A 57,099-nucleotide genomic window follows, 5' to 3' on the forward strand; every position below is an offset into this window, starting at 1 on the left:
GCCACAACAAAGGCATGATCGCCGAATGCTGCCGCCCCGGCGGATACCGCCCGATGATGCGTTCCGCCTCGACGGCATTGGCGGGCGTCCAAGTGAAACTACTTAAATCAGCCACGACGCGCTGCTCTTCTGGCAGCGGTGGCGCTACCCGTTCGATGATATTCATGAGTCAATTTGAATTTTCCGCGCCTGTCATACTCTTGCTCGTGAACAATTGCCCCCGCACGCAACATACGCAATCCACGCCATGCCATAAACATCATCCAAATAATGGCCCACACGACTGATAAGGTGAAACTCATCGAACCTAAGCCTGATGCTGAAACCAACACCATAGGAATCATAGCAATTGCGAAAGCCGCCTTCCAACCATTTCCAGGCTCATTCCATCGGCTATCAACCCAGCGTCTGATCGGCAAATACCACTTCACCGGTCCACCTCCCCGAACACCACATCCAGCGACCCCAGCACCGCCGGCGCATCCGCCAGCATATGCCCCCGGCACAGGAAATCCATCGCCTGCAAATGGCTGAACCCCGTCCCCCTTATATGGCAGCGATACGGCTTGTTCGTCCCGTCGCTCACCAGGTAAATCCCGAACTCCCCCTTCGGGCTCTCAGTCGCCACATAGACCTCGCCCGGCGGCACCTTGAACCCCTCGGTGTAGAGCTTGAAGTGGTGGATCAGCGCCTCCATCGAACGCTTCATCTCCCCGCGGGACGGCGGCACCAGCTTCCGGTCGAGACTGCCCACCGGCTCCCCCACCATCGTCTCCAACCGGTCCAGGCACTGGTCGATGATGCGCAGCGATTGCCGCATCTCCTCCATCCGCACCATGAACCGGTCATAGCAATCGCCGTTCTTCCCGACCGGCACATCGAAATCGACCTCGGCGTACACATCATACGGCTGCGACTTCCGCAAATCCCACGCCAGCCCGCTCGCCCGCAGGCACGGCCCGCTGAACCCCCAGGCCACCGCGTCCTTCGCCGAAATCACGCCGATATCCACGTTGCGCTGCTTGAAGATGCGGTTCCCCGCCACCAGGCCCTGCACCTCGTCCAGCACCTTCGGGAAGGCCTTCGCCCAGGCACGGATGTCCTCTGCAAGCGCCGGCGTCATGTCCTGATGCACCCCGCCCGGCCTGAAGTAGGCCGCGTGCATCCGCGCGCCGCTCACCGCCTCGCTGAAATTATAGAGCCGCTCCCGCTCCTCGAACAGCCAGATGATCGGCGTCATCGCGCCCACGTCCATCGCGTGCGCGCCCACATTCATCACATGGTTGGAAATCCGGCTGATCTCGGCCCACAGCACCCGCAGCCACTGCCCCCGCCGCGGCACGTCCGCCCCCAGCAGCTTCTCGATCGCCAGCACATAGCTGTGCTCCATCGACATGGGGGAGCAGTAATCCAGCCGGTCCATGTACGGCAAAGCCTGCAGATAGGTCTTGTATTCGCACAGCTTTTCCGTGCCCCGGTGCAGCAGGCCGACGTGGGGGTCCAGCCGCTCGATCACCTCGCCGTCCAGCTCCATGATCAGCCGCAGCACGCCATGCGCCGCCGGATGCTGCGGGCCAAAGTTGATCATGTAATTGGCGATCTTCGGATCCGCCGCCTCTTCCGGCGTCGCCAGCAAGTCGGTTCCCAGGCTCATGGCTTCGCCTTCTCGTCACCCGGCAGCACATAATCCGCGCCCTCCCAGGGCGACAGAAAATCAAAACTGCGGAAATCCTGCGCCAGCTTCACCGGCTCATACACCACCCGCTGCGCCTCCTCGGAATAGCGCAGCTCGACATGCCCCGTCAGCGGGAAATCCTTGCGGAACGGATGCCCCTCGAAGCCGTAATCGGTCAAAATCCGCCGCATGTCGGCATTGCCCGCGAACGGCACGCCATACATGTCCCACACCTCGCGCTCCAGCCAGCCAGCCACCGGAAACAGGCCGGTCACGCTCGGCACCGCCTCGCCATCGGCGACGCTCAGCTTCACCCGCACCCGGCGGTTGTGCCGCAGGCTCAGCAGATGGTAATTCAGCTCGAACCGCTCGGCGCGTTCGGGATAATCCGCGCCGGCAATATCCATCAGCTGCTCGAACGCCAGCGCCGGATCGTCCCGCAACGCCGTCAGCACCGCAACGATTCGCCCCGCCGCCACGGTCAGGCTCAGCTCATGATGCGCCGCCGCCACGCCCAGCAGGGCCTCGCCCAGCAACGCCGGCGCCCGCTCCGCCAGGCCGGCATCCGTCACCACCACCGGAAAGCTGCTCATCGCTCAAACGTCCCCTGGCGCCGGATCTTCCGCTGCAACGCCATGATGCCATAGAGCAGCGCCTCCGCCGTCGGCGGGCACCCGGGCACATAGATGTCCACCGGCACGATCCGGTCACACCCCCGCACCACGGAATAGCTGTAATGGTAATAGCCGCCGCCATTGGCGCAGCTGCCCATCGAAATCACATAGCGCGGCTCGGGCATCTGGTCATACACCCGCCGCAGCGCCGGCGCCATCTTGTTGCACAGCGTCCCCGCCACGATCATCACGTCGGACTGCCGCGGCGACGCCCGCGGTGCCGCCCCGAACCGCTCCATGTCATAACGCGGCATGTTGGCATGCATCATCTCGACGGCGCAGCACGCCAGCCCGAACGTCATCCACCACAAGGAGCCCGTGCGCGCCCAGGTGGTCAAATCCTCCAGGCTCGCCGTCACGAACCCCTGGTCGGACATCTGCTCGTTGAGGCCCGTGAAATAGGGATCGCGCACGGCCACATCGCCGCCGGCGCGGACAATGGCGGGGGCGTCACTCATTCCCAATCCAGCGCTCCCTTCTTCCATTCATACACAAATCCCACGGTCAGGATGCCCAGGAAACACATCATCGAACCCCACATCAGATAGAGGTCCGGCCCCGCCTTCGAAAGGCTCACCGCCCAGGGAAACAGGAACGCCACCTCCAGGTCGAAGATGATGAACAGGATGCTGACCAGGTAAAAGCGCACGTCGAACTGCCCGCGGGCGCTGCTGAACGCCGGAAAGCCGCTCTCATATTCGGTCAGCTTGTCGGCATAGGGCTTGTCCGTCCCCACCGCCTTCGACACCAGCACCGGCGCGAACACGAACAGCAGCGCGAATGCCAGCGCCACCCCCAGGAACATCAGGATGGGCAGATATTGCAGGCTCAGCGCGGCCACATCAGGCATGGTATCCAGCATCCCCGCCCTCTACGCCCCACGCTGCACCGCGGCAAGGGAAATGGCGCCCGTCAGCATTGACGCACCCCACCTTCGGCTTGCGTCCCGCCACCCATTGAATTACATTGTAATGCGCAAAAAAGAGAGCTCTCATGTCCAGCAATGCCCTCGTCCAGACCCGCATCAACGAAACCGTCAAGCAGCAGGCTGCCACCGTCCTTGCCACCATGGGCCTCACCGTGTCCGATGCCGTCCGCATGATGCTCACCCGCGTCGCGCACGACAAGGCGCTGCCCTTCGATCCGCTCGTGCCGAACGCCGAAACCATCGCCGCCATGGAACAGGCCCGCGCAGGCGGCCTGCCGCGTTTCAAATCGGTCGATGCGCTGATGGCCGATCTCGATGCGGACGATTGAACGCACCACGACGTTCAAGCGAGACTGGAAACGCGAACTCAGGGGCCGTCACGCCGCCACACCCGCCCGCGATGTCACCGGGCTCCTCACGCTGCTCGTCCACGACCAGCCGCTCGAACCCCGCCACCGTGATCATGCCCTCACCGGCAACTGGAAGGACCATCGGGACTGTCATGTCAAACCCGACCTGGTGCTGATCTACCGAAAGCCGGACCCCGAAACCCTGCAACTGGTTCGATTGGGCTCCCACGCCGAACTCGGCTGGTAGCCCCTATTTCCCCATCGCCGCCTTCAAGAAATCCGCGCTCTGCCGCAGCATGTCCGCCCGGGCCGCGCTGTCCACCAGGCTGTGCTCCAGCCCCGGATAGACCACCAGCCGGCTCTCCTTGCCCCCCGCCTTCAACGCCGCGTCCAGCGCCCGCGCATGCCGGATGCTGACATTGGTGTCCTTGTCGCCGCTGAACATCAGCACCGGCGCCGTGAACGCCGCCACATTGCGCTCCGGCGATCCCTCCACCAGGTGCGGCCCGGCACCAATCTCGCGCGCCACGATGTCACGGTTCGTGAAAAACCGCGCATCCTCGATCAGACGTTGAAAATCGGTTACCGGCGCGATCGCCACGCTCGCCCTGTACAGCCCCGGATCGAGCACCTGTGCTTGCAAGGCGGCATAGCCGCCATAGCTCCAGCCAACGATCGCCAGACGCCCTTTGCCCGCGATCCCCTGCGCCTCCAGCCAACGCGCCCCGGCATTGATGTCCGCGATCGCAGTCTTCCACCCCCGGAACCCGTTCGACCCGAACCAGTCCTCGCCGTAACCGGTCGAACCGCGGAAATTCGGCTGCAGCACGGCATAGCCCAGATGCGCGAAATATTGCGCCAGCCAGTCGAAGCCCCACTCATCGCGCGCCGCCGGCCCGCCATGCGGCATCACGATCGCCGGCAGCCCCGCTTGCGGGCCGTCCGTCGGCAGCGTCAGATAGCCAGGGATCGATTTGCCGTCCGCAGCCGGGATGCTCACCGCGCGCACGCTCGCCAGCTTCACCCCCTCCAGCTGCGGTCGCACGGGCGACAGCTCGTTCAACTGCCGCGTCTTCCGGTCGAACAGATAGTATCGCCCTGGATCAGTATCGGCATGGGCCAGCAACAGGATTTTCTGCTCGTCGCGGCTGGCGGCGATGAAATCAATGAGCGGTAGGTTAGGGATCGCCTTCCCCAGGTTTGCCGCCAGCCTTTCCAGTCCGGCATCCAGATATTTCACCTGCCGCCGGTCGGTCACGATCTCAGCGCCGATCACCCGCCCGCGCCGACCGAACCGATACAGGGTATCCACATCCACCTGCGGGCTGTCAGCCACCACCTGCGTCGTGAAATTGCCGTCCAGGCTCACACTATGGATCGCCCGGCGGCCATTGCTGGTCGCCACCGCATAGGCGACCGTTCCATCCGGCGACAGCGCCTGCGGATCGAACCGCCACGGATCGCCGCCAGGCACGCTGAACCGCTCCCATTCCCGGCTGCCGGCCTTGCGATAGAAATACCTGAACTCACCGCTTCGCATCTGCGTCGTGGTGTCCATGCCCGCAATGGTCATCAAACGGACAGTGCCGCTGGCATCCGCGCCATACCACACCGCATCTTTCCGCGGTTTCTCCACCGGCTTGCCGACATTGGTCACCGTATCCACCCAATCGACACCCAGCCCCTCGCCTTGCTTGTTCAGCCGGCTGCCGACCTGCTCTTCCGGCACGAGCTCACGCGACATCAACACCCGCGCCGTATCATCCGGGCTCCAGCCGATGATGTCGCCATCAAATTGCAGGATGCCCATTGTGCGCGTCGATTGCCGCACGGTAAGCGGCTTCATGTTGCCGCCATCGGCATCCAGCGCAAAACTGCGGGTATAGGTTGCCAGGGTCGGAGTCGAGGTCGCACTCGCGCCCGTGATCTGGCACAGCAGTCGCGCATTGGACACCCAGTCACAGCGGAACAGCCGGTTGGGATTGCCGTCGCTCCGCGTCACCGGCACGGCCTTGTTGCTGGCGAGATCCACCACCAGCAGCGCGGTCGCCGGCCCCTTCGCCGGCGCCAGATATGACAGTCTGCTGCCGTCCGGCGACAAGGAAGCCGCGGCCACCGCCTCCCGCGCCCCGAACCGTTGCGCCGCATCCGGCAACGGCGCCGCCTGCACCGTCGACGCCATCAGCAGCAGCGAACACGCGAACGAAAAACGCAACATCACTTTCTCCCCTGCTTTGCATCATCATGAAAAACCGCCATCATCCCGTCAATCGTCAGACAGGATGATAGTTTCTCATGCTGAAACCCCTCGCCATCATGCTTCTTGCTGTTCTCGGCAGCACCGTCGCCGCCGGCGACCGCGCCAACAATCCCCCCTGGCAGGGCCGCAGCCCGGTCATCGCCCAACATGGCATGGCCGCGACGGCACAGCCGCTCGCCACCCAGGTCGCGCTCGACATCCTGAAGGCCGGCGGCAGCGCGGTCGACGCCGCCATCGCCGCCAACGCCATGCTCGGCCTCGTCGAACCCGTCGGCAACGGCATCGGCGGCGACCTCTTCGCCCTGGTCTGGGATCCCAAAACCCGCAAGCTCCACGGCCTCGACGCCAGCGGCGCCGCCCCTGCCGCCACCGATGTCGCGGCGCTGCGCCGCCAATTCGGCGGCAAGGGCCCCATCGGCCCCGCCGGCACCGCCGCCATCACCGTCCCCGGCGCCGTCGCCGGCTGGCACGTGCTGCACCAGCAATTCGGTGTTTTGCCCCTGAAACAGCTGCTCGCCCCCGCCGTCGGCTATGCCCGCAACGGCTTCCCCGTCAGCCCGCTGATCGCCGAGCAATGGGCCCGCAACATAAGGCTGCTGACGGCCCGCCGCGCCGACATCCCCGCCTTCGACAATGCGCTTGCCCTCTACGCCCCCGGCGGCAGCACGCCCGCCGCCGGCGCCATGTTCACCAACCCCGACCTCGCCCGCACGCTGGAAGCGATCGGCAAGGGCGGCGCGAAGGCCTTCTATACCGGCCCCATCGCGCGGGACATCGCCGCCTTCATGGCCGCCAACAACGCCCCCATGCGCGAGACCGACCTCGCCGCGATGAGGGCCGAATGGGTCGAGCCGATCAGCGCCACCTACCGCGGCTACACCGTCTGGCAGATGCCGCCCGCCACGCAAGGGCTGGCCACCCTCCAGATGCTGCGCCTGATCGAGCGGTTCGACATCGCGAAGATGGGCTTCGGCAGCGCCGACGCCGTGCATGTCATGGTCGAGGCGAAGAAACTCGCCTTCGCCGACCGTGCCCGCTTCCTCGCCGACCCGCGCGTCGTAAAGGTGCCGGTCGCCGCCCTGCTGTCGGACGCCTACACGGCAAAGCGCGCCGCGCTTATCCGCATGGACCGCGCGCTCCCCGCCGACGTGCAACCCGGCGACCCCGCCGAACGCAGCGACACCACCTACCTGACCGTCGCCGACAGGAACGGCATGATGATCAGCCTCATCCAGTCCAACTATCGCGGCATGGGCAGCGGCGTCGTCGCATCGCGCTCACCCAAAAATGGCGGCGGAACCCTCGGCTTTATGTTCCAGAACCGCGGCGCGCAGTTCAGCCTCGACGCCACCGCCGCCAACGTCATCGCGCCCGGCAAACGCCCGTTCCACACCATCATCCCCGGCTTCGTCACCAAGGACGGCATGCCCTTCCTCAGCCTCGGCGTGATGGGCGGCTCGATGCAGCCGCAGGGCCAGGTGCAGGTCATCACCAACATCATCGATTTCGGCATGGACGTGCAGGCCGCCGGCGACGCCCCCCGCTGGCGCCACATCGGCGGCCCCGATCCCGGCGATGGTGCCGAGCCGCCCGCTTTATTCCTGGAACGCGATTTCACCCCTGAAACCCGCGCCGCGCTTGCGGCCCGCGGCCATGTCCTGAAATCGGGCACCGACGACGTCGGCGGCTATCAGGCGATCCGCTGGGACGCGAAAAACCGCGTCTACTGGGGCGCCAGCGAAATGCGAAAGGACGGCCAGGCCGCCGGGTACTAGAGCATGTTCCGATCTGGTGGAATCACCAGCATCGGAAGCCCATGCGGTAAAACGATAAGTTAGAGCGGCTGATCTGACACTGTCAGATCGAGACTCGCTCTAAGCCGAAGAGCCCGCAGCCCGCCGCGGGCGGCCGCCCTTCATGCCGTTCGCGCGACTTGCCGCGGCTTTCGCGGCAGAGGTCGCCCGACCGGCCCTCGCTGCCATCCAGCGCGCCGTGCCGAACACGCCGTTCACCAACCCCGGCACGCTGTAATCCACATCCAGTGCCGCCCAGTGCAGCCCGAACCCCCCGCCGGCGACCGTGACATCCGCCAGTTCGGCGACATTCGCTCCCGCCAGTCCCTGCACCAGCGCCGGCGGGAATGCGAAGGTTGCCCCGTTGGTCAGGTCCACGATCACCCGGTCGCTGCCTTCATCATAGCGCGCGCACTGCGCCCGCGGTTCGGCCTGTTCCGCTGCCGCACCGGCCTGAAGCGCGCGCTCGATGGCGGCATCTGTCACCTCAACCATGGATCGCTCTCCAACGTCGCAGGAATTCATCCTGCCTCTCCGAAATGATCGCCATCGCCCGCCGCAAATCCCCCGCACCGAAGCCATGCGCCCGAACCAGCACCGGCCCTCCCATCGGCCCTGCCAGATCGACCTTTGCGTGCCCATCGCCAACAACATGCACATGCGCCGGCGCATGGTCGTCCAGATAGATCACGAACGACAGACCGCCTTGCCGATGGATCGTGACCACGGCATCGAATAACCTGTCACGACAGGTTATGCAAGCACCGCCCGCGCCGCCGCCGCATCCTTCGCAATCTGCGCCTGCAACGCCGCCAGCCCGTCCAGCACAGCCTCATCCCGCAGATGCGCCACCAGCGCCACGTCCAGCGTCACCCCATACAGGTCCCCGCTCCAGTCCAGCAGCCACACCTCCAGCAGCTCGACGGGCGGCGTGAACATCGGCCGCACCCCCAGATTGGCCACCCCGTCCACCAGGCTGCCATCGGGCAACCGCACCCGCACCGCATAGACCCCGTATCGCGGCCGCACATAATCCTTCAGCTCGATGTTCGCCGTCGGAACCCCGATCGTCCGCCCCAGCTTCGCCCCATGCACCACCTCGCCCCGCACGGTGAACGGCCGCGTCAGCAGCGCCGCCGCGGCCGCCATGTCGCCCGCCACCAGCGCCGCCCGGATCCGCGTCGAACTCACCGCCTCCTGCCCGTCCGTCACCGGCCGCACCGCCTCCGCCCCGAACCCGCGCTCCAGCCCCAGCCGTGCCAGCACCGCCGCATCGCCCGACCGTTTCGCGCCGAAGGTGAAGTCATAGCCGGTCACGACATGCCGCACCCCCAGCCGCGCCACCAGCCAGTCGTCCACGAACGCCTCCGCGCTCAACCCCGCCAGCGCCCGGTCGAACGGCACCACCACCGCGCCGTCCACACCCAGGCCGGCGAACAGGTCCAGCTTCTGGTCGAGCCGCGTCAGCGCGAACGGCGGCGCATCCGGCCGGAACAAGCGGCTGGGATGCGGATCGAAGGTCGCCACCAGCGCCGGCACGCGCTGTTGCCGCGCCGCCGCCACCGCCGTGCCAATGACGACCTGGTGCCCGCGATGCACCCCGTCGAAATTGCCCAACGCCACCACCCCGCCGCGCAGCGAGGCTGGCACCGCATCGCCGATGATGATCAACCCCGCCGCTCCAGCGTCACGAAATCATACCCCGGCGTGTCGCCGTCGGCCGCATGCGTCTCCCGCCGCACCTCCCGCCAGCCGCTCACGGGCAGCTCGAACCACGCATCCCCATCGGGCGCCACATGCACCTCGGTCAGCTCGATCCGCGTCGCAATCGGCATCGCCTGCGCATACACCTCACCCCCGCCGATCACCATGATCGCCTCGGCCCGCGCCTCCGGATTCATCCCCGTCGCCGCAATGGCCTCCGCCAGGTTCGGCACCACCGTCACGCCTTCGGCCGTCCAGCCCGCCTGCCGCGTCAGCACGATATTGTGCCGCCCCGGCAACGGCCTGCCGATGCTCTCGAAGGTCTTGCGCCCCATCACCACCGGTTTCCCCACCGTCATCGCCTTGAAGCGTTTCAGGTCCGCGGAAACATGCCACGGCAGCCGGCCCCGCACGCCGATCACGCCATTGTCCGCCCGCGCCACCACCAGCACGATCGCCGGCCTCATACCGCCACCGGCGCCGCGATCGCCGGATGAGGCTCATAGCCCGCCACGGCGAAATCCTCGAACCGGTAACTGAACAGGTCCGCCGCCGGCGCCAGCGTCAGCCTCGGCCAGGCGCGCGGCTCCCGCGCCAGCTGCGTCTCCACCAGATGCGCATGGTTCAGATAAAGATGCACATCCGCCCCCATCCAGGTCAGCCTGCCCACCCCCAGCCCGACCTGCTGCGCGATCATGTGCAGCAGCAGCGCGGCTTCCAGGATGTTGAACGGAAAGCCCAGCCCCAGGTCGCAGCTGCGCTGGTACAGGATGCCCGAAAGCCGGCCGTCGGCCACGAAATATTGATAGGTCATGTGGCACGGCGGCAGCGCCATCTGCTCCAGCTCCGCCACATTCCACCCCGTGAAGATATGCCGCCGCCCCGCCGGATTGTCCCGCAGGCCCCTGACCAGCGCCGCCAGCTGGTCATGCTCCCGGCCATCCGCCCCCTGCCAGCGCCGCCACTGCCTGCCATAGACCGGCCCCAGGTCGCCCCAGGCCGCCTCGAACGCATCATCCGCCAGGATGCGCGCCTCGAACGCATCGCGGCTCAGCAAGGCCTCCGGATGCGCCCTGTTGTACCGCTCCAGCGGCCAGTCGGTCCAGATATGCACCCCCTGCGCCACCAGCGGGCGGATGCGCGTCTCGCCCGCCACGAACCACAGCAACTCCCTGACCGCGCTCTTCCAATACACCCGCTTCGTCGTCAGCAGCGGGATCGTCCCGCCGGACAGGTCGAACGCCAGCGTCTCGCCGAACAGCGCCCGCGTCCCCACGCCGGTGCGGTCCCGCCGCTCGCTGCCGCCCGTCCACACGCGGCGCATCAGGTCCAGAACGGCATTCTCGGGGTGCATCCCCGCTCCGTGCCAAGCCCCGACCGCGCACGCAAGAGTGCGGAGTGCCGCTTTATCCCCGATTGGGGATATTTGCATCCGGCCTGCCACGCCGCACAAGCAGCCCGTGCAACGGAGCAACGGCATGATCGAGAACAGTCCCGTCAACCTGATCGACGGCAGCAACCGCCATCAGCAGCGCGATGCGCTGAACGCCATGCACGCCGATCGCAAGCGGGTGTTCGTCGACCAGCTGAAATGGAATGTGCCGGTCATCGACGGCCGGTTCGAGGTCGATGATTTCGACAACGAGCACGCCGTCTATCTGGTGGCGCAGGAACCGCGCACCGGCGCGCACCTCGGTTCGGTCCGGCTGCTGCCCACCACCCGCCGCCACCTGCTCGGCGATGTCTTCGCCATGCTCATCGATGGCGAGGTGCCGCGCGGCCCCGATGTGATGGAGATCACCCGCCTCTGCACCGCGCCGACGCTCGCGGACTGGGAAGCCCACAATGCTGTGCGCGAACGGCTGGCCACCGCGCTCATCGAATATGCGCTGACCGTCGGCATCACGCGCTATACCATGATGACCCACACCGCCTACCTGTCGCAGCTGCTGGCCACCGGCTGGGACGTCGAACCGCTCGGCCTGCCCAAGGAGGTCGGCGGCCAGTCGCTCGGCGCGCTTCAGGTCAATGTCAACGCCGCGACGCTCCGCCGCTTCCGGCAGAAGTTCAACATTTCCTCCCCCGTGCTCCGCCTCGACCAATCCAGCCTGGCGGCGTGAAAGGAACGGGATCGAGATAGGGTCGGGTGGTTTCATGCGGCGATTTCCGACCCTGCGCCGTATGAAGCCTGCCCAGCCCTCGGGCGCTCCGAACTGACCAGCATGCCCAGAACAACGGCCCTCCCCGTGGTTCCCCGGCAGGTCAGGACGGAGCGCCCAACCTTTTCCCCGGCCCGGCCCAACCGCAATCCCTGACCCCCAAAGCCTCGCACGTGTCCGCGCTGCCCCTCCTGTCCGCCCTCGCCCTGCTGCCGGCCCTTCTCCTCAACGAACTGCTCTGGCTCACCGCCATCGCCGTCCTGCTGTCGGGGCTCGATGATCTCGCCGTCGATCTGGTCTGGCTGTCACGACGGCTCTGGCGCCGCCTGCCCCTGCCGCCCGCCGCCCCGCTGCGCCACGCCATCTTCGTCCCCGCCTGGGATGAAGCCGCGGTGATCGGCGCCATGCTCGGCAGTCTCTCCGCCACGCTCGACCATCCGGACTGGCGGCTGTTCGTCGGCTGCTACCCCAATGATCCGGCAACCCGCGCCGCCATCGCCGGCGTCGCCGACCCGCGCATCAGCTGCATCATGTGCCGCCGGCCCGGCCCCACCACCAAGGCGGATTGCCTGAACCATCTGTGGCGCGCCATGCGGGCCGTCGAAACCGCCGAGCAGCGCCGTTTCGACTGCATCGTCCTGCACGACGCGGAGGATGTCATCCACCCGGCGGAGCTCCGGACCTTCGACGCCGCGCTCGCCACCGGCCTCGCCATGGTACAGCTGCCGGTCGAGCCGCTGCCGGACGCCACCGCCCGCTGGATTGGCGGCCATTATCTCGACGAGTTCGCCGAGGCGCACGCCAAGGAGCTGCCGGTGCGCGGCGCGCTCGGGGCGCCCGTTCCCAGCGCGGGCGTCGCCACCGCGATCCGCCGCGACGTGCTGGACCGGATCGCCAGCGCCCCGGACGCCCCGTTCGACCAGGACAGCCTGACCGAGGATTATGAACTCGGCCACCGCCTGCACCGCGCCGGCCACCGCGCCGCGCTGGTCCGCGTCCGCGTCGCCGGCGCGCTGGTGTCGACACGGGAATATTTCCCGGCGACGCTCGATGCCGCGCTGCGCCAGAAAAGCCGCTGGCTGCTCGGCATCGCCCTGACCGGCTGGGATCGCCTCGGCTGGCGCGGCGGCGTCGCGGCACGCTGGATGCTGCTGCGCGACCGCAAGTCGCTCTACACCGCCGTGGTCGGCATGCTCGCCTATGGCCTCGCCATCATCCTGCTGCTCCAGGCGCCCCTGGCAGCGCTGCTTGGCCATGATGCCCTGATCGCGCAGCTGTCGCCGGCGCTGCATGCGCTGCTCGCCATCAACACCGCGCTCCTCGGCTGGCGGCTGCTGGTGCGCGCCGCCTTCGCCACGCACGCCGCCGGCTGGCGCGAAGGGCTGCGCTCGGTCCCGCGCGCGGTGGTTGGCAACGCCATCAACGCGCTCGCCGCACTGCGCGCCGTGCAGCGCTATCGCACGCTGCGTGCCAGCGGCGAGACGGCGCGCTGGGACAAGACCATCCATCGCTTTCCGGGGGTATCATGAGCGGCGGCGCGCTCCGGGTCTATCAGTTCCTCACCGTCGCGCTGATCGGCTGGGGCATCGGCCGCCTGCCCGCACTGTGGCAGGAAGCACAGGCCGACGCTCAGGTCGCCGCGTCCCCGCCGCCAAGGGCAATCGCCCCGCCCCGCCCCGCGCCGCCATCGGCGCCGGCCCCCACCCTCAGCGAAGCCCAGGCCAGCGCGCTTGCCAGCCAGGTCGCCGCCGGCGTCGCGGCGCAGGTCGCCAGCGCCACCATCGCCCGCCTGGTGGCGGCCGGCTGGGGCCCGCCGCTGCCCCCCTCGCGCCGCCCGGCAATGCAGGTCGCCGACACTGCCGCCACCGGCTGGACCCTGCCCCCCCGCCCTGCCCGCCCCGCAGGCACTGGCTAGTGTCCCACCATCGCCCGCCGCGCCGCCGGAGCCATCGAAAGCCGCGCCGAACCCGGCCTTCGCCCGCGCCACCACCGGTTATGCCGCGCTGAAACAGGGCGATCGCCGCGCCGCCGCCGAGGCGCTGGCGGAGGCCGTCCGGCTCGATCCTGAAGCCCCCCAGGCCAGGGACTGGGCGCGGGACCTCCGCCAGCTCACCCGGCGCTGGCACGGCGAGGCCTTCGTGCAGTTCCGCGAAGGCGTGAACGAAGGGCTTGCCGCCTCCCCCGTCCTCGGCGGCGGCCAGACCGGCGCCGCCCTGTCCTTCACCCCCGACCCACTCGCCAGCGCGCCCTTCCGCATCGTCGCGCGCTACAGCGCGGCCCACAATGCCAAGGGCAGCATCGATCCCGCCACCGCGGAGGCGGCACTCGGCCTGCGCTGGCAGATCGACCCGCGCCTCGCCATCGACATCGAGCGCCGCTTCGCCATCGGCGTGCTCGGCCGTTCCACTTGGGCGGCGCGCATCTCCGGTGGACTCAGCGGCAGCTATCGCCTGTTCGGCCGAAACGCCACCTGGGACAGCTATGCCGAGGCCGGCGCGCTCGGCATCACGCGCGTCAGCAGCTATGCCGGCATCCAGGGCCGAACCGGCGTCCCGCTGCTCGATCTGCGCTCGCTCAGCCTTGACGCCGGCATCGGCGCCTGGGCCTCAGGCCAGCAGATCTATGGGCTGGGAAACATCGGTCGCATCGACCTCGGCCCCAGCCTCCGGCTCGGCAGCCGCAGCTTTCCCATCAGCGGCCAACTCGACTATCGCTGGCGCGCCGTGGGCAATGTCTTCCCGGGAAGCGGCCCGGTGTTCACGGTCACCGGGCGCTTTTGATCCAACGCTTTTGGGTGGCTCAGCAGCGTCGGGCGCTGTTGCCGATCGCCGCGCCGGCGATCGCACCGACGCCCGCGGCGATCGCCGTCTCACCCACATTGCCGCCCACGGCCGCACCGGTCACCGCACCACCGACCGCACCGGCCACCGCCGCCCGGTCGCGCGAACGCTTTTTCGCCGCAAGGCACTGGTCATAGGTCGCATAGCGCGTATCGCCATACCAATAGCCGCGATCCCCGCGCTCGGCATAGCGTCCGCCATCGGTCGCACAGGCGCCCAGCAGCAGCAGGGCGGGGGCCAACATCAATGCACGCATCACAATCTCCTCTTCAGGCAACACCGCCGTCCAACGCACCACAGCGCGTCCGGTTCAATCCTACGCGCCGAGCAAGCGCATCGAGGCCCGGACGGAGAGGGCAAAACATGCCGAGGGTTAACGCGACGGGAACAGAAAACGCTTGTCAGTGGAGGAAAGATGTGATAACCAATCTGGTATTCCCTGATCCTTGTCGTTCGGCGTACTCTTCGGTCCCGAACAGCAAACCACCCCGCGCGATCCGCCAAATAGCTCTGTTTCCGCTAACCCCTTGATTCAGGCTGTCACTTTTTGCGACAAACCTTCCAGATTTCCTACCCGCAACAAACCAACAGCCCCCGTCACTCCGGGCTCGACCCGAGGCCCCGTCACCCCGGGCTCGACCCGGGGCCCATTCGACACTCAGCCCACACTATCGGCTCAACTGCCAAAGCCCCTCCCCCGCCTGCGGGGGAGGTGTCAGGCAAAGCCTGACGGAGGGGGCCAGCGCGTCCCCACCAACCCCGAACCACCGCCCCTGCGCGGCCAAGCCGCGCGAACTCGGGCAGTAGTCGAGGCAGAGAAATCGAAAAAACAAAAGAAAGAAAGAAGAAGCGCGGCAAAGCCGCGCTGTCGGACGTGTCGGTTGGCCAAGGCCAACCGCACGCCGGCCAGGCTTGCGCGAGTCTGGAAATAGCGGACTACGCGCCGCTATTTTCAGCCGCGCTGCGCCTTCGGATGACTCCCTCGATACACATCCAGCAAATGCGCCGCATCCACCGCCGTATAAATCTGCGTCGAGCGTAAACTCGCATGCCCCAGCAGTTCCTGGATCGAGCGCAGGTCGGCGCCTCTTGCCAGCAGATGCGTGGCGAAACTGTGCCGCAGCGCATGCGGCGTCGCGCTGTCCGGCAACCCCAGCGCCACTCGCGCGCCCCGCATCGATCGCCGCAGTACATCGGCTTGCAGCGCCCCGCCCTTCGCCCCCCGGAACAGCGGCAGGTCACGCCCCATCGGCCAGGGGCACAGCCGCAGATAGTCGGCGATGGCGTCGCGCACCACCGGCAACAGCACCACCATCCGCACCTTGCCGCGCTTGCCCGTCACCGCCAGCGTCTCACCCAGTGGCAGCACCGCCGCCGTCAACCCCATCGCCTCGCCGATCCGCAGCCCGGCGCCATAAAGCAGCAGCAGCGCCGCCGTATCCCGCGCCGCCAACCAGGGCTCGTCCTGCGCCTCGCCCGCCGCGTCCGCCACCGCCCGAGCATCCGCCGGGCTGACCGGCCGCGGCAACCCGCGCGGCACCTTCGGCGCCCGCACGCCCGCCACCGCCACCGCCGGCAGCCCATGCCGCCGCTCCGCCCAGGCGAACCAGGTGCGCAGCGCCGACAGCAGCCGCGCCGCCGACACGTTGCGCAACCCCTCCCCTCGCCGCGCCGACAGGAACGCCCGCACATCCGCCGACGTCAGGTCATGCCAACTCCCTTCGTCCAGCGGCACGCCGCGATGATGCGCCACGAAATCCAGAAACCGCCGGCCAGTGTCGGCATAGGCCCGCAGCGTGTGCACAGACAGCCGCCGCTCGTCCCGCAGGCTGTCCAGCCATCCCGCCAGCAGCGCTTCGCCCGTCACCAGGCCATCACCCGATGCTCTGCCCCGTCTTCGCCCAGTCCGCCATGAACGCCGCCAGGCCGCGATCCGTCAGCGGATGGTTGGCCAGCGCTCGCAGCACGGCCGGCGGCACCGTCACCACATCGGCCCCGATCTTCGCCGCCTCCAGCACATGCACCGGGTGCCGCACGCTCGCCACCAGGATCTCCGTCCGATAGTCATAATTGTCATAGATCAACCGGATATCGTCGATCAGCCGCATGCCGTCGAAGCCGACATCGTCGTGCCGCCCCACGAACGGGCTGATGAACGCCGCCCCCGCCTTCGCCGCCAGCAACGCCTGCGGCGCCGAAAAGCACAGCGTCACATTCACCATCACGCCCTCGTCGCTCAGCGCCTTGCACGCCTTCAACCCGTCCCAGGTCAACGGCAGCTTGATGGCGATGTTCGGCCCGATCGCCCGCAGCACATCGGCTTCCTTCAGCATGGCCGCCGTCTCCGTCGCCACCACCTCGGCACTCACCGGTCCCGGCACGATGCCGGCGATTTCGCGCACCACCTCCAGGAAGTTGCGGCCGGATTTCTGGATCAGGCTGGGGTTGGTCGTCACCCCGTTCACCATGCCGGTCGCCGCCAGATCGGCGATCTCGGCCACATCGGCGGTATCGACAAAGAATTTCATGGGCACGGACTCCAACCAAAGTTGAGCCTCTCTCCCCCAGCCTCTACATCCGGTCAATGTCCCGCGTGCACGTCCTGCTGCTGCAACATGGCGTCACCGCCTTCGACTACAGCGTGCCGGCCGGCATGGCCCTGCAACCCGGCGACGTCGTCATGGTCCCCCTCGGCCCGCGCCGCGTCATGGGCGTCGTGTGGGACGACGACACCACCGCTCCCCCCGTCAACCCCGCCAAACTCAAACCGGTCATCGCCCGGCTCGACATCGCCCCGCTCGATGCACCGCTGCGCCGCCTGATCGACTGGGTCGCCGACTATTACATCGCGTCGCCGTCCGCGGTGCTGCGCATGGCCATGCCCTCGCTCTCCGCCCTCGAACCGCCGCGCCGCGTGCCGCACTGGCGCTTCGTGCCCGGCCAGCCCCCCCGTACCGCCCGACGCGCCGAGGTGCTGGAACGCCTCACCGACCTCGACGAACCCGGGGCCCTCCCCCTCGCCGAGTGGGCACGCCTCGCCGACACCACGCCCGCCATGCTGCGCACGCTGGCCGCGGCGGGCCATTTCGACACCATCGCTGCCGCCGAACCCGCGCCACCCCTGCCCCGCCCCCACCACGCGCCCCCCACCCTGTCGCCGGCGCAGACCGCCGCCGCCGCTCGGCTGCGCGCCGCCGTCACCGCCCGAACCTTCGCCCCCCTGCTGCTCCACGGCGTCACCGGCAGCGGCAAGACCGAAGTCTATTTCGAAGCCATCGCCGCCACCCTCTTTCCGGATGGAAAAGGACCGCCTGGTGACTCCAGGCGAGCCGAGGACAACGAGGCTTCAGCGCAAAGCTCCTCCCCCGCTTGTGGGGGAGGTGTCAGCGAAGCTGACGGCGGGGGAAAAGGCCAAACCCTCGTCCTCCTGCCGGAAATCGCCCTGACCCAACCCTGGATCACCCGCTTCACCGCCCGCTTCGGCGTGCCGCCCACCGTCTGGCACAGCAGCCTGAAACCCGCCGCCCGCCGCGCCGCCTGGCGCGCCGCCACCACCGGTGCGGCAAAGGTCATCGTCGGCGCCCGCTCCGCGCTCTTCCTGCCGCTCCCCAACCTCCGCCTGATCATCGTCGACGAAGCCCATGACAGCGCCTTCAAACAGGAAGAAGGCGTGCAATATCATGCCCGCGACACGGCCGTGATGCGCGCGCAGTTCGCCGGGATTCCCATCATCCTCTCCACCGCCACCCCGGCACTGGAAACGCGCGAACAGGTCGCCCGCGGCCGCTACCAGGAAATCACCCTCCCCGCCCGCTTCGGCGGCGCGCAGCTCCCCGCCATCACCATGATCGACCTGCGCCGCACGCCACCCCCCCGCGGCCGCTGGATCGCGCCACCGCTGTTCGCCGCGCTCACCGAAACCCTCAACCGTGGCGAGCAGGCCCTGCTCTTCCTCAACCGCCGCGGCTACGCCCCCCTCACCCTCTGCCGCGCCTGTGGCGAGCGCATCAACTGCCCGAACTGCACCGCCTGGATGGTCGAACACCGGCTGACCCGCCGCCTGCTCTGCCACCATTGCGGCCACCAGTCCCCCGTGCCGCCTGCCTGCCCCAGCTGCGGCGTGGAACACAGCCTCGTCCCCTGCGGTCCCGGCGTCGAGCGCCTGGCCGAGGAGGTCGCCGCCAGCTTCCCCGCCGCCCGCACCGCGCTCGTCACCTCCGACAGCGTGCGCGGCGCCGACGATGCCGCCGCGCTCGTCACCGCCGTGCAGAATCGCGAGCTCGACCTGCTCATCGGCACGCAGATGATCACCAAGGGTTATGATTTCCCCGGCCTGACGCTGGTGGGCGTGATCGACGCCGACCTCGGCCTTTCCGGCGGCGACCTGCGCGCCGCCGAGCGCAGCTTTCAGCAGATTGCCCAGGTCTCCGGTCGCGCCGGCCGCGGCGAAACCGCCGGCCGCGTCTTCGTCCAGACCCACATGCCCGAAGCGCCCGTCATGACCGCCATCGCCGCCAGCGATGCCGAGGGCTTCTACGCCGCCGAACGCGACGCCCGCCTGCGCCACCACATGCCCCCCTTCGGCCGCCTCGCCGCGCTGGTCATCAGCAGCGAGGACGAAGCCGCTGCAACCGACGCCGCCCGCGCCATCGGCGCCACGGCCCCGGCCGCCACCGGTTTCGAGGTGTGGGGCCCCGCCCCCGCGCCGCTCGCCATGCTGCGCGGCCGCCACCGCCACCGGCTGCTGATCCACGCCCGTCGCAGCGCCCCGCTCCAGGATTACATCCGCCGCTGGCTGGCGCCCCTGCGCCTGCCGGCCAGCGTCCGCGTCACCATCGATGTCGATCCGCACTCTTTCCTGTAAGCCCTGCTCATGCAGCTGATTCTTGTCCGACACGGCCAACCCATGGACATGGCCGACCCGAAAACCGGCAACCCACCGCTCACCGAACTCGGCCACGCCCAGGCCCAGGCCACCGCCGCGCGCCTGGCCAACGAAGCGATCGCGGCGCTCGTCGCCAGCAGCCTGCAACGCGCCCGTCAGACCGCCGCCCCGCTCGCCGCCGCGCTGAACCTCCCCCTCGCCACCGAACACCGCATCGGGGAGATCGACCGCGACGGCGGCCGCTACCAGCGCATCGAGGCGATCCGTGACGAAGGCCGGGAGGCCTGGCACGCTTTCCTCGCCGACCCGGTCGGCTATTTCGGTGGCGACGGCAAAATCTTCCTGTCGGACACGCTCGACGGCTGGCATGCCATCATCGAGACCATGCTCGCCAATCCGGCCGAACGTCGCGCCACCGTCGCCTTCAGCCACGGCTTCCCGATCAACATCCTGCTGAACCACGCCCTCGGGCTGGATGGCAAGTTTCGCTTCGCCCCCGCCTATGGCTCGATCACCCGCCTCATCGTCCTTGGATGGGACCGCCTTTCAGTCCTCAGCCTCAACGAAACCGCGCACTTTCCCTCAGTGTAGCGGCCAGCGCGCCACCGCCTCATAATGGCTGCCACCGCTTCCCATGAAACTTTCGTAAAGCACCAATTCGTCCGCCCGCCATGCCACCGCCGGCACCGCCCGTGCCAGCACCGGCGCCATCGCCGCCTCCGCCGGCCCCCGCCCGCCGAACCGCGCGATCGTCACATGCGGCACGAACGCCCGCGCCTCCGGCATCGCCTGCGCCGCCCGCACCGCCTGCGTCACCTTCGCCGACAGCAGCGCCAACCCCGCCTTCGGCCCGACCCCTGCGAACAGCGTATGCACCCGCCCCCGGTGAGCGAACAGGCCCAACGGCCCCAGCCGCAGATCGAGCGCGCCACCGCGCACGTCCGCCAGCCCTTCCGCCACGGCATTGCCCAGCCGCCGATCCACCTCGCCGATGAAACACAGCGTCAGGTGCAGCTGCTCCACCGACTGCCAGCGCGCGTCGGGCACATCCTCCATCAGATCGACCAAGACATCCGCCACCGGCTCCGGCACCGGCAGGCCCACGAAGAGCCGATGCATCAGCGCGGCAGCGCCTTGCGCACGCTCGGCAGGATGCCCCGCACCATGACGCCCACACCCTTCGCATTCGGATGCATCCCGTCGGCCAGTTGCAGGCCCGGCTGTCCCGCCACTCCCTGCATGAAGAAAGGATAGAGCGGTACCCCATGCTTCTTCGCCAGCGTCGGATACATGCCCTCGAACGCCCGGCGATAGGCGGCGTCCAGGTTGCGGCTCGCCAGCATGCCCACCAGCAGCACCGGAATGCCCGCCTTGCGGAAACCACCGATCATCGCATCCAGATTGGCCTGCGCCGTCGCCACCGGCTGGCCGCGCAACATGTCATTCGCCCCCAGCGCCAGGATCACCAGGTCGGGCTTCCGCTTCAGCCCCCGGAGCACCCAGTCCACCCGCGCCCGCCCGGCGGTGGTGGTATCACCGCTGACCCCGGCGTTGTGCACCGTCACCGCCCGCCCTTCCTTGCGCAGCGCCGCCTGCAACTGCGCCGGAAAACTCTCAGCCGGTTTCAGCTGATAGCCGGCGGTCAGGCTGTCTCCAAACGCCAGCACCAGCGCCTCGGCCCGCGCCGCCCCGCTGAAAAACAACAGCATCCCCGCAATCAGCAGGTGCAAAACGGCAACCCCGCGCCCATATCGCGCCGCAGCATCACGCAAACCCACTGGACTCTCCATGCTTCACGCCCCCGATATGGTGATCGACGCGCGCAATGTCACGCTCAGCCTGGGGAGCGGCGAGGCCCGGGTCGACATCCTGCGCGGGGTCGATGTCGCGGTGCGAAAGGGCGAGCGGGTCGCGCTGCTCGGCCCCTCGGGCAGCGGCAAATCATCGCTGATGGCGGTTCTTGCCGGTCTCGAAAGCGCCAGTGGCGGCGAGGTCGTCGTCGCCGGACAATCCCTGCGCGGCCTCAGCGAGGATGCGCTGGCCGAAGCCCGCCGCGGCCGAATCAGCGTCGTCCTCCAGGCCTTCCATCTCATTCCCACCATGACCGCGCTGGAAAATGTCGCTGTCCCGCTTGAACTCGCCGGCCACGCCGACCCCTTCGCCGCCGCCGCATCCGAACTGACCGCCGTCGGCCTCGGCCACCGCCTGCACCATTATCCCACGCAACTCTCCGGCGGCGAACAGCAACGCGTGGCCATCGCGCGCGCCCTCGGCCCGCGCCCGGCGCTCCTGTTCGCCGACGAACCCACCGGCAACCTCGATGCCGCCACCGGCGATACCATCGTCGAGCTGCTGTTCGGCTGTCTCGCCGAAACCGGCGCGACCCTCATCCTCATCACGCACGATCGCGACCTCGCCGCCCGCTGCGACCGGATCATCACCATGCGCGATGGGCTGATCGCCAGCGACACGCTGACCGACCCGGTCGCGGCATGACCCTGGCCTGGAACCTCGCCCGGCGCGAAATGCGCGGCGGCCTCGGCGGGCTGCGCCTGCTCGCGGTCTGCCTTTTCCTCGGCGTGCTCGCGCTCGCCGGCGTCGGCAGCCTCAGCTCCAGCATCATCGGCGGCCTGTCTTCACAGGGCCAGACCATCCTCGGCGGCGACCTCGAAGTCCGCCTCACCCAGCGGGAGGCCACGCCCGCCGAACGCGCCGCGATCCGCCAGCTCGGCCAGACCGCGGACGTGATCCGCATGCGCGCCATGGTGCGCACCATCTCGGCCAAGGAACTGCTCGGCGAACTGAAAGCCGTGGACGGCAATTGGCCACTCTACGGCACCGCCTCGCTGCGGGGCAGCGCTCCCTCCAACGCCACGGTCCAGACCGCCCTCTCAAAGGGGGCCGTCATCGGCGAGGGGCTGGCCGACCAGCTCGGCCTGAAGGTCGGCGACACCATCGCGCTTGGCGAAGCCCGCTTTCCCGTCACCGGCATCCTGGACGCCGAACCCGATCGCGCCGGCGAAGGCTTCACCCTCGGGCCGACGGTGCTCATCCGCACCGATGCCCTCGCCCGCACCGGCCTGCTGCAACCCGGCAGCCTTTACCGCGCCCACATCCGGGTAAAAATGCCCGCCAACGCCGACGTCGCCGCCGCCACCGAACGGCTGAAGGCGCAGTTTCCCGACGCCGGCTGGCGCATCGCCGACCGCAGCGACGGCGCCCCCGGCGTGCGCCGCTTTGTCGAACGCTTGGGCCAGTTCCTCAGCCTGGTCAGCCTGACCGCCTTGGCCGTCGCCGGCGTCGGCGTCGGCAACGGCGTCGCCAGCTACCTCGACCGCAAATCCACCACCATCGCCACATTGAAAACCATGGGCGCCTCCAGCAAACTCATCGTGCGCAGCTACCTGCTTCAGATCGGCAGCGTCGCCTTGGTCGCCGCCGCAGCCGGCGCCCTGGTCGGCGCCTTCATCCCGCAGCTAGTCGTCGCGCTCGCCGGCGATGCCCTCCCCGTGCCGCCGGCGCTCGGCTTCTACCCGCTGCCGCTGCTCGCCGCGATCGGTTTCGGGCTGCTCGTTGCCCTTGCCTTTGCCCTGCCGCCGCTCGCCCGCGCCGGCGCGCTTCCTGCCGCCCGCCTGTTCCGCGGCGGCGTCGAGCAATGGCCCTGGCCCAGCCGGCGCACCCTCGCGCTCGCCTTCGCCGCCGCGGCGCTCGTCTGCGCGCTCGCCATCGCGCAATCGTCGGAGCCGCTGTTCGCCGCCGGCTTCCTCGCCGCCGCCGCCGCGCTCCTCCTGCTGCTGTGGGCGCTTGCCTGGGCCATCCGCCGCGCGGCTGCCGCCCTGCCCCGCCCGCGCGGCGTGCTCGCCCGCCTGGCGCTCGCCAACCTGCACCGCCCCGGCAGCATGACGCGGCAGCTCGTCGTCGCGCTCGGCCTCGGTCTCACCCTGTTCGCCACACTGGCGCTCATCGAAACCAGTTTCCGCGGCGAGATCGCCCGCACCGTGCCGGCAAAAGCCCCCGGCTATTTTGTTCTTGACCTGCCCAAGGAAGACGAGGCCGCCTTCCGCGCCAAGGTCAACGGCATCGCGCCCGGTGCCGACCTGCGCATGGTGCCCTCGCTCCGCGGCCCGGTCACCGCCGTCAATGGCACGCCGGTCAGCGAGATGAAGAACATCCCCGAAGGCGCCTGGATCCTGCGCGGCGACCGCGGCCTGACCTTCAGCGCCGATATCCCGCCGGGCAACAGCGTGGTCGCCGGCCGCTGGTGGTCCCCTGGCTACGCCGGCCCGCCCCTCGTCAGCCTGGATGCCGAGGCCGCCGCGCAACTCGGCCTGAAGGTCGGCGACAGCATCACGGTCAGCGTGCTCGGTACCGAGATCACCGCCACCATCGCCAACCTCCGCCGCATCGACTGGGACAGCCTCGGCTTCAACTTCGTCCTGGTGTTCGACCCCAACACCCTGGCACCCGCCCCCTTCACCTGGATGGCGACCGTCAGCCCGGAGGCGTCGCAGGACGCCGGCTTCACCCGCGCCATCAGCGCCGCCTTCCCCACCAGTTCGGTCGTGAAGGTGAAGGATGTGCTCGGCCAGGTCAGCACGCTGCTCACCCAGATGGGCACCGCGATCCGCGCCGCCGCCAGCGTCGCCATCCTTGCCGGCATCGCGGTTCTCATCGGCGCGCTCGCGGCACAGGCCCGCGCCCGCATCTATGACAGCGTCATCCTGAAACTGCTTGGTGCCACGGGCGGCCAGATCCTGCGCTCGGCGCTGCTCGAATATGCCGCCCTCGGCCTCATCGTCGCCGGTCTCGCCCTCGGCCTCGGCACGCTCGCCGGCTGGTTCACGGTCACCAGGGTGCTGCAATTCACCTGGCAGCCCGATTGGGGAGTCGCGCTCCTCACCGTCTTCGCCGGCGCCGCTGTTACGCTGCTGTTCGGCATGGCGGGCGCCGCCCGCGCGCTGGGCGCCAAGGTCAATGGCGTCCTGCGGGAATTGTAGGGACGTCGACGCGATATTTCAGTACTGACACTTATTGCGCGTCTTGAAACCGTCTCCAACATGCCCGATATTGGCGCGGAAAGCCGGAATCATCCGGCCCATGGAGACGAACAATGGTGAATCAGGTTGATCCGCGGTGGAACCCGGCGCTGTCGCGCTCCGGCACGGACACCGCCACCTATGACGCGGGCCTGCGCAGCTACATGCTGTCGGTCTACAATTACATGCTGTCGGGTGTGCTGCTCACCGGGATGGTCGCACTCGGCATGGCCTATACCGGCGCCGTCAATGCGCTGTTCAATCCGGAAGGCGGCGCCAGCCTGCTCGGCTGGGTGGCAATGCTGTCGCCGCTCGCCTTCGTGTTCCTGTTCAGCTTCAAAATCCAGTCGATGGGCACCTCGACGGCGAAGGGCATGTTCTACATCTTCGCCGTGTTGATGGGCGTGTCGCTCAGCACCATTTTCCTGCGCTACACCGGCACTTCGATCGCCACGACCTTCTTCGCCACGGCGGCCTCCTTCGCCGGTCTCAGCCTCTATGGCTACACCACGAAGCGCGACCTGTCCGGCATGGGCACCTTCCTGATCATGGGTGTCGTCGGCCTGCTGGTGGCGATGCTGCTGAACATCTTCATCCAGTCGAGCGCGCTCGCCATGGTGATCAGCTTTGTCGGCGTGCTGATCTTCGCCGGCCTGACCGCCTATGACACGCAGAAGATCAAGAACATGTATGACTATGTCGCGGGTACCGACATGATGGGCAAGACCGCCATCATGGGCGCGCTGACCCTCTACCTCGACTTCATCAACATGTTCACCTTCCTGCTGAGCATCCTCGGCAATAGGGAGTAAGCGGCTGCGGCCTGGAGGCGGGTTGCCACGCAACCCGCCGAAGGTGCTCAGACTCTCGTCTCCCCGGACGGCGAACGAAAAGGGCGGGCATCGTTCCCGCCCTATTTCGATTCGTCCGACGGCGCGGCTTGGCCGCGCCCCTTTTCTTTTCGCTCCTGCGAAATCAGCCTTGCCGCCACCATGACAATGTCTTACAATTCCGTCCATGGCAGCCCGAACCATCACCGTCTCGCTCGGCGACATGGCCGAACGCGCCGCCGCCCGCGTCCGCTCCGGCGACTATGCCTCCACCAGCGAAGTCATCCGCGCCGGCCTGCGTGCGCTGGATCGAGAGGAGGAGGCGCTCACCCACATCTGGCGCGAGAAGATCGCCGAATCGCTCGCTGACCCGCGCCCGCCAGTCCCGATCGAAGAGGTGCGACGCCGGGTGAATGCGCAAATCGCCGCGCTGCGGGCGGCACAGGTGGCGTGACATTCCGGATCCTTTACGCAGAAACGGCAACGAACGATCTCGCCGCGATCATTGCTTACATTGCCGCCCGGTCTGATCCCGATACCGCCTATAGATACGCCGAAAGGATTGACCGTCGAACGGCTATCCTGACCAGCTTTCCGCATACCGGTAACCCTCGCGAGGACCTTGGCCCGGGCATCCGTACGATCGCATTCGAACGGCGCGCGACAATTGCCTATCGGATCGATGGCGACAGCATCATCGTTGTTCGCATCCTTTACGCTGGCCGCGCGTGGGACAATCCCTAAGCCCGGACCCCCCTTCCCTTTCCCCGTCCCCTCCGGCAAAACCACGCCACAACAACCGGGGACGCGACCATGACCGACATCTACAGCCACGCCGCCAAGACGCTGGACGGCAAGGACGTGAGCCTCGCCGACTATCGCGGCCAGGTGCTGCTGATCGTCAACACCGCCTCCAAATGCGGCTTCACCCCGCAATACACCGGCCTCGAAGCGCTCTATAAACGCTACGCCGACCGCGGCTTCGCCATCCTGGGCTTCCCCTGCAACCAGTTCGGCGCCCAGGAACCGGGTGACGCCGCGGAGATCGCCAATTTCTGCTCGCTCACCTACCCCGTCACCTTCCCGATGTTCGCCAAGATCGAGGTCAACGGCCCCAACGCACACCCGCTCTACAAGCAGCTGAAGTCGGATGCCCCCGGCCTCCTTGGCAGCACCGGCATCAAATGGAATTTCACCAAGTTCCTGGTGAACCGCGCCGGCCAGGTCGTCGACCGCTTCGCCCCCACCACCAAGCCCGAAGACCTCGCCTCCAAGGTCGAGGCGCTGCTCTGAAACCGCTGCTCATCGCCGTCGACGGTCCCGCGGCCTCAGGCAAGGGCACCATCGCCCGCGCGCTCGCCCGCCACTTCGGCCTGCCGCACATGGACACCGGCGCGCTCTACCGTGCCGTCGGCCTGTCCGCGCTCGACCGCGCCACATCCCTCGATGATGGCCCCGCGCTGGCCGCCCTCGCCGCCGCGCTCGATCTGTCGCTGCTCGAAGACCCCCGCCTGCGCCACGCCGCCACCGCCGACGCGGCCAGCCGCATCTCGGCACTCCCGGCCGTCCGCGGCGCGCTCCTCGCGCTGCAGCGATCCTTCGCCGCGCAGCCCGGCGGCGCCGTGCTCGATGGCCGCGACATCGGCACCGTCATCGCCCCGCACGCACCGGCCAAGCTGTTCGTCACTGCCAGCCCCCAGGTGCGCGCCGCGCGCCGCCACGCCGAACTCCCCGGCAGCGACCTCGACGCCGTCCTCGCCGACATCCTCGCCCGCGACGCGCGCGATTCCGGCCGCGCCGACGCCCCGCTCAAACAGGCGCCAGACGCCGACTTGCTCGACACCAGCGAAATGACTATAGACGGCGCCGTGCAGCGCGCGATTCACCTGGTTCAATCACGCACCGCATAGCAGCCGCAACCGCGCAGCAGACGGGAATGCCCCGGCTGGCTGCGCGTTTGGCTGTTCACATCAACCCGCAAGACCGCCGGACACAACCGGCCGGCCTGCAACGACAAGACAAGGATTTTCATGGCCACCGCTGCAATGCCCACCCGCGATGATTTCGCCGCCCTCCTCGACCAGTCGCTCGGCGAAAGCCAGAGCTTCGAAGGAAAAGTCGTCAAGGGGCGCGTCGTCGCCATCGAGAACGATCTCGTCGTCATCGATGTCGGGCTGAAGAGCGAAGGCCGCATCTCGATCCGCGAATTCACCCCCCCGGGCCAGCCGCCCGAAGTCGCCGTCGGCGACGAGGTCGATGTCTATGTCGACCGCGTCGAGAACGCCCATGGCGAAGCGATGCTGTCGCGTGACCGCGCCCGCCGCGAAGCCGCTTGGGATCGCCTGGAAAAACAGTTCGAAGCCGGCGAGCGCATCGACGGTATCATCTTCGGCCGGGTCAAGGGCGGCTTCACCGTCGATCTCGGCGGCGCCGTCGCCTTCCTGCCCGGCAGCCAAGTCGACATCCGCCCGGTGCGCGACGTCGGCCCCCTGATGGGCATGTCGCAGCCCTTCCAGCTCTTGAAGATGGACCGCAAGCGCGGCAACATCGTCGTCAGCCGCCGCTCCATCCTCGAGGAATCGCGCGCCGAGGCCCGCACCGGCCTCATCCAGTCGCTCGCCGAAGGGCAGATCATCGACGGCACCGTCAAGAACATCACGGATTACGGCGCCTTCGTCGACCTGGGCGGCATCGACGGCCTGCTGCATGTCACCGACATCAGCTACAAGCGTGTCGGCCACCCGAGCGAAGTCATCGCCATCGGCGATGTGGTCAAGGTGCAGATCGTCCGCATCAACCGCGACACCCAGCGCATCAGCCTGGGCATGAAGCAGCTGGAAACCGATCCCTGGGAAGGCGCCGAAGCCAAATATCCGGTCGGCGGCAAGTTCAGCGGCCGCGTCACCAACATCACCGAATATGGCGCTTTCATCGAGCTCGAGCCGGGCATCGAGGGTCTCGTCCACGTCAGCGAAATGTCGTGGGTCAAGAAGAACGTCCACCCCGGCAAGATCGTCTCGACCAGCCAGGAAGTCGATGTCGTCATCCTCGAGGTCGATGGCGAGAAGCGGCGCATCTCGCTCGGCCTGAAGCAGGCGCAGCGCAATCCCTGGGAAGCCTTCGCGGAAAACCACCCCGTCGGCAGCACGGTCGAGGGCGAGGTCAAGAACTCCACCGAATTCGGCCTGTTCATCGGTCTCGACGGCGACGTCGATGGCATGGTCCACATGTCGGACATCGCCTGGGGTGTCACCGGCGAAGCCGCGCTGGCGCTGCACCGCAAGGGTGAAGTCGTCCAGGCGCAGGTGCTCGAAGTCGATGTCGAGCGCGAACGCATCTCGCTCGGTATCAAGCAGGTGTCGCAGGCCGGCGCCTCCACCGCGCCTGCCGGCGGCGGCGATTTCCGCAAGAACGAGATCGTCACCGCGACCGTCATGGAAAACCGCGACGGCGGCATCGAGGTGCAGATCGGCGAGGATGGCCCGACCGCCTTCATCAAGCGCGGCGACCTCAGCCGCGACCGCGACGAGCAGCGCCCGGAACGCTTCCAAGTCGGCCAGAAGGTCGATGCCATGGTGATCGGTTTCGAACGCGGCAAGAAGCCGATGCTGTCGATCAAGGCGATGCAGATCGCCGAGGAGAAGCAGCAGGTCGCGCAATATGGCTCGTCCGACTCGGGCGCTTCGCTCGGCGACATCCTGGGCGCCGCGCTCAACAAGGCACGCGAAAGCAACTGATGGCGCGCTGCCGAAAGGCAGCCGCCTTGAAAATGGCGCGGCCGGTGCATCATTGCGCACCGCCGCGCCTTTGTTTTGCACTGCTCACCGCCGCATTCGCTTGACCAAAGCCTCTTCGCAGCGGCATATTTCCCACTTATACAAAGCTGTTGACGGAAACGACGCGGTCTGGGGGGCCAAAGGCATGATCCGCTCTGAACTGGTGCAGAAGGTCGCTGACGCCAACCCGCATCTGGGACTGAAAGACGCCGAACGAATCGTCGCCACCATCCTCGATTCGATCAGTGACACGCTGGCCAGCGGCGGTCGCGTCGAGCTGCGTGGCTTCGGCGCCTTTTCCACCCGCGCGCGCGATGCCCGCACCGGCCGCAACCCGCGCACCGGCGTCGCCGTCAGGGTGGACGCCAAGCGTGTGCCCCACTTCAAGCCCGGCAAGGAATTGCGCGAGAAGCTCAACCTCGGCTGACAGCGCCCGCGGATGTGGCGGAACCGGTAGACGCAGCGGACTTAAAATCCGCTTCTGGCTTCAGAGTGCGGGTTCGAGTCCCGCCATCCGCACCATTTTCGTTGATCAGGCAGCGCCCAGAGAAGGACAGCGCCGGCGCGCAGGCGTGCTTGCGACCTTCGGGATTCTTCATGAGCCGGGCTGCGCCCGGAGAAGGCGGCGCACCCGCGCCGGCGCGCAGTCGCGCTTGCGGCCTTCGGCCGGTCAGGTGCGATAACCAATATCACGGTTGCGACATCCCCTATCCCGCCCGCGCCTTCGTCGAGGCGCCGATCTGCAAGTCGCACACCAGCAGCCGCGTCTCCCGCGCCCGCGTCGGGTTCGCCAGCTTGCGCACGATGGTCTCGATCGCGGCATCGGCCAGCTGCGGCAGCGGCTGCCGCATCGTCGTCAGCCGGTACCGGTCCCAGGTGCCCGCCGGTACCCCGTCAAATCCCGCCACCGACAGGTCATCCGGCACATGCAGCCCGCGGCTCGATGCCTCGTCGATCGCCCCGATCGCCATCACGTCGCTCACACAAACCAGCGCCGTCACCTTCGCCTTGCCCGACAGCAGCGCCGACGCCCCCGCACGCCCGGATTCATAGCCGAAATCGCCGATCGCCACCGGCACCGCCCGCCGCTCGATCCCCGCCTCCGCCAGGGCATCATAAACCCCCTGCGCCCGGTCCAGCGCCAGCGAAGACCGTTGTGGGCCTTCTACCATGGCGAAATCCCGGTGCCCCAGCGCCAGCAGATGCTCCCCCAGCACGCGGCCCGCCGCGCGATGGTCGCAGCTCACCAGGTTCGCCGCATAATCCGCCCGCGCCCGATTATACAGCACCAGCTCGACCCCCTGCGATTCCAGGATCCGCGCATCCGCCGCCGGCACCTCCGTCAACGACAGCACGCCATCCACCTGATAGGACAGGATCTGATCGACCACGTCGGAGACCTGCAAGGGATCATCCACCGTGAACAGCATCACCCGCATCCGGTGCGCGTCGGCAGCATGCGACAGCGCGGACAGCACCTCGGGAAAATGCGAATTGGTGTTGGTCGTCATCAGAATGGCGATCACGTTGGACCGGCGCGTCAATAGCGCCTGCGCCATCGCGTTCGGCCGGTATCCCAGCTCCCGCGCCGCGGCCAGCACCCGCTGCCGCACATGCGCCGATACGCTGCCATCGCGGAACGTCCGCGACACCGCCGACTCGGACACGCCGGCAATCGCCGCCACGTCCGCCGCGCGCGTCCGTTTCGGCTCTTCCGGCACCACCCGCGCCCGCCGCCGTCCCCGTTCCACCATCGCCGCACTCCCGCCAGGCCCCAGCATCGATTATCGCATGGATGAAACCGGTTGCAAGAACAACATCGCTTGCATTCCCCTTTTTGCACTGGCAGCCTTGCAGAAATTGCAAGAGGCCCCCGTGTCCACCGTCACCGTCCATCGTCAGGCTGCAAGCATCGCCGCACCCCACGCGCGAGTCTCGACGCCCGACGATCTCGACGCGCTCTACGCGCTTGCCTGTTCCGGCGGCAGCGGCCTCACCAACCTGCCGCCGGACCGCGGGGCACTGGCGATGAAACTCGCTGCCAGCGCCCGCGCGCTCACCGATCCCGCCGCGCGAGAGGCCGGCGCCGCCATCCTGCTCATCATCGAACAGGCGGGCGAGATCGCCGGCACCTCCTGCATCTTCCCCCGGGTGGGCGCCGAATGGCCTTTCTACAGCTATCGCCTCACCCGCCAGGCCAATCGCTCGCGCGCCGTCAACCGCCTGAAGGCGCAAACCCTGCTCAACCTCGCCAATGATTTCGATGGCGAGGCGGAAGTCGGCGGCCTGTTCATCAACCCCGCCTTCCGCGGCGCCGCCCTGGGCGCGCTCGCCGCCCGCGCCCGCTACCTCTTCATTGCCCAGCACCGCGCCTGGTTCCGCCGCCGCGTCATCGCGGAGCTGCGCGGCTATCAGGACGCCGACGGTCGCTCCCCCGTCTGGGATGCCATCGGCCGGCATTTCTATGACATGGAGTTTCACGAAGCCGACCGCACCGGCGCCGTGCAGGGCAACCAGTTCATCGCCGACCTCGGCCCGCGCTACCCCCTCTATGTCTCGCTGCTGCCACCCGCCGCCCAGGCTGCCCTCGGCCGGCCGCACGACGATGGCCGCCCGGCGCTCGAGATGCTGCTGGCCGAGGGCTTCGCCGACGGCGACTATGTCGACATCTTCGACGGCGGCCCTACCCTCCACGCCGATATCGACCAACTCCGCACCGTCCGCGATGCCCGCGCGCTGACCGTCGCCGCGATCCTCGCCGGCGGCACGCCGCACCTCGTCGCCACCGGCACCGGCGCCAGCTTCCGCGTCGCGCGCGGCGCGGTCACCCCCGCCACCACGGCCGATGCCGCCATCGATCCCGCGCTCGCCGACACCCTCGCCCTCGCCCCTGGCGACCCGATCCTCGCCGTCCCCGCCTAGAGGCCCCGATGCTGCCCTTCACCCTTCCCGAACGCCCCCCCGTCACCCGCATCCGCCACCGCGCGCGTCGGCACGACACGCCCGCCGACGCACGCACGCAACCGATGGCAGGCTTCGAACCCCAGTTCACCGACATCGTCGATTACATCGTCCGCATCACCGACGAGATCTGGATGGACCGCGCCATCGGCCGCATCTACGACACCTATGATGCCAGCTGCGTCATCTTCTCCCACTATGGCGTCACCCGCTCGGTCGAGGAGGTGATCGCCGGCACCGTCACCACCCTCAACGCCTTCCCGGACGGCGAGATCCACCACCTCAACGTCGCCTGGAGCGGCGATGAAAGCAGCGGCTTCTACACCTCGCACCTTGGCCACAGCCGCTCGACCAACCTCGGCCGCAGCGGCTGGGGGCCGGCCACCGGCCGCCGCGCCTCGATCCGCTTCGCCGCGGACTGCATCAGCCGCGACAACCGCATCCACACCGAATGGCTGGTGCGGGACAATGGCGCCCAGGTGCGCCAGCTCGGCCTCGATCCGCACGATTGCGCCCGCCGCGTCGCCGCCAGCCCCGGCTTCGAAACCGTCCTGCTGGCCCCTGAAACCCGCCTCGAGGGCCAGGCCCCGCGCGGCGCCCTCACGCTCGATCCAACTACGCCCGACGGCTGGGCACGCCACCTGTTCCACAATCTATGGAACCTGCGCCGGCTGGACTGGCTGCCCAACCATTATGCCCCGGACGCCACCGTCCACGCCGGCGGCGGCCGCGTCGCCAGCGGCCTTCGCGCCATCGGCCAGCTGCTCATCCACATCCTCGCCGCCATGCCGGACGCCATCATGCGCGTGCAGCACGTCTGCCATTCGGAGGAGACCGACGGGGTCATCGTCGCGGTCCGCTGGGTACTCGAAGGCAGCAGCAAGGCTGGCGGCGTGCTCGGCGACTGTCCGGAGGGCAAACCCGTCTTCATGCTCGGCGTCAGCCACCTGCGCCTCGATGCCAGCGGCAAAATCGCGGAGGAATGGATGATCTTCGACGAGATCGGCACCCTTGCCCAGGCCTGGTGCGCATGACCGCCTGGAACGCCCACCCCCAGATACTGTCGCCGGTCGGGCGCCCGCTCGCCGACATCCTCGAACCCGGCCCCCGCCGCCAGGACCTGCCCGGCTTCGAACCCGTCTATCGCGATTTCGTCGACTATATCATGCGCTGCACCCACCGCATCTGGGAAGAAAAGAACATCGGCCTCTGCCGCAGCCATTATGGCGACGACTGCACGATGCACACGCTCGCCGGGCCCGCCGTCGGCGCCGACGCCGTCACCCAGGGCACCATCGCCGCCCTTGCCATGTCATCGGACCGGCAGGTGATCGGCGAGGATGTGATCTGGAGCGAGGACGCCGACGGCCGCCTCTACAGCAGCCACCGCATCACCAGCCAGATGACGCATATGGGCGACGACGCGATGCTCGGGCCGGCCACGCTGCGCGGCACCGGCGTCACCACCATCGCCGACTGCGCCTGCCGCGAAAACCGCATCGTCGAGGAATGGCTGGTGCGCGACAACTGGCGTGCCGTCGCCCAGGTCGGTGGCGACCCCTGGGCACTGGCGCAGGCCCAGGCCACCGCCGACCGCGAGGGCGATACGCGCCGCCACGCCTGGCGCGCGCAATCCATCGCCGCCATCCGCGCCGGCGGCGACTGTCCCATCCCCACCGACCACCCCGCCGCGATCCCGGCCGCGCTGCTGGCCGATGCCTTCCGCCACGACCTCTATGGCGACGCCGCCGCCCGGCTTTCCCCCTCCGCCGAGATCCGCTGGCCCTCCAACCGCCACGGCTTCGGTCGCGGCTACTGGATCGGTTGCGCCACGCAACTTCGTGGCCTGCTGCACGCCGCCGCCTTCCAGCTCCAGCATATCGCCGCCCGCCCGCTCCCCGCCGGCGACATCGCGGTCGCGCTGCGCTGGGCACTCACGGGCCACCACCGCAGCCCCGGCCTCTGGGGCCCCGCCACCAACCGCGAGATCCTGATCCTCGCCGTCTCCCACTACCGGCTGCGCGCATCATCGATCCTCGAGGACATCACCGTGTTCGACGAACTCGCCATCCTCCGCCAGATCGCCGGGGGCTTGGGCGCATGACCGCCGGCGATACGCTGCGCGCGCTCGCCGCCGGCACCGCGGCGCCCGTCCTCCCCGCCTGCCGCCTGGAAAGCGGCAACACCGACCATTTCGGCGCCGAGGCCATCGCCGACGCCTTCCGCCGCGCCCCCCTCACCGACCTGGCCGTGGCGCTCGAGGCCCCCGGCCATCTCGCCCTGTTCGGTGAAACGCAGGCGCTGTTCGCCGACCTGCACGGCGCGCACATCGCCCGCCTGTGGCGCATCGGCCAGCCCGATCCGGGCGCAGGCGAACCCGCCGTCAGCGTCGCCTTCGATACCGACCTGCACCAGGCCCGCGCCGACCTGTTCATCGCCGCCACCGACCATCCGGCGCTCGATCCCGCGGCGCTCCCCCGCCTGCGCAGCCTCGCCCTCGCCCTGCTCGCCGGCAGCCCCGGCTTCCGCACCCGCGCCTTCGCCGTCCGCGCCTTCGGCACCGCCGGGCAGGGCGCCGCCCTGCTCGCGCTCCACGCCCTCGCCGCCAACCCCGTCCGCGCCCCCAGCTTGACCATGGCCGCGCTGCGCTGGGACGGCGAAGACAGCCAGACCCTGTGCGATCCACTCATACCGCGCGATCTCCGCATCCGGATCGTCGCATGACAGCCCTCAGCAAGCGGCTGAAAATCTCCTATGCCCTCGGCAGCACCGCGGAAGCCATCGCCATCACCGCCACCACCAGCTTCCTGCTGCTGTTCTACAACCAGGTGAAGGGCCTGCCCGCGGCGCATGTCGGCCTGGCGCTCGCCGCCGGCCTCATCGTCAACGCCGTCTTCGATCCGCTGGTCGGCAGCTGGTCGGACCGCACCCGCTCGAAATGGGGCCGCCGCCACCCCTTCCTGTTCGCCTCCATCCTGCCGGCCGCCCTGCTGTTCTGGGCGGTCTTCAACCCGCCGGACATCGGCGAACTCGGCCAGCTCATCTGGCTGGCGCTCGCCAACACCATGCTGCTCCAGGCGATGACCCTCTACCACACACCGCACCTCGCCCTCGGTGGCGAGCTGTCAGAGGACTATCTCGAACGCACCAGCGTCATGGCCTACAACAGCTTCTTCCTGTGGATCGGCGACACGCTCGGCTGGCTGCTCTCCTTCCGCGTCTTCTTCGCCGCCACCGAGCAATTCCCCAACGGCGCGCTCGACCCCAGCCGCTGGCCCACCTTCTCGATCACCATCGCGCTGATGATCCTCGTCATGCTCAGCTACAGCAGCTGGGCCACGCGAAGCCGCATCCCCTTCCTGCCACAGCCCGCCGCCGACACGCCGCGCTTCGGGCTTCGCGAACTCTTCCGCGACATCGGCCGCGCGCTCTCCAACCGCAACTATGTCGTGCTCCTCGTCGGCCTCTTCTTCCTGTCGATGATGGTCGGCGTCCGCTCCGGCCTGTGGCTCTACGGCGCGACCTACTTTTGGCGCCTCACCAACGACCAGATCAGCTGGTTCGCGCTCGGCAGTTTCGCCGGCTACCTGTTCGCCGCCTTCGCCGTCAAACCGCTGCACGCCCGGCTGGACAAGCGCTGGACCGGCGCCGGCGCCCTCTTGCTCTACGCCATCGGCCCGGCCATCCCGCTGGCGCTCGGCTGGCTGGGTATCCTCAGCGCCGACACGCCCGGCCTGCTGCCCATCCTCATCGGCTTCTCCATCCTGCAACACGCCCCCTACAGCCTGATGACCACCACGCTATATTCCGCGCTCGCCGACATTGCCGACGAGAATGAGCTGAAACATGGCCTGCGCCAGGAAGGCGTGCTCTACGCCACCCGCACCTTTTTCGCCCGCGTCGACCAGGCGCTCGGTACCGCGCTCGCCGGCTTCGTCCTCACCCTCATCGCCTTCCCGGAAAAGGCCACCCCCGGCCAGGTGCCCGAACCCGTGCTGATGGGCCTCGCCGCCGCCTTCGTCCTCTCCACCATCCCCGGCCTCGTCGCCGGCATCTTCTACGCCATGCTCCGCGTCACCCGCGGCAGCTACACCGCCACCCGCGCCGCCCTCGACGCCAGAGCGCTTTCCACAAAAGGGGAAGCTGGTTCGGTGGAAAGCGCGACAGTTCAAAAAGCACCCGGAACCCCCGCATGAACGCCATTGCCCTCCCCGTCCGCCACGCAACCAACAAGGCGATGCTCGCATCCCTGCTGGCCGAGCTTGCCCAAGGCGACATCCCCGCCGCCCTGGCCCGCCACTGCCACCCGGACTGCATCTTCGACATCTTCCATCCCTTCAACCGCATCGAAGGGATCCACGCCGCCGCCGAACGCTTCTGGCAACCGCTGCGCACCGCCTTCCCCAACGCCGAACAGCGCCTCGCCTTCGTCATCGGCGGCACCTACGAGGGCCGCGAACAGGTCAGCAGCTGGGGCCATCTGATGGCCACCTTCGACGCCCCCTGGCTCGGCATTCCGCCCACCCACGGGCTGATCGCGCTCCGCTTCGGCGTCAACGCCCTGGTCCGCGACGGCCGCATCGCCAAGGCCTATGTCCTGCTCGACATCGTCGACCTGATGGCCCAGGCCGGCCTCTACCCCTTCCGCCGCATGCCCGGCAGCCCGGCGCAATGGGCCTTCCCCCCCTGCGACACCGGCGCCACCGCGCTCGGCGCGGATCCGGAACAGGGCGCCACCACGCTCGCCATCGTGCGCGAAATGCAGATGGGCCTGCCGAAACCCGCCGAATTCGCCACGCTGGAAACCAGCCCCAGCCGCCACAGCCACCACTGGCACCCGGACATGAACTGGTACGGCCCCGCCGGCATCGGCTCGATGCGCGGCCAGCGCGGCTTCCGCGATTTCCACGGCGCCCTTTTCCTTCAGGCCTTCCCCGACCGCAGCGGCCGCCCGCGCGACCCGAACGGGCCGGAGGATGGCCCCGGCCATTACACGCAGCTGGGGGATGGCCGCTACGCCGTCACCGGCGGCTGGCCGTCGCTTGTCGCCACGCATCTGGGCGGCGAATGGCTCGGGCTGCCGCCCACCGGCCGCCGCATCGAAATGCGCGTCGCGGACTGGTATCGGCTCGATGCCGACAACCGCATCATCGACAATTGGGTGATGATGGACATCCCGCACATCGTCCACCAGATGGGCCTCGACCTCTTCCACGACCTCGGCTTCATCACCAACCCGGCGCAACCGCGCTGGCCCCGCTGAGGCGTATTTGCAACATCCGACCGCATCCAGCGCCCCGATCCGAAATAAATCAATGCAACCGGTTTCATCGATATTGACTGCGGATGCACCTGCATGATGCACTGATGCCGAACCAACAAAGGGGGGCCATCATGGCAACTGCACGCACCGCTTTCCGTCTCGCACTCATCTCCTCGACGATGCTGGCGGCCCTCGCCTCCCCCGCCCTGGCGCAAACCGTTGCCGCCCCGGCCACCGCCGCTGCCGCCGAGGATGTCGGCGACGACATCGTTGTCACCGCGCAGCGCCGCGCCGAGCGCGTGCAGGACATCCCGCTCTCCGTCTCCGCCATCTCGGGCGACGCGCTGAAGAACGCCGCCGTCACCGATGTCGAACGCATCGAGCAGCTGGTCCCCGGCGTCCGCTTCGGCCGCTCCGGTGCCGCGCTCCGCCCCGCCATCCGCGGCACCTACACCGAAAATGTCGCCGTCAACGGCGACCCGCGCATCGGCATCTATGTCGACGACATCTACCAGTCGCGCACCCAGCAGATCCCGCCCATCGTCGACCTCGATCGTGTCGAGGTGCAGAAAGGCCCGCAGGGCACGCTCTACGGCCGCAACAGCTTCGGCGGCAACATCGCCTTCAACTCGGCGCTGCCCAAAAACGAATTCGCCGCCGGCATCGACGCGCTCTACGGGCGCTACAACCACATCCGCGGCGAGGCCTTCGTCAACCTGCCGATCTCGGACGGCGTCGCGCTGCGCATCGCCGGCATGGGCGAGCAGTCCGACGGCTACATCAGGAACCGCAACCCCAACGGCAACGACGCCGGCGACAATGACCAGGCCTTCGTCCGCGGCACGCTCCGCATCGCGCCCAGCAACATCGAGGGTCTCGAGGTGCTGCTGCGCGGCTCCTACCTGTGGCAGGGCGGCAACGGCATCTACGGCTTCGGCTACAAGGAAGTCGGCGTCCTCGTCGACCGCGACCTGATCCGCCAGCCCGGCGGCTCGATCACCCGCAACGGCGTCACCTACAATTTTCCCAACGGCTTCAACGGCCAGAGCTGGACCGGCACCCCGCTCAACGTCGATTCCCGCTACCGCGACGGCATCCCCGACGTGAACGGCGTCGATGTCGGCATCCCGGTCGATGCCGACCCCTATGTCATCGATTTCGCCGGCAAGACCTTCCGCCGCACGCGTCAGCACCAGTGGGGCGGCACCATCAGCTACGACGTCGGCGCGGTGAAACTCCGTTCCATCACCAGCTACACCGATTTCAACAACTTGGTCACCGGCAACAGCCTGACCCCGGTGCAGCTCAACTTCTCCTATATCCGGACCCGCGCCAAGACCTTCACCCAGGAAGTGCAGCTGCTCTCCAGCGACACCACCAGCCCCTTCCAGTACATCGTCGGCGGCTATTATTATAACGACAACATCACCGAACATAATGTCACCAACGTCAACCGCGCCTACAACACGGTCGGCGCGCCGGCCGGCCAGAAGCTCTACAACTGGGGCTTCACCGCGCTGCCGACGCTGGCGAACGGCACCACCGTCGGCAACATCGACCAGACCTTCGCCTACGACAGCCTCACCGCCTACCAGCAGAAGATCAAGTCGCTCGCCGCCTATGGCCAGCTCTCCTACACCTTCGCCGAGAAGCTGACGGTCACCGGCGGCATCCGCTACACCAGCGACCGCAAGACCCAGCTCAGCAGCCGCTTCAACACCTTCCCCGGCTCGTCGCCGCTCTATTATGCCCACAGCATCGACGATCCCATCAATTATACCTGCGGTGGGCTGATCGCCGCCAACAGCGCCTCCAACGCGCCCGCCTCGGCCATCGCCTCCGCCTACAACTTCGTCTGCAACAACCTCACGCAGGATTTCGTCACCTGGCGCGCCGCCGTGGACTACAAGTTCAGCCGCGACCACATGATCTACGCCAGCGTCTCCACCGGCGCCCACTCCGGCGGCTTCAACACCGGCGTCGTCAACATCGGCGGCGTCAACACGCTGCTCGCCTTCGCGCCGGAATATGTGACCGCCTATGAAATCGGCACGAAGAACACGCTGCTCGACGGCAAGCTGACCCTCAACGCCGCCGCCTTCCTCAACAATTTCCGGGACCTGCAGGCGCAGACCTCGATTCCCAACCCGGCCAACCCGGCCGCCGTTCTGGCTCTCGTCCAGAACATCGGCAAGGACCGCGCCTATGGTGTCGACCTGGAAATGGTCGCCCGCCCCACCCCCAACCTCACCTTCAACCTCGCGTTCAACTGGCTGCACGCGCGCGAGATCGAATATGCCGTCAACACCTTCAACTTCGGCGGCATCGCCTCCTTCTGCTCCACCACCGTCACGCCGGACTGCAACCTTTCAACCGGCGAGCAGAATACGGTGCAGGGCACACCCTTCCCCAACGTCCGCACCGATCCCAACCGCTTCGTGCCGGTCGTCGCGCCCGATGGCAGCCAGGTGACGGTCGGCGGCGTGCCGCAATGGCGCTACGTCATCGCCGGCAAGGGCCGCGACGGCACCGTGTACCAATCGCGCAAGGCGTTCCAGCCGGACTATACCGTCCAGGTCGGCATCGCCTACCGCATCGACATGGGCGATGCCGGCAGCCTCACCCCCGAAGTCCAGACCTATTTCAGTAGCGACTATATCCTCACCGACCTGACGCCCGACTTCGGCAACCAGAAGGCCTTCACCCGCACCGACCTCCGCCTCACCTGGCGCAGCGCGGACGAGCGCTTCCGCATCCAGGCCTTCGTCAACAATATCGAGGATACGGCGGTCATCACCCGCGCGGTCTATGCCAGCAACCGCACGCTCCAGGCGAGCTTCGCGATCCCCCGCACCTACGGCGTGCAGGCGGGGTTTAAGTTCTAGGCGCAGCGCCGCTGTGCCGTCGCCAAAGGCGTAAGGCACAGACAGGCGCAAGCCCGGCCGGCGGGCAGGCCGACGCGAGAGCGGCGGCTTTGCCGTCGCCCGCGTCGGTCTGACCCGTCCGACGACTCGCGCCCTAAGCCCCCGTCTTCATCTTCGCCTGAATCGCCTTAAACCACGCCGGAAGCTCGGGATCCGGCGCCCGCGGCACCGGCTGGCCTTCCGGCACCGGCGCCGGCTTCTGCTGCCGCGCATACCATTCCAGGCTGGACAGGCTCGGCTCCTCCCAGGTCTCCGGCGCCTTCAGATAGAGCGGGTCATTCTTCGCCACATAATCCAGCGTGCGCCGGTCGATCTGGTTGATGTCGTCGAAACTGCCCATCACCGTATTGTACATGGCATGCCCTGGCGTCGGCCCCATCAGCATCCACGGCAGCCACGGCGTCACCCGGTGCCAGCTGCCCTGATACTCCACGCTGGTGCGGCGCTTGTCCTGCATGTCGGCCCAGTTGATGACATAGTTGAACATCTCCGTCACCTGCGCGAACGGCGACGCGCTCTCGCGCGGCCATTTCGACGGCTGCAACGCGCTCGGATAGAAAAGGTTGATGTGGCTCTCCAGGCTCAGCAGCCCGCGCCGTTTCGTCCAGTGCAGCTGGAACGGCCGGCGCGGCGGCTTGAACGTGTTGAGGCCGCCATAGTTCGGCGGATCGGGGAAGAAATCGGTGATCGTGTGGTTGAACGGATCATTCTTGATCGGCACCACCTTCACCGTCTCGTTCAGATAGGGGTTCTTCCACTCGGTGATGATCTCGCCGCTCGCCAGGTCGGTGTAATAGCCGATCTCCCGCAACACCTTGCGGTATCCGCCGTCGGGGCCGGGGTTCGGCAGCAGCCGCGCGGTGCTCAGCATGGTGAAACCGCACAGGTCCCGGACCGCCTCGCCGGGCCGCACGCCCATCACGATGCCCTGCGCCCAGCCATATTTGGTGCTCTTCATGTCGGTGTTGCCCAACAGCCGCGCCCAGGCCTCGCGGTTCCCCGCCGGCGTGGTCAGGTCCAGGAACGGCCCCTTCAGGCTGGCGGGGTCAGCGAGCGCGCGCGACGTCCGCTGCGCGTTCGCCGCCGTCCCGCCCAGCGCCACCGCCGCCATCAGGCTGCTGCCCATCAGGAAATCCCGCCGATCCATACCCGTCATCCTTCACCAGACCATGGCATGCTGATAGGCCCGGCCCGTTGACGCAAGCGCACGATGCCGCTTATCTGACCGCATGGCGGATAGCGAAACCTCCGAGAGCCCGCGCGAGCATGTCCGCTCGATCGGCCGCGGCCTCGCCGTGCTCCAGGCCATCAACCGCGGCGGCTCGATCAGCATGATGCAGATCTGCCGCGAGGCGCAGGTGCCCTACCCCACCGCCTGCCGCATCGTCGCCACGCTCATCGACGAAGGCATGATCGAACGCGAACCCGCCCGCAAGCGCTACCGCCCCACCGCCCTCGTGAAAACACTCGCCGTCGGTTATCAGGAGGAGGATGACCTGATCCACGCCGCGAGGCCCCACATCGTCGCGCTCTGCCGCGCCGTCGGCTGGCCGATCAGCGTCTGCACCCGCGTCGGCAACAGCATGATGGTGCGGGACAGCACGCACCGCCTCACCAGCCTCACCCTCAACAACTACGCGCCGGGCTACACCCTGCCCCTCACCGAATGCTCCACCGGCAAGGCCTGGCTCGCCCATGCCGACCCGGACGAGCGCGCCCGCGTCCTCGAAGGCCTGAAACGGCTGGACGGACCGGCCGAGCGCATGGCCACCCTCCTCACCCGCGACAGCCGCACGCTGGAGGACATCCGCACCCGCGGCTACGCGACGCAAGCCCGCAACAGCTACACCGCCACCCCCGGCAAGACCAGCAGCCTCGCCGTCCCGCTGTTCCGCCAGCACGCCGGCGGCGGCCAGGAACTGGTCGGTGCCATGGCCCTCATCTTCTTCGCCAGCGCCATGCCCATGGCCCGCGCCGAGGCCCAGTTCATCCCCGACCTCAAACGCACCGCCACCCTGATCGCCGCCGACATGGCAAAGGTCAGCGGCGGCTGATCAATTTCCTTTCGTCGCAGGCGTTGACACACCCGCAGGTGGCGCAGCCGCCGGTGAAGCAGGCGCAGCCGCCGGTATTGCTGTCGGAACAGCCGCGGTCGGCGTGGCCGAAATTGTCACTGGAGCGATAGGGGCACTTTCAACGGCGACGACTGTATCTTCCGCCGTATATCCATTCATCGCAGTCCCTATCGGGAAATCCGCAGACTTTCCTGTCACGAAAGCGGAGAAGACCCCTGCAACAATGGCAACGCCAACGGTTGCAGCCGTTCCGCTTGATCCTTGATCATACGATTTTCCATCGATCCTTACCTTTTGATCTCCAAGCATAACGTATAAAAGCTGAGTGTTCATTTTTCCTGAACGACCAAATGAGCCCTTCTTTATAACATTGGTTACTTCACCAACAGCCCGGGCGCCAGCCGGTATAATCGTTATACCGTTGACCTTCACCGCTTCTTCTACTGTGAGATTGAAACGATCCCCAACTTTCGAGAATTTAGAATTAAGCGGATCAAGCGTTTTCAACCTAATAACTGTACCCTCGCGAAGCATCATCTGCCCAGCAGGCAATTCTTGACGTACAACCGACGCCGTGTATTGCGCCATTGCAGGCGATGTACACGCTAGTGTCAGACCAGCGGTCAGAATTGCAGCTGCACGACTAATAAACATTTTTACTTCCCCCAGTCTATCCCTCCTTCTTTCATACTGTCCATCCGACAGCTGTCAATGTCGATGACACAATGCATGGCTTGATTCCAAGAGTGCATTGCGTCATGGAGAGGTGTCCGGCCATCCCGCAAGGGGTGGCCGTTTTCGTGACCGGAGCACAGCCATGACGCAAGCCACCCCCCTGATGCCGCACGCCACCGCCACCTGGCTCGTCGAGAACACCGCCCTCACCTTCGCCCAGATCGCCGCCTTCTGCGGCATCCACATCCTCGAGGTGCAGGCGATCGCCGACGAAACCGCCGCGACCAAGCTCACCGCGCGCGATCCCATCCGCGCCATGGAACTCACCCAGGCCGAGCTGGACAAGGGCCAGGCCGACCCCAACTACCGCCTGCAACTGCAAAAGGGCCCGGCGCAGATCCGCCGCACCACCGGCCCCCGCTATACGCCGCTGGCGAAACGCCAGGACAAGCCCGACGGCATCGCCTGGATCATCCGCAACCACCCCGAAGTCAGCGACGGCCAGATCGGCAAGCTGATCGGCACCACCAAGCACACCATCGCCGCCATCCGCAGCCGCGAGCATTGGAACATCGCCAACATCACGCCCAAGGACCCCGTCACCCTCGGCCTGTGCAGCCAGCGCGAGCTGGACGCGACCGTGGCGCTCGCCGCCAAGCGCGCCGGCCTGGCCCCCGTCGAGGACACCCGCCTCGGCAGCGACCGCGAAGCCATGCTCGAACAGCTCCGCACGGAGCGCGAGGCGGCCGCGCGCGCCGCTGATGGCATCCTCCGCGGCGAGGAACTGACCGCCGAAACCCTGTTCAAGAGTTGATCCCCGCCGCCCCCCGCACGCCGGACGAGCTGCGCGGCCTCGCCTACCCGCACGGCCGCTTCACGCCCGACAACGGCGGCCTGGCCGAGGTCGCGCCGGGCATCTTCTGGCTGCGCATGCCGCTGCCCTTCAGCCTCGACCACATCAACCTCTGGCTGCTCGATGACGGTGCCAGCTGGGCCGTCGTCGACACCGGCGTCGCCCTCACCGCGCTCAAGGACCATTGGCGCTCTGCCCTCGCAGGCCCGCTCGCCGGCAAGCCCGTCGGCCGCGTCATCGTCACCCATTACCACCCCGATCACCTCGGCCTCGCCGGCTGGCTCTGCCGCAAATATGGCGTGCCGCTGGAAATGGCGCGCGCCGAATATCTGCTCGCCCGCACCCTCACGTCCGATGTCCGTCCCGCCTGGCCGGAGGAAGCGATTGCCTTCTACGCCCGCGCCGGCTGGCCGGACGCCGACGTCGAACCCCTGCGCCAACAGAATTGGGGCAATTTCGGCCGCGCCGTCCACGCGCTCCCCGCCGGCTACACCCGCCTGCGCGAAGGCCAGATCCTCACCATCGGCGGCCGCCAATGGCGCCTCATCATGGGCAGCGGCCACAGCCCCGAACATGCCTGCCTCTACAGCGAATCGGATCGCATCCTGATCGCCGGCGACCAGCTGCTGCCGCGCATCACCTCCAACGTCAGCGTCTATCCCACCGAACCGCTGGCCGACCCGCTCGGCGACTGGCTCGACAGCATCGACCACCTGCGGCAGATCGACGCCGACACGCTGGTGCTGCCCGCCCACAACGAGCCCTTCACCCGCGCCCACACCCGCCTCGACCAGCTCGCCGCCGACCACCACCGCAAGCTCGACGCGCTCGAGAGCTTCTGCACCGAACCCCGCACCGCCCATGCCAGCTTCGAAACCCTGTTCCGCCGCCCCGTCCAGCCCGGCGAATTGCAGATGGCCACCGGCGAAGCGCTCGCCCACCTCCACTGGCTGGAACGCCGCAACCGCCTGCGCCGCTTGCCCGACAAGGCGACGGACCGCTTCATCCGCAGCTGAGAGTCTGTTGGGAAACTGCTCAGGCCGTGGCGAGAACGTTGATTTTCGAGCACCGAAGCGCAGCGACCTTCAGGGTCGTGAGCATCGGAGCGCAGAAAATCGGCGTTCGCAGCCCGGCATGGGCGATTTACCAATCAGGCTCTAACGCTTTTTCACGGTTTTAACCAACAGCGATGGGTTGACGTAACCCGCCCCCACTACCAAATAGACACTCGGACGGGCTGATTTCCCCCTTCACCCCGTCCGATGGGCGCCGCTGGTCCCTCGGATCGGCCGCGCCCCCTCCCTGAACCCTGGCCGCTGCGCCCCGCGCAGCGGCCTTTTTTCATGCCCGGGTCTGGCGACGTGTCGGCCCCTCGCTCACACCGCCTCCCCCGCCGCCACGCCGCTCGCCCACGCCCACTGGAAATTATACCCCCCCAGCCACCCCGTCACATCCACCGCCTCGCCGATCGCGTACAACCCCGGCAGATGCCGCGCTTCCATCGTCTTCTGAGACAATCCCGCCGTCGAAATCCCGCCCGCCGTCACCTCCGCCTTGGCATAGCCTTCCGTCCCGGTCGGCACGAATGCCCACCCCCGCAAGCGCGCCTCCGCCGCGGCCAGCGCGCCATCCGCCACATTCGCCAGCTCCCCCGCCACCCCCAGCCGCTCCACCAGCGCATCCGCCAGCCGCCCCGGCAGCACCTCCCCCAGCACCGTCCGCAAGCCCACCCGCCCGCGGGCCCGCTTCACCCCGCGCAACCAGTCCGCCGGCGCCTCCGGCAGGAAATCCACCGCCACCGCCTCGCCATGCCGCCAATAGGATGACACCTGCAAAATCGCCGGCCCCGAAAGCCCCCGGTGCGTGAATAGCGCCGCTTCGGCAAACGCCGCGCCCCCCGCCCGCGCCACCACCGGGGCCGCCACGCCCGACAGCCCCTGGAACAGCGGATCGGCCAGCGTCAGCGGCACCAGCGCCGGCCGCGGCTGCACCACCTTCAGCCCGAACTGCCGCGCCAGCTCATAGGCGAACCCCGTCGCCCCCATCTTCGGAATGGATGGCCCCCCGGTCGCGATCACCAGCGACGCCGCCTCGCTCTCCCGCCCGCCATGCCGCACCCGGAACCGCCCGTCGGCATGCGTCACCCCGGTCACCGCCTGTCCCAGCGCGATCTCCGCCTCCGCCGCCTCCGCCAGCAGCATCGCCACCACCTGCCGCGCGCTGCCGTCGCAGAACAATTGCCCCAGCGTCTTCTCATGCCAGGCGATGCCATGGCGCTCCACCAGGTCCAGGAAATCCGCCGGCGTATAGCGGCTCATCGCCGAGCGCGCGAAATGCGGGTTCGCCGAGATATAGCGCTCCGGCATCGCCCCCAGATTGGTGAAATTGCACCGCCCCCCGCCCGAGATCAGGATCTTCTTCCCCGGCGCCTCGGCATGGTCCACCACCAGCACCCGCCGGCCGCGCCGGCTCGCCACCCCCGCGCACATCAACCCGGCACCCCCGGCGCCCAGGATGATCGCATCATAAACCGGCTGCATCGACCTTCCCTACCGGCAACAATCGCTCCTGACGACAGCCCCCGTCACCCCAGGCTCGCACCGGGGCCCTTTGAAACTCACAGCGCTTATCGAACCTGCGGGTCCAAGCCCCTCCCCCGCTTGCGGGGGAGGTGTCAGGCGAAGCCTGACGGAGGGGGCCCGCAACGACCCGCCCCCTATTTATCCGTCACGAAACAGGGCCGCCCCGCCGCCGCGAGCCGTGCGCACAGCTCGCGCGCCGGCCCGCGCTCCTCGAACGGCCCGATCTGCAACCGCACCAGCCCGCCGCGCTTCAGATAGACCGGCTTCGCCCCCTCCAGCGCCTCCGCCTGCTGCGCCACCAGTGTCGCCCAGGCATTCCGCGCCACCAATTCGCTGTTATAGGCGCCCAGCTGCACCCGCCACCCCAGCATGTCGGTGGTGCCCCTCGCCTCCTCCGTCCGGCCCGGGCGCGGCGCCGGTTTCGCCGCCTCCGCGGCCGGTTTCGCCTCGGCGCTCTCCGCCTGGTCCTCCGATGCCGGCGCCGTCGCCGCCACCTCCCGCGGCACCGGCATGGCCCGCCCGCCGGCCAGCAGCTCCACCGGCACCGGCTCGCCCGCCGCCAGCGCCGCCGCCGCCGCCTCGCCGCGCGCCCGCTCCGCCGGGCTCAGCATCACCGCCATCCGCGCCGCCTGTCCGTCCGCCTGCGTCAATCCCCCCTGCTGCGCCAGCAGCATATAGGCATAGCCCAGCACGCCGTTGCGCGGCGCGCCATCCCCGTTGAAACTCGCCACCCCCAGCACATAGGCGGCGCGCGTGTCCCCCTTGTCCGCCGCCGTGCGCAGCCAGGTCAGCGCCTCGCCCTTCCGGCCATCCTGATACAGCGTGATCCCCAGGTTGGCGGTCGCCGCCAGATGCCCCTTTTCCGCCGCCCGCCGGTAATAATCTTGCGCCGTGGCCATGCTCTGCGGCACCCCGCGCCCCAGCTTGTAGGCCTGCCCCAGGTTGAACAGCGCGTCCGCGTCACCCCGCGCCGCCGGCGTGATCCACTCCGCCACCGCGCCGGCCCAGTCCTGCGCGCGCCACTTCGCCACGCCCTCGGCCACCGTCGCCATCGCCGGCGCATGCAGCCCCCACGCGACCAACGCCAACAGAACAGCCCGAACCATCCTCATCCTGTATCAGTCAGCGGCTGAACCGGCAGCATCCCGGCCACCATCCGGCGACACCAGCGCACGGCTCATCGCTGCACCTCGCCACCTTTGATGGTTAACAGCACCCGTCCCTGCACCGGCAGACCATCGAACGGCGTGTTGCCCGCCTTGCCGGGCAGCGCATCCGCCTCGATCCGCCACGGCGCATCCGGATCGAACAGCAGCAGATCCGCCGGCTCCCCCACCCCCAGCCGGCCGCCCGGCACCCCGAACCGTGCCGCCGCCGTGGCGCTCAGCGCCCGCATCAACCCCGGCAAATCCAGCACGCCGTCCCGCACCAGCGCCAGCGCCAGCGGCAGCAGCGTCGCCGCCCCCGCCGCCCCCGGCGCCGCATCCGCGAACGGCAGCCGCTTTTCCTCCGCGCTGCGCGGATCATGCCGGCTCACCAGCATCGCCACCGTACCATCCGCCACGCCCTCGCGCAGCGCCAGCCGGTCGCGCTCCGACCGCAGCGGCGGCGACAGCCGGGCAAAGCTGCGGTATCCCGTCACCGCGCCCTCATTCAGCAGCAGATAGTCGGGCGTGGTCGCGGCGCTCACATCCTGTCCCGCGGCCCGCGCGGCGCGGAGCAGCGCCACACCCTCGGCGGTGGTCACGCACGCCACATGCAGCCTGGCGCCGGCCAGCGCCGCCAGCCGCAGGTCACGCGCGATCTGGATCGCCTCCGCCACCGCCGGCGCCGCCGGCAACCCCAGCCGCATCGCCGCCTCGCCCTCGGTCGCCGCGGCGCCGGCCGTCAGCGCCACATTCTCGCCATGGCTCACCACCACCAGCCCTAGCCCGGCGGCATAGCGCAGCAGCCGCAGCATCACATTGGCATCCTCGATCGCGGCGCGTCCCGTCGCCACCGCCACCGCGCCGGCCTCCCGCAGCAACGCCAGTTCGGCCAGCTCGCTTCCCCGCAGGCCGCGCGTCGCCGCCGCCAGCGGATGCACCCACAATTGCGGCTTGCCCAACCGCTCCGCCCGCTCCACCAGCGCCGGCTCATCCAGCACCGGCGACTGGTCGGGCATCAGCAGCACGCCGGTGATGCCGCCAGCAATCGTCGCCGCCTTGTCCACCCGGAACGCCGTGTCGATGATGCCCGGTGCCAGCACCTTGCCCGCCGCCTCGATCACCTCGGCCCCGCCGGCATCGACCGTCCCCAGCGCCGCGATCCGCCGCTCCACGATCAACAGGTCGCCGGCGCGCTCGCCATCGCCATCCACCAGCCGCGCGCCGCGGATCAGCAGCGGCCTCACCGGCCCTCCTCCCGCCGGCCGCGCGTCAGCACGTCCAGGCACGCCATCCGCACCGCCACCCCCATCTCCACCTGTTCGCTGATCGCGCTCCGCTGGATGTCGTCCGCCACCGCGCTGTCGATCTCCACCCCGCGGTTCATCGGCCCCGGATGCATCACCAGGCAATCGGGCTTGGCCGCCCGCAACCGCTCCACCGTCAGCCCGAAGGTGCGGAAATATTCCCGCGTGCTGGGCACATAGGCGCCGTCCATCCGCTCCAGCTGCAGGCGCAGCATCATCACCACGTCGGCGCCCGCGATCCCCGCCTCCATGTCGGTGAACGGCACCGCCCCCAGCGCCGCCACGCCCGCCGGCATCAGCGTCGGCGGCGCCACCGCCCGCACCTCCGCGCCCATGGCGGCAAGCAGGTGGAAATTGCTGCGCGCCACCCGGCTGTGCAGGATGTCGCCACAGATCGCCACCACCAGCCCCTCCAGCCGGCCCTTTCGGCGCCGGATGGTCAGCGCATCCAGCAGCGCCTGCGTCGGATGTTCATGCCGGCCATCGCCGGCGTTCAGCACCGGGCAATCGACCTTTTCCGCGATCAAACCCACCGCGCCCGATGCCTCATGCCGGATCACGATCACGTCGGGCCGCATGGCGTTCAGCGTCAGCGCGGTATCCAGCAGCGTCTCGCCCTTCTTCAGGCTGCTGGCCCCGGCCGACAGGTTGACGACATCCGCCCCCAGCCGCTTCCCCGCAATCTCGAAGCTCAACAGCGTCCGCGTGCTGTTCTCGAAAAAGGCGTTGATCTGCGTCAGCCCCGCCAGCCGGTCGTCATGCTTGCGCGCCCGCCGCCCCACATCCACCCACTGCGCCGCCTCATCCAGCAGAAAGCCGATCTCCCACGGCTTCATCCCTTCGATCGCCAGCAGGTGCCGATAGGGAAAGGGGTCGTCGATGCTCGCCATAAACACCCCCCATAGGGAAGTGCCACCGCCCTGTCAGCACCCCGCCCCGGGCGCCCTTCCGTCGCCCCTCGCCCGTTCCGACAAAAGGCTTGCCATCGGGCCGGGTCTATGATAACCATATTGGAATTGTCCGAGTCCATCGACAACAGCGCCAAGCAGCCCGTAACCCGCCCAAAACCCCCGAAATCGCTAACCCCTTGATTCAGGCTGTCACTTTTTGCGCAAAACCTTCCAGATTTCCTACCCGCAACAAACCAACAGCCTTACCCCACCCGTCACCCCGGGCTCGACCCGGGGCCCATTGAGCCCTCACCCGCCGATAATGGCCTCACCGTCCCACACACCCCCGTCATGCTGAACTTGGTTCAGCATCCATGGCGCCGCCAACACCCAACGTGGCGCAGAAAACCGACCATTTCCGCCAACCCCTTGATTCAGGCCGCCACTTTTTTCGACCAACCTTCCATAATCCAACAGCCCCCCGCGAGGCCAAGCCGCGAGAACCTAAGCAGCGGTCGGGGCAAATATCATCGGGCTTGTCGAACGCCTTCCTGTCCGGACACGCCCGCCAGCGGTTTCAGAAATCGCGGGACAGGATCACCGCCACCCGCTCCCCGCTCATCTCGACGCCGGTCGCCGGCGGCGCCCCGTCGGGATCGCTCAGCATCGCCGCGATCGCCGCCGCGCGTTTTTCCGCCAGCGGCGCGTCAAACGGCGGCTTGCCGCCCCCCACCACGATCACCCGCTGCACCGGCGCGTCCAGCTTTGCCGCCGCATCCGCCACCACCCGCTGCGCCGCCGCGCTCAGCGCCGCCGAACCCGGCGCGAACCGCAGCTCCACCTGGGTCATGCCCTTCGCCCCCGGTCCCGCCAGCGCCACCGGCGTCGGCAGTGCCACCGCCCGTACGAACCGCGCCCGTCCCTGCGGCGCCAGCCGGGCCGCGCATTTCGGCTCCTGCCACTCCACCGCCTTCAGCGTCCGCCCCTCGAACCGCAGCCGCAGCAAACAGTCGAGCATGCCATTGTCCGCCGCATTGCGAATCCCGATCCGGTAATGCCAGGTCCGGGCAAACAGCCCGGCGGCATATTGCGGCGGCCCGAGCAGCGGATAGATGGAGCGTTTCGACAGCCCCGGTTCCAGCGCCCGCAACGTCGCCACCGGCAGGTTCAGCACACCGCCCCGCGCCCCCTCCGCCGCCGGCCAGTCATCCGCCATCGCCGGCGCCGCCACCAGCATCAGCAGCAGCGCCGCCCTCATTGCCCCAGCACCAGGTCGATGCCGGCGCTCGCCGCCACCCCGCCATAGCGGCTGCCCGCCACCCCGCCAGACAGGCTCCAGCGCCCATTGTCCGCCGTCGCCCGCACGCTCACCCCCAGCGCGGTCTGGCCGCGATAGAAGCCGGTGCCCAGCCGCATCGAAATCTGCCCCGGCTCGGCGAAGATCGGCGGCTGCAAGGCAATCGCGCTCGCCGTCCCGGCATAGGCGTTGCGCGACAGGTCCCGCAGGTCGAACCGCAGCCCGGCGATCCGCGCATCGGTATATTGCTGCGCCTGGTTCACCGCCGTGGTCAGCCCGCCCTGCAACTGCGACAGGTTGACGGCATCCGTCGCCCGCGTCCCCGCCGCGACATTGATGATCTGCCGCTCGGCCCCGACCGCGCCCACCGAGACCACATTCGCCAGCCCGCCATCGCTGGAACCCGCCCCCAGCGCCACCGAATTGCTGCCGCTCGCGCTGGCATTGCTGCCCAGCGCCGTCACGTTCGCGGCCGAAGCCACCGCGCCGAACCCGCCCGCCACCGCATTCGGACCGCTCGCCACCGGCGCCGGCCGCCCGGCGGCATTGTTCGCCTGGAACGCCCCCGCGCTGCCGTTGCTCAGCGCGTTCAGCGTCGTGGTGTTCGACGCCACCTGCTGCGCCACGCCGAACAGCTGGCTGCCGTTGACGGCCTGCACCGAGTTCGCCGCCAGCGCGCCGTTCGCCACGCCATCGATGGTGCGGTTGCCGGCGCTGCCCGCGACATTCACGCTGTTGCCGCCCGTCGCGGCCCCCACGGTGATCGGCGCCCCCGGCGCTGCCTGCTGCACCAGGCCGATCGTTCCCTGCGTGATCGCCGCGGTCAGCGCGCTGACCGTCGCATTGGTGTCGTTCAGCTGCCCGCCGTTGACCGCATCGGTCGATCCCGCCGCCACATTGCCCGCCGCCACATTGGTCAGCGCCACCGGCGCCGCCGGGTTGGCCCCCACCAGCGTCGCATTGTTGGTCGCCGTGCCGCCATTGGGCACCGTCGGCGTCGCCGGATTGCTGTAGGCGATGGGCGAAGGCCCGCTGCCGCCACCCCCGCCGCCGGATGTCGGCAGCGTGTTGATCAGCGCCTGTAAACTTCCATAGCTGCTGCCGTTATAGTTCAAGGACAGGCTGAGCGTGCCGCTGGCGGGATCGAAACCGCTGCCCCCGCCCAGGCTGCTCGCCAAGGACGACCCCAGCGAGGAGACGATCGATGATTGCGCCCCCAACGCCGCCCCGACATTGCCATAGGCCACGCCTCCGATGACATAGCTCGGCGGCGTGAATACGCCGGTCACCGGATTGAACGCGGCCCCGCCGCCCAGTGCCGCCGCCGCGGCGTTGGACAGGCCGGTCAACTGGCTGACATTGACCGCGTCGTTCGCATCCTGCCCCGCGCTCAGGCTGGTCAGCCGCCGCGTGCCCGCCGTGCCGGCAAAATCGACGGTCGAACCGGCGGTCGCCGCACCCACGGTCAGCGTGCCCGTCCCCGGTGCCCCACCGATCTGCTGCACCAGCCCGATGGTGCCGTTGTTGATGTTGTTGGTCAGACTGCCCAGCCCCGCCGTCGCCGCGGCAATGCCGGCCGTATTGATGCTGACCTGGGTGTTCGTTGCCGTCAGTTGGCCGAAATTCACCGCATCGTTCGGCGCGCTGCCGTCGGCCACATTGCCCAGCCTGGTCGGCGCGCCCCCCGGGTTGAAGGTCACCGTCGTCTTCGACGGATCGTCATAGGCCACCGCGTTCGCCGCCACCCCGGCAACCGCCTGCAACTGGCCGACATTCGCCGCATCGGTCGCCGCCACCCCGGCGGCGACATTGGTGATCCGCCGGTTGCCCTCGGTGCCCGCGACATTCACCGTCGCGCCGCCGGTTTCCGCGCCCACGGTGATCTCGCCGCTGCCCGGCGCGCCGCCCACCTGCCGCACCAGCCCCGCCGTGCCGTTGTTCAGCGCGGCGATGTTGCTGGTGTTGCTGGCGATGTTCGTGGTGTTCGTCGCCACCTGCGCGTTGGTGGAGGCGAGCCCGCTGTTCAGCGTCGCGATATCCCCCGTGTTGGTGGCAATCGCGCTGCTGTTCGCCGCAATGTTGCTGTTCGCTGTCGCCAGCCCCGTGTTCAGCGCACCGATTCCCGCCGTGTTCGCCGCGATGCCCGCATTCGCCGCCGCCAGCCCCGTGTTCAGCGTGCCGATGTCCGCCGTGTTGGTGGCCACCTGATTGTTGGTCGCGAACAGCTGGCTGCCATTCACCGCATCGCTGCTGGTCGCATTCAGCGCGCCCGGCGCCACATTGGTCAGCGTCGCCGCCACCCCGCCCGGGTTCAGCGTCACACTCGTGCGCGCCGCGCTGTCATACTGCACCGAATTGCCGGCCTGGCCGCCCACCGCCTGCAACTGCGCCAGGTTGACCGCGTCGGACGCATTCACGCCGGCCGCCACATTGCTGATGATCGTCCCTGCCGCGTTGATCCCCGCCACCGTCACGCTCGGACCGCCACTGATCGTCAGACCACTGGTATCGAGCACACTGCCCCCTGCCGTCACACTCGTAAAGCTCGGCGTCAGGCTGGTCGCAATCTGCACCTCCGCCCCGTTCTGCGTAATGACAACATTGTTGCCCGCGCTGAACGTCGCCGTCGAACCCGGCGTGATATTCGTGACGCTGCTGCCGCTTACCGCCCCCGTCGAGCCGCCCACCACTGCCGTCGTCAAGTCGAACCCGCGGTTCGCCGTCGCCTGCACGGTCGAAAGCGTCTGGTTGGTCGCAAACAGCTGGCTGCCATTGACCGCATCCGTGCTCGTCGCATTCAGAGCACCGGCGCTCACCCCCGTCAGCGTCCGCGTGCCGCCCGTGCCGGTGAAGTCCACCAGCGTCCCGCCGGTCGCAGCCCCCACCGTCAGATTGCCGCTGCCCGGTGCGCCACCCACCTGCTGCACCAGACCGGCCGTGCCATTGTTCAATGCATTGATGCTCGCCGTGTTGCCGGCAATGTTGGTGGTGGCCGTCGCCAGCCCGCTGTTCAGCGTCGCGATATCCGCCGTGTTGGTCGCAATGTTGCCGGTGTTCACCGCCACCTGCGCATTGGTCGCCGCCAGCCCGCTGGTCAGCGTGCCGATGTTCGTGTTCGCCGTGTTCAGTCCGGCATCGACCGCGCTGAACGCCGCGCCGACCGTGCCATAGGGTGCACCCTGCACCGTGAACGAACTGCCCGACAGCGTCCCCGTCGCCGGATCATAGACCGTCCCCGCCCCCAGCAGCGTCGCCGTCGAACTGCCCAGATTGCCCAGGTTCGTCGTCAGCGCACCGATTCCCGCCGTGTTCGCCGCGATGCCCGCATTCGCCGCCGCCAGCCCCGTGTTCAGCGTGCCGATGTCCGCCGTGTTGGTGGCCACCTGATTGTTGGTCGCGAACAGCTGGCTGCCATTCACCGCATCGCTGCTGGTCGCATTCAGCGCGCCCGGCGCCACATTGGTCAGCGTCGCCGCCACCCCGCCCGGGTTCAGCGTCACACTCGTGCGCGCCGCGCTGTCATACTGCACCGAATTGCCGGCCTGGCCGCCCACCGCCTGCAACTGCGCCAGGTTGACCGCGTCGGACGCATTCACGCCGGCCGCCACATTGCTGATGATCGTCCCTGCCGCGTTGATCCCCGCCACCGTCACGCTCGGACCGCCACTGATCGTCAGACCACTGGTATCGAGCACACTGCCCCCTGCCGTCACACTCGTAAAGCTCGGCGTCAGGCTGGTCGCAATCTGCACCTCCGCCCCGTTCTGCGTAATGACAACATTGTTGCCCGCGCTGAACGTCGCCGTCGAACCCGGCGTGATATTCGTGACGCTGCTGCCGCTTACCGCCCCCGTCGAGCCGCCCACCACTGCCGTCGTCAAGTCGAACCCGCGGTTCGCCGTCGCCTGCACGGTCGAAAGCGTCTGGTTGGTCGCAAACAGCTGGCTGCCATTGACCGCATCCGTGCTCGTCGCATTCAGAGCACCGGCGCTCACCCCCGTCAGCGTCCGCGTGCCGCCCGTGCCGGTGAAGTCCACCAGCGTCCCGCCGGTCGCAGCCCCCACCGTCAGATTGCCGCTGCCCGGTGCGCCACCCACCTGCTGCACCAGACCGGCCGTGCCATTGTTCAATGCATTGATGCTCGCCGTGTTGCCGGCAATGTTGGTGGTGTTCACCGCCACCTGCGCATCAGTCGCCGCCAGATCCGTCTGCAAATTGCCGATGTTGGTGTTCGCCGTGCTCAACGCCGTATCGACCGCGCCGAACGCCGCCGTCACATTGCCGAACGAAGACCCTTGCACGGTAAAGCTCGAGCCCGACAGCAGGCCCGTCGCCGCATCATAGGCGGTCGTCCCGCCCAGCAGGGTGGCCGTGCTTGTGCCCTGGTTGTTGTTGATGACGTTCAGCTGGGCGACCGCTGAGCCGACCGTGCTGAACGACGCACCCCCCACGGTGAATGATGGCGCGGACAGACCCCCTGTCAGCGGATCGTAGGTGGAGCCGGCCCCCAATGCCAACCCCGCATCATTGCCCAGCTGGTTCACCTTTGCATTCTGGCTTTGCAACTGGCTCACATTGACCGCATCAGTCGCCGCGCTGCCGGCCGCCAGATTGGTGATCCGCCGCTCGCTGCCGCCCGCCCCCACGGAGAGTTCGCCCACCGGCGCCGTCCCCGACAGCGCCGCCGTTCCGGGGTTGAACGCCGCCTGCGCCGTCAGCGCCGCCAGCGTTGCGCCCGTCGTGCTGCCACTGCCCAGCGCCAGGCTGTTGGCATAGCGAGCATTGGCCTGGTTGCCGATCGCCACCGCGCCGGCGTCGGTCGCCGCACCGGCCGCATTGGCCTGGCTCTGGTTGCCCAGTGCCACCGCACCCACGCCGCGCGCGGTGTTGTCCGCCCCCAGCGCGATCGCGCCCGTGCCGCTTGCCACATTGGGATCACCGATCGCCACCGCGCCATTGCCGGTCGCGATATTGCCGGATCCGATCGACACCGCCTTGCCACCCGTTGCCGTGGCATTCAGGCCGATCGCCACCGCCTCCGCGGCATCCGCCACAGCGCCATTGCCCAAGGCCACCGCATCCGCGGCCGAGGCATTGGCCCGCAACCCCAGCGCCATGGCAGACGACCCCGCCGCACTGGCGGCACCGCCGATGGCGATCGACTCAGCCCCGGTGGCGCCCGGATTGACCTTGGTATTGCTGCCCGGCCCCGAGAGGCTGCTGTTCACGTTGGAATAGTTCACCACCGCACCGGCTGCCACTTCCGACAGCTGGGAGACATTCACGGCGTCCGTCGGGTTGACGCCCGCGGTCAGCCCGGTCAGCGTCCGCGTGCCGGCCGCGCCGGTGAAGTCCACCTGCGTCCCGCCGGTGCCGGCGCCCACCGTCAGCAATCCTGTTCCCGGCGCGCCCCCCGCCTGCTGCACCAGCCCCAGGGTCCCCGCCGACAGGCCGGTGATGTCCGCCGTATTGGTCGCGATGTTCGCCGTGTTCGCGGCGATATTGGCATTCGCGGCCGCCAGGCCATTGTTCAATGTTCCGATGTTGCTGTTCGCCGTGTTCAGTCCGGCATCAACCGCGCTGAACGCCGCGCCGACCGTGGCATAGGGCGCACCCTGCACCGTGAACGAACTGCCCGACAGCGTCCCCGTCGCCGGATCATAGACCGTCCCCGCCCCCAGCAGCGTTGCAGTGCTGTTGCCAAAGGTGCCCAGGTTCGTCGTCAGCGTGCCGATGTTGGCGGTGTTCGTTGCGATGTCCGTCGTGTTGGTGGCCACCTGCGTATTGGTCGCGAACAACTGGCTGCCATTGACCGCATCCGTGCTCGTCGCGTTCAGCGCGCCCGGCGCCACATTGCTCAGCTTCGCGGGTGAGCCACCGGGGTTGAATGTCACGCCATTCCGGACTTGGTCGTCATACACCACGACATTGCCCGTCATTGCCTGCAACTGACCGACGTTCACCGCATCCGTTGCGGCCACGCCCGCTGCCACATTGCTGATGATCGTCCCCGCCGCGTTGATCCCCGCCACCGTCACGCTCGGACCGCCACTGATCGTCAGACCACTGGTATCGAGCACACTGCCCCCTGCCGTCACACTCGTAAAGCTCGGCGTCAGGCTGGTCGCAATCTGCACCTCCGCCCCGTTCTGCGTAATGACAACATTGTTGCCCGCGCTGAACGTCGCCGTCGAACCCGGCGTGATATTCGTGACGC

At 68.3% G+C, this 57,099-nt stretch carries 54 protein-coding genes and 1 tRNA gene (2 of these 55 only partly in view); 29 read left to right on the forward strand and 26 right to left on the reverse strand.

Translation table 11 applies throughout. The annotated features are described in order from the left end of the window. The 6 genes in view from nuoE to ndhC are tightly spaced (each overlapping or abutting the next) and all read right to left on the reverse strand, a layout consistent with a single transcriptional unit that may run on beyond the window. Positions 1–166, reverse strand: partial view of an NADH-quinone oxidoreductase subunit NuoE gene (gene nuoE / locus H3309_RS10650; protein ID WP_182294699.1) — the start only. It extends 482 nt beyond the left edge of the window; 166 of the gene's 648 nt are visible here — the first part of the coding sequence; the start codon lies at positions 164–166; its stop codon lies beyond the left edge, outside the window. Next, positions 108–431 carry a hypothetical protein gene (locus H3309_RS10655; protein WP_182294700.1) on the reverse strand — a complete coding sequence of 108 codons (324 nt, stop codon included), beginning with the start codon at positions 429–431 and terminating at the stop codon, positions 108–110. Before H3309_RS10655 ends, nuoE begins: the two co-directional genes overlap by 59 nt. Further along, positions 428–1,654: an NADH-quinone oxidoreductase subunit D gene (locus H3309_RS10660; protein ID WP_182294701.1), complete on the reverse strand. Its 1,227-nt coding sequence runs from the start codon at positions 1,652–1,654 to the stop codon at positions 428–430. Before H3309_RS10660 ends, H3309_RS10655 begins: the two co-directional genes overlap by 4 nt. Further along, complete coding sequence (locus H3309_RS10665; RefSeq protein WP_182294702.1) at positions 1,651–2,268, reverse strand: NADH-quinone oxidoreductase subunit C; 618 nt, start codon at positions 2,266–2,268, stop codon at positions 1,651–1,653. The genes H3309_RS10660 and H3309_RS10665 overlap by 4 nt, the downstream gene beginning before the upstream one ends. Next, the gene (locus H3309_RS10670) at positions 2,265–2,807 is read right to left on the reverse strand and encodes a NuoB/complex I 20 kDa subunit family protein (RefSeq protein WP_207791493.1); all 543 of its coding nucleotides are present in this window, start codon (positions 2,805–2,807) and stop codon (positions 2,265–2,267) included. The genes H3309_RS10665 and H3309_RS10670 overlap by 4 nt, the downstream gene beginning before the upstream one ends. Beyond that, positions 2,804–3,211: an NADH-quinone oxidoreductase subunit A gene (gene ndhC, locus H3309_RS10675; RefSeq protein WP_398398124.1), complete on the reverse strand. Its 408-nt coding sequence runs from the start codon at positions 3,209–3,211 to the stop codon at positions 2,804–2,806. Before ndhC ends, H3309_RS10670 begins: the two co-directional genes overlap by 4 nt. A gap of 131 nt (positions 3,212–3,342) precedes the next feature. Here ndhC and H3309_RS10680 point away from each other — a divergent pair, with 131 nt between their 5' ends. Continuing rightward, positions 3,343–3,606 (forward strand): type II toxin-antitoxin system RelB/DinJ family antitoxin, encoded by a 264-nt coding sequence (locus tag H3309_RS10680; RefSeq protein WP_182294704.1) that lies wholly within the window; start codon positions 3,343–3,345, stop codon positions 3,604–3,606. Continuing rightward, positions 3,593–3,874, forward strand: a complete 282-nt coding sequence (locus tag H3309_RS10685; RefSeq protein WP_182294705.1) for a type II toxin-antitoxin system RelE/ParE family toxin — start codon at positions 3,593–3,595, stop codon at positions 3,872–3,874. Before H3309_RS10680 ends, H3309_RS10685 begins: the two co-directional genes overlap by 14 nt. 3 nt (positions 3,875–3,877) lie before the next feature. Here the strand turns inward: H3309_RS10685 and H3309_RS10690 are convergent, their stop codons facing one another. Next, positions 3,878–5,845: an alpha/beta hydrolase family protein gene (locus tag H3309_RS10690; RefSeq protein ID WP_182294706.1), complete on the reverse strand. Its 1,968-nt coding sequence runs from the start codon at positions 5,843–5,845 to the stop codon at positions 3,878–3,880. Between the two features lie 77 nt (positions 5,846–5,922). On the opposite strand from H3309_RS10690, the gene ggt reads away from it, so the two are divergent. Next, positions 5,923–7,662: a gamma-glutamyltransferase gene (ggt, locus tag H3309_RS10695; protein WP_182294707.1), complete on the forward strand. Its 1,740-nt coding sequence runs from the start codon at positions 5,923–5,925 to the stop codon at positions 7,660–7,662. A 99-nt stretch (positions 7,663–7,761) separates the two neighbouring features. Here the strand turns inward: ggt and H3309_RS10700 are convergent, their stop codons facing one another. Genes H3309_RS10700 through thyA form a run of 5 tightly spaced genes read right to left on the reverse strand, consistent with a single transcriptional unit; the run spans position 7,762 to position 10,738 of the window. Beyond that, complete coding sequence (locus H3309_RS10700; protein ID WP_182294708.1) at positions 7,762–8,175, reverse strand: DUF2442 domain-containing protein; 414 nt, start codon at positions 8,173–8,175, stop codon at positions 7,762–7,764. Next, a complete protein-coding gene (locus tag H3309_RS10705; RefSeq protein WP_182294709.1) occupies positions 8,168–8,407 on the reverse strand; it encodes a DUF4160 domain-containing protein in 240 nt (79 codons plus the stop codon). The genes H3309_RS10700 and H3309_RS10705 overlap by 8 nt, the downstream gene beginning before the upstream one ends. 26 nt (positions 8,408–8,433) lie before the next feature. Further along, positions 8,434–9,351, reverse strand: coding sequence for a bifunctional riboflavin kinase/FAD synthetase (locus tag H3309_RS10710; RefSeq protein WP_182294710.1), 918 nt, complete (start codon positions 9,349–9,351; stop codon positions 8,434–8,436). Beyond that, a complete protein-coding gene (locus H3309_RS10715) occupies positions 9,348–9,851 on the reverse strand; it encodes a dihydrofolate reductase (RefSeq protein ID WP_182294711.1) in 504 nt (167 codons plus the stop codon). Before H3309_RS10715 ends, H3309_RS10710 begins: the two co-directional genes overlap by 4 nt. Further along, a complete protein-coding gene (thyA, locus tag H3309_RS10720) occupies positions 9,848–10,738 on the reverse strand; it encodes a thymidylate synthase (RefSeq protein WP_243453693.1) in 891 nt (296 codons plus the stop codon). The genes H3309_RS10715 and thyA overlap by 4 nt, the downstream gene beginning before the upstream one ends. A 124-nt stretch (positions 10,739–10,862) precedes the next feature. On the opposite strand from thyA, the gene H3309_RS10725 reads away from it, so the two are divergent. The 4 genes from H3309_RS10725 (at position 10,863) to H3309_RS10740 (ending at position 14,323) form a co-directional block, all read left to right on the forward strand. Then, positions 10,863–11,504, forward strand: a complete 642-nt coding sequence (locus H3309_RS10725) for an acyl-homoserine-lactone synthase (protein WP_182294712.1) — start codon at positions 10,863–10,865, stop codon at positions 11,502–11,504. A gap of 212 nt (positions 11,505–11,716) precedes the next feature. Beyond that, entirely contained in the window at positions 11,717–13,072 is a 1,356-nt protein-coding gene (locus tag H3309_RS10730) for a glycosyl transferase family protein (RefSeq protein WP_243453694.1), read from the forward strand. Further along, complete coding sequence (locus H3309_RS10735) at positions 13,069–13,458, forward strand: hypothetical protein (protein WP_182294713.1); 390 nt, start codon at positions 13,069–13,071, stop codon at positions 13,456–13,458. The genes H3309_RS10730 and H3309_RS10735 overlap by 4 nt, the downstream gene beginning before the upstream one ends. 223 nt (positions 13,459–13,681) lie before the next feature. Continuing rightward, the gene (locus tag H3309_RS10740; RefSeq protein WP_182294714.1) at positions 13,682–14,323 is read left to right on the forward strand and encodes a hypothetical protein; all 642 of its coding nucleotides are present in this window, start codon (positions 13,682–13,684) and stop codon (positions 14,321–14,323) included. A 19-nt stretch (positions 14,324–14,342) separates the two neighbouring features. On the opposite strand, the gene H3309_RS10745 is transcribed toward H3309_RS10740, so the two are convergent. The 3 genes from H3309_RS10745 to fsa form a co-directional block, all read right to left on the reverse strand. Further along, the gene (locus H3309_RS10745; protein WP_182294715.1) at positions 14,343–14,639 is read right to left on the reverse strand and encodes a glycine zipper 2TM domain-containing protein; all 297 of its coding nucleotides are present in this window, start codon (positions 14,637–14,639) and stop codon (positions 14,343–14,345) included. Between the two features lie 696 nt (positions 14,640–15,335). Then, the gene (locus H3309_RS10750) at positions 15,336–16,250 is read right to left on the reverse strand and encodes a tyrosine-type recombinase/integrase (RefSeq protein ID WP_243453695.1); all 915 of its coding nucleotides are present in this window, start codon (positions 16,248–16,250) and stop codon (positions 15,336–15,338) included. A gap of 7 nt (positions 16,251–16,257) precedes the next feature. Beyond that, a complete protein-coding gene (gene fsa / locus H3309_RS10755; RefSeq protein ID WP_182294716.1) occupies positions 16,258–16,911 on the reverse strand; it encodes a fructose-6-phosphate aldolase in 654 nt (217 codons plus the stop codon). A gap of 56 nt (positions 16,912–16,967) precedes the next feature. On the opposite strand from fsa, the gene priA reads away from it, so the two are divergent. Both priA and H3309_RS10765 read left to right on the forward strand, forming a co-directional pair. Further along, positions 16,968–19,247, forward strand: a complete 2,280-nt coding sequence (gene priA / locus H3309_RS10760) for a replication restart helicase PriA (RefSeq protein WP_182294717.1) — start codon at positions 16,968–16,970, stop codon at positions 19,245–19,247. A gap of 9 nt (positions 19,248–19,256) precedes the next feature. Then, positions 19,257–19,859, forward strand: a complete 603-nt coding sequence (locus H3309_RS10765; protein ID WP_182294718.1) for a histidine phosphatase family protein — start codon at positions 19,257–19,259, stop codon at positions 19,857–19,859. Here H3309_RS10765 and thpR read toward each other — a convergent pair. Then, positions 19,851–20,387, reverse strand: a complete 537-nt coding sequence (gene thpR, locus H3309_RS10770) for an RNA 2',3'-cyclic phosphodiesterase (RefSeq protein ID WP_182294719.1) — start codon at positions 20,385–20,387, stop codon at positions 19,851–19,853. The two genes, H3309_RS10765 and thpR, sit on opposite strands and share 9 nt — an antisense overlap. Further along, positions 20,387–20,998, reverse strand: coding sequence for an arylesterase (locus H3309_RS10775; protein WP_317983319.1), 612 nt, complete (start codon positions 20,996–20,998; stop codon positions 20,387–20,389). The genes thpR and H3309_RS10775 overlap by 1 nt, the downstream gene beginning before the upstream one ends. Positions 20,999–21,056: 58 nt before the next feature. On the opposite strand from H3309_RS10775, the gene H3309_RS10780 reads away from it, so the two are divergent. From H3309_RS10780 to H3309_RS10825, 10 genes are all read left to right on the forward strand, one after another. Continuing rightward, complete coding sequence (locus H3309_RS10780) at positions 21,057–21,764, forward strand: ABC transporter ATP-binding protein (RefSeq protein ID WP_243453696.1); 708 nt, start codon at positions 21,057–21,059, stop codon at positions 21,762–21,764. After that, positions 21,761–24,265 (forward strand): ABC transporter permease, encoded by a 2,505-nt coding sequence (locus H3309_RS10785; RefSeq protein ID WP_182294721.1) that lies wholly within the window; start codon positions 21,761–21,763, stop codon positions 24,263–24,265. The genes H3309_RS10780 and H3309_RS10785 overlap by 4 nt, the downstream gene beginning before the upstream one ends. Positions 24,266–24,378: 113 nt before the next feature. Further along, the gene (locus tag H3309_RS10790) at positions 24,379–25,116 is read left to right on the forward strand and encodes a Bax inhibitor-1/YccA family protein (protein ID WP_182294722.1); all 738 of its coding nucleotides are present in this window, start codon (positions 24,379–24,381) and stop codon (positions 25,114–25,116) included. 205 nt (positions 25,117–25,321) lie between these two features. Continuing rightward, positions 25,322–25,588: a ribbon-helix-helix domain-containing protein gene (locus tag H3309_RS10795; protein ID WP_182294723.1), complete on the forward strand. Its 267-nt coding sequence runs from the start codon at positions 25,322–25,324 to the stop codon at positions 25,586–25,588. Then, positions 25,585–25,878: a type II toxin-antitoxin system RelE/ParE family toxin gene (locus H3309_RS10800; protein ID WP_207791494.1), complete on the forward strand. Its 294-nt coding sequence runs from the start codon at positions 25,585–25,587 to the stop codon at positions 25,876–25,878. The genes H3309_RS10795 and H3309_RS10800 overlap by 4 nt, the downstream gene beginning before the upstream one ends. Before the next feature lie 69 nt (positions 25,879–25,947). Continuing rightward, complete coding sequence (locus tag H3309_RS10805; RefSeq protein WP_182294724.1) at positions 25,948–26,427, forward strand: glutathione peroxidase; 480 nt, start codon at positions 25,948–25,950, stop codon at positions 26,425–26,427. A gap of 5 nt (positions 26,428–26,432) precedes the next feature. Continuing rightward, on the forward strand, positions 26,433–27,044 hold the full coding sequence (cmk, locus tag H3309_RS10810; protein ID WP_182298679.1) for a (d)CMP kinase: 612 nt from the start codon (positions 26,433–26,435) through the stop codon (positions 27,042–27,044). Between the two features lie 120 nt (positions 27,045–27,164). After that, positions 27,165–28,871: a 30S ribosomal protein S1 gene (rpsA, locus tag H3309_RS10815; protein WP_182294725.1), complete on the forward strand. Its 1,707-nt coding sequence runs from the start codon at positions 27,165–27,167 to the stop codon at positions 28,869–28,871. Positions 28,872–29,055: 184 nt separating this feature from the next. Then, a complete protein-coding gene (locus H3309_RS10820) occupies positions 29,056–29,337 on the forward strand; it encodes an integration host factor subunit beta (protein WP_182294726.1) in 282 nt (93 codons plus the stop codon). Between the two features lie 8 nt (positions 29,338–29,345). Continuing rightward, a tRNA-Leu gene (locus H3309_RS10825) sits at positions 29,346–29,432 on the forward strand. A gap of 185 nt (positions 29,433–29,617) precedes the next feature. Here the strand turns inward: H3309_RS10825 and H3309_RS10830 are convergent. After that, entirely contained in the window at positions 29,618–30,691 is a 1,074-nt protein-coding gene (locus H3309_RS10830; protein ID WP_182294727.1) for a LacI family DNA-binding transcriptional regulator, read from the reverse strand. Between the two features lie 79 nt (positions 30,692–30,770). On the opposite strand from H3309_RS10830, the gene H3309_RS10835 reads away from it, so the two are divergent. The 7 genes from H3309_RS10835 (at position 30,771) to H3309_RS10865 (ending at position 40,019) form a co-directional block, all read left to right on the forward strand. Next, positions 30,771–31,832, forward strand: coding sequence for an arginine N-succinyltransferase (locus H3309_RS10835; protein ID WP_243453697.1), 1,062 nt, complete (start codon positions 30,771–30,773; stop codon positions 31,830–31,832). An 8-nt stretch (positions 31,833–31,840) separates the two neighbouring features. Next, the gene (locus H3309_RS10840) at positions 31,841–32,905 is read left to right on the forward strand and encodes a nuclear transport factor 2 family protein (RefSeq protein ID WP_182294729.1); all 1,065 of its coding nucleotides are present in this window, start codon (positions 31,841–31,843) and stop codon (positions 32,903–32,905) included. Continuing rightward, on the forward strand, positions 32,902–33,975 hold the full coding sequence (locus H3309_RS10845) for a nuclear transport factor 2 family protein (RefSeq protein ID WP_182294730.1): 1,074 nt from the start codon (positions 32,902–32,904) through the stop codon (positions 33,973–33,975). Before H3309_RS10840 ends, H3309_RS10845 begins: the two co-directional genes overlap by 4 nt. Further along, entirely contained in the window at positions 33,972–34,595 is a 624-nt protein-coding gene (locus H3309_RS10850) for a hypothetical protein (protein WP_182294731.1), read from the forward strand. Before H3309_RS10845 ends, H3309_RS10850 begins: the two co-directional genes overlap by 4 nt. Next, positions 34,592–36,067, forward strand: coding sequence for an MFS transporter (locus H3309_RS10855; protein WP_182294732.1), 1,476 nt, complete (start codon positions 34,592–34,594; stop codon positions 36,065–36,067). The genes H3309_RS10850 and H3309_RS10855 overlap by 4 nt, the downstream gene beginning before the upstream one ends. Next, on the forward strand, positions 36,064–37,134 hold the full coding sequence (locus tag H3309_RS10860; protein ID WP_182294733.1) for an ester cyclase: 1,071 nt from the start codon (positions 36,064–36,066) through the stop codon (positions 37,132–37,134). Before H3309_RS10855 ends, H3309_RS10860 begins: the two co-directional genes overlap by 4 nt. A gap of 131 nt (positions 37,135–37,265) precedes the next feature. Continuing rightward, a complete protein-coding gene (locus H3309_RS10865; RefSeq protein ID WP_182294734.1) occupies positions 37,266–40,019 on the forward strand; it encodes a TonB-dependent receptor in 2,754 nt (917 codons plus the stop codon). A 133-nt stretch (positions 40,020–40,152) separates the two neighbouring features. Here the strand turns inward: H3309_RS10865 and H3309_RS10870 are convergent, their stop codons facing one another. Continuing rightward, on the reverse strand, positions 40,153–41,205 hold the full coding sequence (locus H3309_RS10870; RefSeq protein ID WP_182294735.1) for a DUF1838 family protein: 1,053 nt from the start codon (positions 41,203–41,205) through the stop codon (positions 40,153–40,155). A gap of 82 nt (positions 41,206–41,287) precedes the next feature. Here H3309_RS10870 and H3309_RS10875 point away from each other — a divergent pair, with 82 nt between their 5' ends. Then, positions 41,288–42,112, forward strand: a complete 825-nt coding sequence (locus tag H3309_RS10875; RefSeq protein WP_182294736.1) for an IclR family transcriptional regulator domain-containing protein — start codon at positions 41,288–41,290, stop codon at positions 42,110–42,112. Here H3309_RS10875 and H3309_RS10880 read toward each other — a convergent pair whose 3' ends face one another. Beyond that, positions 42,113–42,787, reverse strand: coding sequence for a hypothetical protein (locus tag H3309_RS10880; protein ID WP_182294737.1), 675 nt, complete (start codon positions 42,785–42,787; stop codon positions 42,113–42,115). Positions 42,788–42,950: 163 nt separating this feature from the next. Between H3309_RS10880 and H3309_RS10885 the strand changes: the two genes are divergently transcribed. Continuing rightward, on the forward strand, positions 42,951–43,622 hold the full coding sequence (locus H3309_RS10885; protein ID WP_243453698.1) for a DUF1013 domain-containing protein: 672 nt from the start codon (positions 42,951–42,953) through the stop codon (positions 43,620–43,622). After that, entirely contained in the window at positions 43,619–44,677 is a 1,059-nt protein-coding gene (locus H3309_RS10890; RefSeq protein ID WP_207791495.1) for an MBL fold metallo-hydrolase, read from the forward strand. The genes H3309_RS10885 and H3309_RS10890 overlap by 4 nt, the downstream gene beginning before the upstream one ends. 360 nt (positions 44,678–45,037) lie before the next feature. On the opposite strand, the gene H3309_RS10895 is transcribed toward H3309_RS10890, so the two are convergent. From H3309_RS10895 to H3309_RS10920, 6 genes are all read right to left on the reverse strand, one after another. Continuing rightward, positions 45,038–46,201 carry a BaiN/RdsA family NAD(P)/FAD-dependent oxidoreductase gene (locus tag H3309_RS10895; RefSeq protein ID WP_182294738.1) on the reverse strand — a complete coding sequence of 388 codons (1,164 nt, stop codon included), beginning with the start codon at positions 46,199–46,201 and terminating at the stop codon, positions 45,038–45,040. Positions 46,202–46,377: 176 nt separating this feature from the next. Then, a complete protein-coding gene (locus H3309_RS10900; protein WP_182294739.1) occupies positions 46,378–47,349 on the reverse strand; it encodes an SPOR domain-containing protein in 972 nt (323 codons plus the stop codon). 71 nt (positions 47,350–47,420) lie between these two features. Continuing rightward, positions 47,421–48,635: a dihydroorotase gene (locus tag H3309_RS10905; protein WP_182294740.1), complete on the reverse strand. Its 1,215-nt coding sequence runs from the start codon at positions 48,633–48,635 to the stop codon at positions 47,421–47,423. Further along, complete coding sequence (locus H3309_RS10910; protein WP_398398159.1) at positions 48,632–49,585, reverse strand: aspartate carbamoyltransferase catalytic subunit; 954 nt, start codon at positions 49,583–49,585, stop codon at positions 48,632–48,634. The genes H3309_RS10905 and H3309_RS10910 overlap by 4 nt, the downstream gene beginning before the upstream one ends. A gap of 577 nt (positions 49,586–50,162) precedes the next feature. Next, positions 50,163–50,843 carry a hypothetical protein gene (locus H3309_RS17680; protein WP_263457689.1) on the reverse strand — a complete coding sequence of 227 codons (681 nt, stop codon included), beginning with the start codon at positions 50,841–50,843 and terminating at the stop codon, positions 50,163–50,165. Then, on the reverse strand, positions 50,840–57,099 hold the 3' portion of the coding sequence (locus H3309_RS10920) for a hypothetical protein (protein ID WP_182294741.1). Its footprint extends 7,765 nt past the window's final position; 6,260 of the gene's 14,025 nt are visible here — the last part of the coding sequence; its start codon lies off the right edge, out of view; it ends in the stop codon at positions 50,840–50,842. Before H3309_RS10920 ends, H3309_RS17680 begins: the two co-directional genes overlap by 4 nt.

It is taken from the genome of Sandaracinobacteroides saxicola, from assembly GCF_014117445.1.
Lineage (GTDB): Bacteria > Pseudomonadota > Alphaproteobacteria > Sphingomonadales > Sphingomonadaceae > Sandaracinobacteroides_A > Sandaracinobacteroides_A saxicola.

Coding starts and splice junctions, on each gene's coding strand:
- H3309_RS10785 (WP_182294721.1), top strand. CDS start 21,761: ATGACCCTGGCCTGGAACCTCGCCCGGCGCGAAATGCGCGGCGGCCTC.
- H3309_RS10880 (WP_182294737.1), bottom strand. CDS start 42,787: ATGTTTATTAGTCGTGCAGCTGCAATTCTGACCGCTGGTCTGACACTA.
- rpsA (WP_182294725.1), top strand. CDS start 27,165: ATGGCCACCGCTGCAATGCCCACCCGCGATGATTTCGCCGCCCTCCTC.
- H3309_RS10700 (WP_182294708.1), bottom strand. CDS start 8,175: ATGGTTGAGGTGACAGATGCCGCCATCGAGCGCGCGCTTCAGGCCGGT.
- H3309_RS10690 (WP_182294706.1), bottom strand. CDS start 5,845: ATGTTGCGTTTTTCGTTCGCGTGTTCGCTGCTGCTGATGGCGTCGACG.
- H3309_RS10790 (WP_182294722.1), top strand. CDS start 24,379: ATGGTGAATCAGGTTGATCCGCGGTGGAACCCGGCGCTGTCGCGCTCC.
- thyA (WP_243453693.1), bottom strand. CDS start 10,738: ATGCACCCCGAGAATGCCGTTCTGGACCTGATGCGCCGCGTGTGGACG.
- priA (WP_182294717.1), top strand. CDS start 16,968: ATGTCCCGCGTGCACGTCCTGCTGCTGCAACATGGCGTCACCGCCTTC.
- H3309_RS10830 (WP_182294727.1), bottom strand. CDS start 30,691: ATGCTGGGGCCTGGCGGGAGTGCGGCGATGGTGGAACGGGGACGGCGG.
- H3309_RS10680 (WP_182294704.1), top strand. CDS start 3,343: ATGTCCAGCAATGCCCTCGTCCAGACCCGCATCAACGAAACCGTCAAG.
- ggt (WP_182294707.1), top strand. CDS start 5,923: ATGCTGAAACCCCTCGCCATCATGCTTCTTGCTGTTCTCGGCAGCACC.
- ndhC (WP_398398124.1), bottom strand. CDS start 3,211: ATGCTGGATACCATGCCTGATGTGGCCGCGCTGAGCCTGCAATATCTG.
- H3309_RS17680 (WP_263457689.1), bottom strand. CDS start 50,843: ATGAGGGCGGCGCTGCTGCTGATGCTGGTGGCGGCGCCGGCGATGGCG.
- H3309_RS10910 (WP_398398159.1), bottom strand. CDS start 49,585: ATGGCGAGCATCGACGACCCCTTTCCCTATCGGCACCTGCTGGCGATC.
- fsa (WP_182294716.1), bottom strand. CDS start 16,911: ATGAAATTCTTTGTCGATACCGCCGATGTGGCCGAGATCGCCGATCTG.
- H3309_RS10860 (WP_182294733.1), top strand. CDS start 36,064: ATGAACGCCATTGCCCTCCCCGTCCGCCACGCAACCAACAAGGCGATG.
- H3309_RS10875 (WP_182294736.1), top strand. CDS start 41,288: ATGGCGGATAGCGAAACCTCCGAGAGCCCGCGCGAGCATGTCCGCTCG.
- H3309_RS10780 (WP_243453696.1), top strand. CDS start 21,057: ATGCTTCACGCCCCCGATATGGTGATCGACGCGCGCAATGTCACGCTC.
- H3309_RS10820 (WP_182294726.1), top strand. CDS start 29,056: ATGATCCGCTCTGAACTGGTGCAGAAGGTCGCTGACGCCAACCCGCAT.
- H3309_RS10670 (WP_207791493.1), bottom strand. CDS start 2,807: ATGAGTGACGCCCCCGCCATTGTCCGCGCCGGCGGCGATGTGGCCGTG.
- H3309_RS10715 (WP_182294711.1), bottom strand. CDS start 9,851: ATGAGGCCGGCGATCGTGCTGGTGGTGGCGCGGGCGGACAATGGCGTG.
- H3309_RS10805 (WP_182294724.1), top strand. CDS start 25,948: ATGACCGACATCTACAGCCACGCCGCCAAGACGCTGGACGGCAAGGAC.
- H3309_RS10845 (WP_182294730.1), top strand. CDS start 32,902: ATGACCGCCTGGAACGCCCACCCCCAGATACTGTCGCCGGTCGGGCGC.
- H3309_RS10850 (WP_182294731.1), top strand. CDS start 33,972: ATGACCGCCGGCGATACGCTGCGCGCGCTCGCCGCCGGCACCGCGGCG.
- H3309_RS10840 (WP_182294729.1), top strand. CDS start 31,841: ATGCTGCCCTTCACCCTTCCCGAACGCCCCCCCGTCACCCGCATCCGC.
- H3309_RS10865 (WP_182294734.1), top strand. CDS start 37,266: ATGGCAACTGCACGCACCGCTTTCCGTCTCGCACTCATCTCCTCGACG.
- H3309_RS10870 (WP_182294735.1), bottom strand. CDS start 41,205: ATGGATCGGCGGGATTTCCTGATGGGCAGCAGCCTGATGGCGGCGGTG.
- H3309_RS10895 (WP_182294738.1), bottom strand. CDS start 46,201: ATGCAGCCGGTTTATGATGCGATCATCCTGGGCGCCGGGGGTGCCGGG.
- H3309_RS10660 (WP_182294701.1), bottom strand. CDS start 1,654: ATGAGCCTGGGAACCGACTTGCTGGCGACGCCGGAAGAGGCGGCGGAT.
- H3309_RS10885 (WP_243453698.1), top strand. CDS start 42,951: ATGACGCAAGCCACCCCCCTGATGCCGCACGCCACCGCCACCTGGCTC.
- H3309_RS10900 (WP_182294739.1), bottom strand. CDS start 47,349: ATGGTTCGGGCTGTTCTGTTGGCGTTGGTCGCGTGGGGGCTGCATGCG.
- H3309_RS10765 (WP_182294718.1), top strand. CDS start 19,257: ATGCAGCTGATTCTTGTCCGACACGGCCAACCCATGGACATGGCCGAC.
- H3309_RS10855 (WP_182294732.1), top strand. CDS start 34,592: ATGACAGCCCTCAGCAAGCGGCTGAAAATCTCCTATGCCCTCGGCAGC.
- thpR (WP_182294719.1), bottom strand. CDS start 20,387: ATGCATCGGCTCTTCGTGGGCCTGCCGGTGCCGGAGCCGGTGGCGGAT.
- H3309_RS10665 (WP_182294702.1), bottom strand. CDS start 2,268: ATGAGCAGCTTTCCGGTGGTGGTGACGGATGCCGGCCTGGCGGAGCGG.
- H3309_RS10725 (WP_182294712.1), top strand. CDS start 10,863: ATGATCGAGAACAGTCCCGTCAACCTGATCGACGGCAGCAACCGCCAT.
- H3309_RS10795 (WP_182294723.1), top strand. CDS start 25,322: ATGGCAGCCCGAACCATCACCGTCTCGCTCGGCGACATGGCCGAACGC.
- H3309_RS10685 (WP_182294705.1), top strand. CDS start 3,593: ATGCGGACGATTGAACGCACCACGACGTTCAAGCGAGACTGGAAACGC.
- H3309_RS10745 (WP_182294715.1), bottom strand. CDS start 14,639: ATGCGTGCATTGATGTTGGCCCCCGCCCTGCTGCTGCTGGGCGCCTGT.
- H3309_RS10735 (WP_182294713.1), top strand. CDS start 13,069: ATGAGCGGCGGCGCGCTCCGGGTCTATCAGTTCCTCACCGTCGCGCTG.